Genomic DNA, 57671 nt, shown 5'->3' with positions numbered 1-57671 from the left:
AAACCAGTACGGCGCGACGGTTTTTAGCGTAAGCCGCTTCGTCGTGACCCAGTACTGCAGGTTTTTCTTTACCGTAAGAAACGATGGAGATCTGGTCAGCAGAAACGCCTTTACCTTGCAGGTACATTTTAACGGCGTTAGCACGACGTTCGCCCAGGGAGATGTTGTACTCCGGGGTACCGCGTTCGTCAGCATGACCTTCTACGGTTACTTTGTAGGACGGGTTGCTACGCAGGAAGTTAGCGTGAGCATCCAGCATCGCTGCAAAGTCAGAACGGATGTCGTACTTGTCCAGATCGAAGTAAACGATGTTGTTCTGCTGCAGCTGCTGCATCTGCAGACGCGCTTGCTCTTCAGAGGACATGTTACCGCTACCGTTCATGCCAGTGCCGGCACCCATCATGCCTTCGCCGCTCTGGTCGCTGGTGTTGTTCTTGTGAGAAGAACATGCAGCGATTGCCATAACAGGCAGAGCCAGCATCAGGCCTTTCAGCACTTTGTTCAGTTGCATTTCTTTGATTCCTTTAATATTTATTTATTATCACAGATACGGAGACCAGGCAGGGAATTTAACCTGTCCATCAGTCGCCGGAATACGCGCTTTGAAACGCCCATCTGTAGAAACCAGGTTCAGCACGGAGCCCATCCCCTGAGAAGAGCTGTAGATGACCATAGTGCCGTTAGGTGCCAGACTTGGCGTTTCATCCAGGAACGTTGACGACAAAACTTGCACGCCACCCGCTTCCAGATCTTGTTTAGCAATGTGCTGCTGACCACCGTCAGAGCTAACCATCACCATAAACTTACCGTCGCTGCTGACATCCGCATCCTGGTTCTGGGAACCCTGCCAGGAGATACGCTGCGCTGCGCCGCCGTTGATATTGATTTTGTAAACCTGCGGACGACCGGCCTGGTCAGAGGTAAAGGCCAGGTTCTGGCTGTCCGGGAACCAGGTTGGTTCGGTGTTGTTGCTGCGACCGTCGGTAACCTGACGAATCTGGCCGGAACCGATGTCCATCACGTAGATGTTCAGGCTGCCAGTTTTTGACAGGGCAAACGCCAGCTTGGTGCCATCCGGCGAGAAGGCCGGTGCGCCGTTGTGGCGCGGGAACGACGCTACCTGACGAATGCTGGCGTTAGCCAGAGTCTGAATAACCAGCGCGGAACGACCGCTCTCAAACGTCACATACGCGACTTTTGAACCGTCCGGGGACCAGGCCGGGGACATCAGCGGCTGCGGCGATTTGTGGACGAGGAACTGGTTATAGCCATCGTAATCAGAGACGCGCAGTTCATACGGGAACTGAGTGTTCGCAGTCTGCACGACATAGGCGATACGGGTACGGAACGCGCCTTTAATACCGGTCAGCTTTTCGAATACTTCGTCGCTGGCGGCATGGGCAGCATAACGCAGCCACTGCTTGTTCACTTTAAAGGAGTTTTGCGCCAGCACGGTACCCGGCGCGCCGCCGGTGTCGACCAGCTGGTAAGCGACGTTGTAGCTGCCATCAGGATTCGGTGTCACCTGACCTACGATGACCGCATCAATACCGAGCGCGGACCATGCAGCGGGCTGCACTTCCTGCGCGGTACCCGGCTGCTGCGGTAAACGGGAGCGATCCAGCGGGTTGAATTTACCGCTGTTGCGCAGATCCGCCGCAACGATACCGCCAGCGTCCTCAGGCGCAGCGCCCGGGCCTGCCCACTGGAACGGCACAACGCCAATCGGGCGTGCCGAGTCTACCCCCTGGGTGATCTCGATACGTACTTCTGCATGCAGCACCGCTGCCCACAGCATCAAAAAACCAAATGCAACACGTAATGCCTGCTTCATCATATCTCCCTTATCCGGGCAAAAAACCCGCGATAATTTAGCAGAATTTTAACAAACCAATAAGACAAAACTACCCGCGTTGGAACCGCCTTCGCATACTTTCCTCACGGGATCGCGAGGAAAGTGTACCTCAAGGTTTGAAGTCCAGCGGCGCATTTTTGAACACTTCATACACAGCCTGACTTGGTGGCTTCGGCATTTTCGCCTGTCGTGCCGCGGCCAGCGCGGCCTGACAGAGCGCCGGATCGCCCCCTTCAGACTGAATATCTAACAGCGTTCCATCAGGAGCCAGTTTGATACGTAACGTACAGGTCTTCCCGGTGTAGGAGGACGCATCATAGAAGCGGCTCTCAATTGCCGTTTTAATCTGCCCTGCGTAGTTACTGATATCGGCTCCGGATGCACCGTTGTTCTTAGTGTTACCCGAACCCGCCGGCGCTGCATTGTTGCCTTTCGCTCCGCCGCCCGTTTTCGGTGCATTCTTACCGGAGCTGAGATCGCCAAACAGATCGTCAACGCCTTCCGCGGCGGCGGCTTTCTCTGCTGCGGCTTTTTTGGCAGCCGCTTTCTTATCGGCGGCGGCCTTCTCGGCAGCAGCTTTCTTCTCAGCGGCGGCTTTTTCCGCAGCCGCTTTCTTCTCGGCTGCCGCTTTTTCCGCTGCAGCGGCTTTCTTCTCCGCTGCTGCTTTCTCTGCGGCAGCGGCCTTCTCAGCGGCAGCTTTTTCAGCTGCGGCGGCCTTCTCGGCTGCGGCTTTTTCAGCAGCAGCCTGTTTAGCCGCTTCCGCCTGCGCTTTCTTCTTCGCATCGGCTGCCGCTTTCGCAGCTTCTGCTTCCGCTTTCTTCTGTGCGTCGGCGGCGGCTTTCGCGGCCTCCGCTTCGGCTTTCTTCTGTGCATCGGCGGCGGCTTTGGCTGCATCCGCCTGCGCTTTTTTCTGCGCGTCTGCTGCGGCTTTCTTCGCCGCCTCTTCCGCCGCTTTCGCCTGCGCATCCGCTTTGGCTTTCGCATCAGCGGCGGCTTTCGCTGCCGCTTCTTCAGCCTGTTTCTGCTGCTGTTGCGCCTGCTTTGCTGCCTCTTCTGCCTGCTTCTGCTGTTCGGCCTGCTCGCGCGCGGCTTCCTGCGCCTGCAGACGCTCTTTCTCTACCTGCTTCAGACGCTCCTGCTCGGCGGCCTGCTTTTCACGCATCTCCTCCGCCTGCTGCTGCGCCTGTTTTTCACGCTGCTCTTCCGCGCGTTTAGCGCTCGATTGCTGGTGCTGTTGGCGGTTGTAGTTCTCCACTACCGCGCCGGGATCGACCATTACGGCGTCGATCGACGAGCCGCCACCGCCGCCCGCTGACGCTTCAATATGCTCATCGAACGAACTCCAGATCAGCAGCGCCACCAGAATTACGTGCAGCACGGCTGAAATGAGTATCGCTCGCTTAAGCTTGTCGTTTTGTACGGTTGCCTTTGACACTCTCGGTTCCCAAAAACTGTCCGCCTGTTAAGCCGGTGATCAGATAGGCTGCGTCATCAAGCCAACCGATTTCACACCCGCGCTATGTAACAGGTTCAGCGCTTTAATGATTTCGTCGTACGGCACGTCCTTCGCCCCGCCGATTAAGAACACGGTTTTCGGATTGGATTGCAGGCGACGTTGCGCCTCCGCAATAACCTGCTCCGGCGGTAGCTGATCCATACGATCTTTCTCTACCACCACGCTGTATTGCCCGACACCGGAAACTTCAATAATCACCGGAGGATCGTCATTGGTGCTGACGGTCTGAGAATCCGTCGCATCCGGCAGATCGACCTCGACGCTCTGGGTGATGATGGGCGCCGTTGCCATAAAGATCAGCAGCAGCACCAGCAGCACGTCGAGCAGCGGCACAATATTGATTTCGGACTTCAGGGCACGCTTGCTCCGCCCACGGGATCTGGCCATGGCTTACTCCTTATTGCTGTCGCTGCTGGCAAACGCCTGGCGATGCAGAATAGCCGTGAACTCTTCCATAAAGTTGTCGTAATTCTGTTCCAGTTTATTGACGCGCTGGTTCAGACGGTTGTAGGCCATCACCGCCGGAATTGCCGCGAACAGGCCGATAGCGGTGGCGATCAGCGCTTCAGCGATACCCGGTGCAACCATTTGCAGCGTCGCCTGTTTCACCGCGCCCAGCGCGATAAAGGCGTGCATGATCCCCCAGACGGTACCAAACAGACCAATATAGGGGCTGATGGAGCCAACGGTACCGAGGAAAGGAATGTGGTTTTCGAGGCTTTCCAGTTCGCGATTCATCGAGATACGCATCGCCCTGGAGGCACCTTCAACAATCGCTTCCGGCGCGTGGCTGTTGGCGCGATGCAGACGGGCAAACTCTTTAAAACCGCTATAGAAAATCTGTTCAGAGCCGCTCAGATTATCGCGACGGCCCTGGCTTTCCTGATAGAGACGAGAGAGTTCAATGCCGGACCAGAACTTATCTTCGAACGCTTCCGCTTCACGCCCTGCGGCGTTGAGGATGCGGGTTCTCTGGATAATGATTGCCCAGGATGCGATTGAAAAACCAATCAAAATCAACATGATAAGTTTGACCAGAAGGCTCGCCTTCAGGAACAAATCAAGGATGTTCATGTCAGTCACTGCTTAAACTCCGCGACAATAGACTTGGGAAGCGCACGAGGCTTCATTAAGAGTGGATCAACACAGACAACCAGCACTTCAGCTTCGTTCAGCACTTTGTTCTCTGCGTTGACGATCCGCTGCGAGAACACCATAGACGTTCCACGCATTGATGTTATTTCCGTTTGGACGTCGAGCATGTCGTCGAGTCGGGCGGGTGCAAAATACTCCAGCGTAATTTTGCGCACCACGAACGCGACCTGCTCTGCCAGCAGAGCCTGTTGGCTAAAGTGATGGTGGCGCAGCATCTCGGTGCGGGCTCTTTCATAAAAAGCAACGTAGCTGGCGTGGTAAACCACACCACCGGCATCAGTATCTTCGTAATAGACACGAACCGGCCATCGAAACAGCGTTGTATTCACTTTACATCCCGGTAATGCAAAAAAGGTTAGAGCTTTTAAACTTCGCTACTATACGCGCGGGCAAGGTGCTTTGGAATGGGTTGTGGTAAACGGAGAGTAAAAATTTATGGGCTTTTGCAAGCCCATCGGGATAGCGGATATTTCTTATTCAAAAGAAGAAGAAAAGCAGACCTGCAAGCAGCACAACATCAGCAATCAGCGGGCAAAACAGCCCCTGCCAGTGCAGCGCGCGAGGACGAAAACCGACGCCGTGGATCACACCGGCGCAAACGGCCCACATCAACAGCAGACCATGCCAGATCTCAAGCTCACTGGTTTTCGCCGCAAAGCGCGACGGGTCCCAAAAAATGCACCCTGCCAGCAGCAGCGCCATTATTAAGGAAAGGGCCCGTAACGGGCCCTTGTCCATTACCGCATAGAGCTTTGCGATAATCTTATCCATCAATGTTCTTCTTGACCGGCTTTGGTTGCTTCAACATGTTCCAGCGCCAGCGCGGTGATCACACCAAAAGCACAGGCAAGAAGCGTTCCTAAAATCCAGGCGAAATACCACATATTCAGCTCCTTACTTAGTACATAGAGTGGGTGTTGCTTTCGATCTGCTCTTTGGTAATACGACCGAACATTTTCCAGTAACACCAGGTGGTGTAGAGCAGAATGATCGGTACGAATACCGCAGCAACCCAGGTCATCAGGTTCAGCGTGCGCTGCGTCGAGGTCGCATCCCACATTGTCAGGCTGGCGTTCAGCATGGTGCTGGACGGCATGACGAACGGGAACATCGCGATACCTGCGGTCAGAATGATGCACGCCAGCGTCAGGGACGAGAAGACAAAGGCGAAGGCTGATTTATCCAGACGCGCAGTCAGGATAGTCAACAGCGGCAGCGCCACGCCCAGCGCCGGGATCGCCCACAATACCGGAGTATTGTTGAAGTTAGTCAGCCAGGCACCCGCCTGTACCGCAACTTCTTTGGTCAGCGGGTTCGAGGCAGCATGGTGATTCATCGCAGAGGTGATCACATACCCATCAATACCGTACACCACCCAAACACCGGCCAGCGCGAAGCAGACCAGGGTAACCAGGGCTGCAATCTGTACCGTGGCGCGTGCGCGCAGGTGCAGTTCGCCGACGGTACGCATTTGCAGGTAGGTCGCGCCCTGGGTCAGGATCATCGCCACACTCACTACACCGGCCAGCAGACCAAACGGGTTCAGCAGCTGGAAGAAGTTACCGGTATAGAAGAGGCGCATGTCGCCATCCAGGTGGAACGGTACGCCCTGCAACAGGTTACCGAACGCCACGCCAATCACCAGCGGCGGCACGAAGCTACCGATGAAGATGCCCCAGTCCCACATGCCGCGCCAGCGCACATCTTCAATCTTCGAGCGGTAATCAAAGCCAACCGGACGGAAGAAGAGTGAGGCCAGCACGAGGATCATCGCCACATAGAAGCCGGAGAAGGCTGCCGCGTAGACCATCGGCCAGGCGGCGAACAGCGCGCCACCGGCAGTGATAAGCCAGACCTGGTTGCCGTCCCAGTGCGGCGCGATGGAGTTAATCATCACGCGGCGCTCGGTGTCGCTACGCCCCAACACGCGGGTCAGCATGCCAACGCCCATGTCGAAACCATCGGTGACGGCAAAACCGATCAGCAGAATGCCCACCAGCAGCCACCAGATAAAACGTAATACTTCATAATCGATCATTTCACGACTCCTGTCTTAGCGTGCCGGCTGAGTAGTCACAGTGGACTGCTCGTAGTGATAGCGACCTGTTTTCAGGCTGCTCGGCCCAAGGCGAGCAAATTTGAACATCAGGAACACTTCGGCCACCATAAACAGCGTATAAAGGCCGCAAATCAGAATCATTGAGAACAGCAGATCGCCGACGGTCAATGAGGAGTTGGCAACGGCAGTCGGCAGCACTTCACCAATCGCCCACGGTTGACGACCGTACTCAGCCACAAACCAGCCTGATTCGATCGCAATCCACGGCAGCGGAATGCCATACAGCGCGGCGCGCAGCAGCCATTTCTTCTCGCCGATGCGGTTACGGATCACCGTCCAGAAGGAGATGCCGATAATCAGCAGCATCAGCACGCCACTGGCCACCATCAGACGGAAGGCGAAGTAGAGCGGCGCAACGCGTGGAATAGAGTCCTGGGTCGCTTTCTGGATCTGCGCTTCCGTCGCGTCGGTGACGTTCGGGGTATAGCGTTTCAGCAGCAGGCCGTAACCGAGATCTTTCTTCACGTTATTGAACTGCTCACGTACTGCCGGATCCGCGGAGCCGGAGCGCAGCTGTTCAAGCAGTTGGTAAGCTTTCATACCGTTACGGATACGCTCTTCGTGCTGCGCCATCAGGTCTTTCAGGCCGATAACCGGCGTGTCGACCGAGCGGGTAGCGATAATGCCGAGCGCAAACGGGATCTGGATAGCGAATTTGTTCTCTTGTTTATCCTGATCCGGAATACCAAACAGGGTAAACGCTGCCGGAGCCGGTTGGGTTTCCCACTCCGCTTCAATGGCGGCCAGTTTGGTTTTCTGCACGTCACCCATTTCGTAACCGGACTCATCACCCAGCACGATAACGGAGAGGATTGCCGCCATACCGAAGCTGGCTGCGATAGCAAAGGAGCGTTTCGCAAACGCAACGTCACGACCGCGCAGCAGGTAGTAGGAGCTGATACCAAGAATGAAGATAGCGCCGCAGGTGTAGCCGGAAGCCACGGTGTGCACAAATTTGACCTGCGCAACCGGGTTAAGCACCAGTTCAGAGAAGCTCACCATCTCCATACGCATGGTTTCGAAGTTGAAATCAGAGGCGATGGGGTTCTGCATCCAGCCGTTGGCGACGAGGATCCAGAGTGCGGACAAGTTGGAGCCCAGAGCAACGAGCCAGGTTACCGCCATGTGCTGAACTTTGCCCAGACGATCCCAACCGAAGAAGAACAGACCCACGAATGTGGATTCGAGGAAGAAGGCCATCAGACCTTCAATGGCCAGCGGCGCACCGAAAATATCCCCAACGTAGTGAGAATAGTAAGACCAGTTAGTCCCGAACTGGAACTCCATGGTCAGACCGGTCGCCACGCCCAGCGCGAAGTTGATCCCAAACAACTTGCCCCAGAACTTGGTCATATCTTTGTAGATCTGTTTGCCGGAGAGGACGTAGACCGTTTCCATAATTGCCAGCAGGAACGCCATACCAAGCGTCAGCGGCACAAACAGAAAGTGGTACATCGCGGTCAAGGCAAACTGTAAGCGTGACAGTTCGACTATATCTAACATCATGACTCCTTGCTCATCGCATGAAGACTCCGAGAGTAAACCCCCGTTAGCGAAGGTTCACACGCATGCCCCAATACAAATTTGCTGCACTGTTTTATTCACTCTCCCAATGTCGGGACAATGAATAAAAAAAGTTACAACCAGGTTAATAAAAAATTCGAATTGATCTCGCGAATATATTACTCCGCAAAACCGTAACAATAAAAAGCATTTATTGATTATGTTTTACGTTTTACGACGGCGATCAATTAATCCCCAACTTTGCACTTCGCGGTCAATTTGATCCGCGACAATTTAGCGAGTTTTGACTGCTTTTCCAAGCTTTTAAATATTGATTTAAATCATTTACCATTGACGGTGTTAATTTTGTATTTAAGGTGTCCGCCGGGTAAAAGCAGTGTTAATAATATGTTTACTGTAACGCAATTTATGGTTATCAATTGCCGAATAAAGCGAAGAAAGGTAAGTTACTTTACCCGGTAAGTTAAAAAGGGGAAAAATGAGTAAGTCTTAAGTGAAATGGCTCAACTATTTCCAGATTGATTTTACAAATATTTCACTTATCCAATTAATATAATTAACACCGCTTCGTTATTATAAAAATAAGCATCTTTAAAAGGCGATACTTAGCGCTATTATTCATAACTTTTATGACCTGCTGTCAGGTCGCAGGATAATGCTGCAAGCGCCCTCCCCTGCCTGCCTCCCTTTTTTTACCACGCATAGATTCGGGCAATAAAAAAGGCCGCTCCAGGAGCGGCCAACCATGTCGAATTGCGCTGCTCCCCTGCGTGGGGGAGCGATGGTTTTTTATTTAATTACTGTTTTCAGAGCGTCGCCGATATCGGCCAGGCTGCGCACGGTTTTCACGCCAGCTGCTTCCAGCGCCGCGAACTTCTCGTCCGCCGTACCTTTACCGCCTGCGATGATGGCGCCTGCGTGGCCCATACGCTTGCCTTTCGGCGCGGTAACACCGGCGATGTAGCCAACAACCGGTTTGGTGACGTGCTCTTTGATATAGGCTGCGGCTTCTTCTTCCGCGCTACCACCGATCTCACCGATCATGACGATCGCTTCGGTCTGCGGATCTTCCTGGAACAGTTTCAGGATATCGATAAAGTTAGAGCCCGGGATCGGGTCGCCGCCGATGCCTACACAGGTGGACTGACCGAAACCGTAATCCGTGGTCTGTTTAACCGCTTCATAGGTCAGGGTGCCGGAGCGCGAAACGATGCCGACTTTACCCGGCTGATGGATGTGGCCCGGCATAATGCCGATTTTGCACTCGCCTGGGGTAATCACGCCCGGGCAGTTTGGCCCGATCATGCGCACGCCGGCTTCATCCAGCTTCACTTTCACCGTCAGCATATCCAGCGTCGGGATACCTTCAGTGATGGTGATAATCAGTTTGATACCTGCGTCGATCGCTTCCAGGATGGAGTCTTTGCAGAACGGAGCCGGAACGTAGATAACCGTTGCGGTCGCGCCGGTCGCATCTACCGCTTCACGCACGGTGTTGAACACCGGCAGGCCGAGGTGTGTGGTGCCGCCTTTGCCTGGCGTTACGCCGCCAACCATCTGCGTACCGTAGGCAATCGCCTGTTCGGAGTGGAATGTACCCTGGCTTCCGGTGAAGCCCTGGCAGATAACTTTGGTGTTCTTATCGATCAAAACAGACATTATTTCCCCTCCACTGCGGCAACAACCTGCTGTGCTGCATCCGTCAGACTTTTCGCTGCGATAATATTCAGGCCGCTGTCAGCCAGGCGCTTGGCACCCAGTTCAGCGTTGTTACCTTCCAGGCGTACGACTACCGGCACGTTCACGCCAACTTCTTCTACTGCACCGATGATGCCGTCTGCGATCAGGTCGCAGCGCACGATGCCGCCGAAGATGTTAACCAGAACGGCTTTCACGTTCTCATCGGAGAGAATGATTTTGAAAGCTTCGGTTACGCGCTCTTTGGTCGCGCCGCCGCCAACGTCGAGGAAGTTAGCCGGTTCGCCGCCGTGCAGTTTAACGATGTCCATGGTGCCCATCGCCAGGCCTGCGCCGTTAACCATGCAGCCGATGTTGCCGTCGAGGGCAACGTAGTTCAGCTCCCACTGTGCAGCCTGCGCTTCGCGCGGGTCTTCCTGAGACTGGTCGCGCATTTCGCGCAGATCCGGCTGGCGGAAGAGTGCGTTGCCGTCCGCGCCCAGTTTGCCGTCGAGGCAGATCAGGTCGCCCTGCTTGGTGATCACCAGCGGGTTGATTTCGATCAGCGCCAGGTCGCGCTCAAGGAAGATGGTCGCCAGACCCATAAAGATTTTAGTGAACTGCTGAACCTGCTTACCTTCCAGACCCAGTTTGAACGCCAGGTCACGACCCTGATACGGCATCGGGCCGGTCAGCGGATCGATAGTGGTTTTGTGGATCAGGTGCGGGGTCTCTTCCGCCACTTTCTCAATCTCAACACCGCCTTCGGTGGAGGCCATGAACACCACGCGACGTGAGCTACGGTCAACCACCGCGCCCAGGTAAAGCTCTTTGTCGATATCGGTCGCCGCTTCAACCAGAATCTGGTTAACCGGCTGGCCGTTAGCGTCTGTTTGGTAGGTTACCAGGCGTTTACCCAGCCAGTGCTCCGCGAATGCGCGGATCTCTTCTTTGCTGTTCACCACTTTTACGCCGCCCGCTTTACCGCGGCCGCCTGCGTGAACCTGGCATTTTACAACCCACGGGCCTGCGCCAATTTTTGATGCCGCTTCTTCGGCTTCACGCGGGGTAGTACAGGCGTATCCAACCGGAGTCGGCAGACCTGACCGGGCAAAAAGCTGTTTCGCCTGATACTCATGTAAGTTCATCTGTTCTATCCATCCTTCAGGTAATCATTATCAGGGTGTCTGCGGGTCGGGGTGCCCTGTTTGCCGGATCCGCCCACAGTCAGGTGATGACTTCAGGCCCGGCATCCGCCGGGCCCTGGCCGACTACACGTCCAGCAGCAGACGGGTCGGATCTTCCAGCAGCTCTTTGATGGCGACCAGATAGCCCACAGACTCACGGCCGTCGATCAGACGGTGATCGTAAGAGAGCGCCAGGTACATCATCGGCAGGATCTCAACCTTGCCATTAACCGCCATCGGGCGATCTTTAATGGCATGCATGCCGAGGATCGCGCTCTGCGGCGGGTTGATGATCGGGGTGGACATCAGCGAACCAAAGACACCGCCGTTGGTAATGGTGAAGTTACCGCCGGTCAGATCTTCCACGGTCAGCTTGCCGTCGCGCCCTTTCAGCGCCAGCTCTTTAATTTTCTTCTCGATATCTGCCATGCCGAGGGTGTCGACATCGCGCAGCACCGGGGTCACCAGGCCACGCGGCGTGGAAACAGCCATACTGACATCAAAATAGTTGTGGTAAACCACATCATCGCCATCGATAGAAGCGTTCACTTCCGGGTAGCGTTTCAGCGCTTCAACCACCGCTTTCACGTAGAAGGACATAAAGCCCAGACGGATGCCGTGACGCTTCTCGAACGCGTCGCCGTACTGCTTACGCAGATCCATAATCGGCTTCATGTTGACTTCGTTGAAGGTCGTCAGCATGGCGGTGGAGTTTTTCGCTTCCAGCAGACGCTCGGCTACGCGTTTGCGCAGGCGGGTCATCGGTACGCGTTTTTCCGTGCGGCCAGCCGGGGCCGGAGCCGGGGTGCTGGCAGCAGCCGGAGCTGCCGCTGGTGCAGCGCTCTGCGCCGGGCCTTTCGCCAGATGCTTCTCAACATCTTCACGGGTCAGACGACCACCAACACCGGTACCTTTGATGTCGCTGGCTTCCAGGTTGTGCTCGGCCAGCAGGCGACGGATCGCCGGGCTCAGGGCATCATTGTTCTGCTCTTCCAGCGAGGCCTGCTGGCGCTGCGCCGGTGTAGACTCTTTCTCTTCAGATTTAGCACTGCTCTCTTTGCCTGCGCTGTTGCCCTCTTTCAGACGGCCCAGAATCTGGCGGGAGGTAACGGTTGTGCCTTCCTCTTCCAGCACGGCATCAAGGATGCCGTCCGCTGACGCCGGCACTTCCAGTACCACTTTGTCAGTTTCGATTTCTACCAGCACTTCATCACGTTTAACGCTATCGCCTGGTTTTTTGTGCCAGGTTGCAACGGTCGCGTCAGCAACGGACTCAGGCAGATCGGGAACAAGAATATCTACGCTACTCATTATTTATCCTTTAATTAATTGACGTTCAGCGCGTCATTTACCAGATCTTGTTGCTGTTTCTGGTGAACGGAGAGGTATCCCACCGCCGGAGAGGCGGAGGCCGGGCGACCTGCGTAACGCAGACCTGCCCCAAACGGAATCACATCACGGAAGTGATGCTGGCTGCAGTACCATGCGCCCTGGTTCAGCGGCTCTTCCTGGCACCAGACAAAATCATGCACATGCGCGTACGGCTTCAGCGCTTCCTGCACCGCCTGGTGCGGGAACGGATAGAGCTGCTCAATGCGGACAATCGCGACATCTTTCTGATCGTTCTTACGACGCTGTTCCAGCAAATCGTAATAAACCTTACCGGAACAGAGGATAACGCGTTTCACGCCCTGCGGATCGAGATCGTCCACTTCGCCAATCGCCGGCATAAAGGTGCCGTTCGCCAGCTCATCAAGCGTTGAGACCGCCTGCGGATGACGCAGCAGGGATTTCGGTGACATCACAATCAGCGGACGGCGCATACCGCGCAGCGCCTGACGACGCAGCATGTGGTAAACCTGCGCCGGGGTCGACGGCACGCAAACCTGCATATTCTGCTCGGCGCAGAGTTGCAGATAGCGCTCCAGACGCGCGGAGGAGTGCTCCGGGCCCTGCCCTTCATAGCCGTGCGGCAGCAGCATTACCAGGCCACACATACGGCCCCACTTCTGCTCGCCGGAGCTGATGAACTGGTCGATAACCACCTGCGCACCGTTGGCGAAGTCGCCGAACTGCGCTTCCCAGATGGTGAGCGTGCGCGGCTCAGCGGTGGCGTAACCATACTCAAACGCCAGCACCGCTTCTTCCGACAGCACGGAGTCCCAGACGCGGAACGCGCCTTGGCTGTTATGCACGTGTGCCAGCGGGGTGTAAGTCGAACCGTTAGTCTGGTTATGAACCACAGCATGACGGTGGAAGAAGGTGCCGCGACCGGAGTCTTCACCGGAGAGACGCACCGGAATGCCCTCATCCACCAGCGTAGCGTAAGCCAGGGTTTCCGCGCCGCCCCAGTCAAACAGCTTGTCGCCGTTCGCCATCAGCTGACGGTCAGCGTAGATTTTCGCTACGCGGGACTGCATCTCAATCGCGTCCGGTACGGTGCTGATGCGCTTCGCCAGCTCTTGCAGGCGCTTCATCTCCACCTTGTTCGGGTAGCTCTCATCCCACTCGTGGTTGAGGTACGGCGACCAGGTGAAGGAGTGCATATTCATCGGACGCCATTCAGCGACCACGCACTCACCGGCGTCGAGCGCATCGCGGTAGACGTTAGCCATTTCGGTGGCGTCTTCCGCGGCGATGGTGGTTTCCTGCTCCAGACGGCTGGCGTAAATCTGACGCGGCGTCGGGTGCTTTTTGATTTTCTGGTACATCAGCGGCTGGGTTGCACTCGGCTCATCGGCTTCGTTATGGCCGTGACGGCGATAGCACACCAGGTCGATAAAGACATCGCGTTTGAAGGTATTACGGAAATCGAGCGCCAGGCGGGTGACAAAAGCCACGGCTTCCGGATCGTCCGCGTTAACGTGGAAAATCGGCGCCTGCACCATTTTACCGATATCGGTACAGTACGGCGTTGAGCGCGCATCCAGCGGGTTCGACGTGGTGAAGCCCACCTGGTTGTTGATAACGATACGCACGGTGCCGCCCACTTCATAGCCGCGGGCTTTGGACATGTTGAGGGTTTCCTGCACCACGCCCTGGCCTGCGACCGCCGCGTCACCGTGAATAGTGATCGGCAACACTTTGTTGCTGCTCGGTTCATCAAGGCGATCGAGACGCGCGCGCACGGAACCGATAACCACCGGGCTTACGATCTCGAGGTGCGACGGGTTAAACGCCAGCGCCAGGTGAACCAGGCCGCCTTCGGTTTCAACGTCGGACGAGAAGCCCATGTGATATTTCACGTCGCCGGTGCCGAGATGCTCTTTATGCTTGCCGGCAAACTCGTCGAACAGGTCCTGCGGCTTTTTGCCCAGCACGTTAACCAGCACGTTCAGACGACCGCGGTGCGCCATGCCCAGCACCACTTCGCGGGTGCCGCTTTTACCGGCGTGGCGGATCATCTCTTTCAGCATCGGCACCAGCGCGTCGCCACCCTCAAGGGAGAAGCGTTTCGCGCCAGGGAATTTCGCGCCCAGATAGCGCTCCAGCCCTTCGGCGGCGGTCAGTTCGCTTAAGAAGCGCTTTTTCTCTTCTGCCGAGAAGCTGGATTTGCCGGTGGCCGACTCGATGCGCTGCTGGATCCAGCGTTTCTCTTCGGTGCTGGTGATGTGCATGTACTCGGCGCCGATGGAGCCACAATAGGTCTCTTTCAGCGCATGGAGCAGCTCGCCCAGCGGCATAGTGTCTTTGCCGATAGCAAATGACCCGACATTGAAGCTGTTCTGGAAATCGGCTTCGGTCAGGTCATGGAATGCGGGATCGAGATCGGCGACCCTCTCCTGCTGCCATAATCCCAGCGGATCGAGATTCGCATGCTGGTGACCACGGAAGCGGTAGGCGTTAATGAGCTGCAGGACTTTGACCTGCTTAACGTTGGTATCGGGGTCGGAAATCGAGGAGGAGTAACGTGAAGCGTCCTTCGCCAGCTGGCGGAAGTAATCACGCGTTTTGGAGTGGAACTGATCCGGTTTGACTCCGGTACCTGGTAACTGCTGGAACATAGATCGCCAGTTCGCATCTACCGAGTCAGGATCGGTTAAGAAGTCTTCATAGAGCTGTTCTATCCAGCTCTGGTTAGACCCAGAGAGGTAAGAAGAGTCCAGCCAGGCTTTCATTGCGCCGTTCTGCATCGTGATCCCTTAAGCATTGTTATGCTTACTTCGCCGTGGATAACTTCGACGTACACGTACGCGCACGTCCCAGGGTTCACCTGCGGGTTCTTTGACCCGCGAAGGAACCTTTAAAAACAGCCTAATCGTCGTTGTTCGGGCTGCGACGGCGTTGGCGGCCTTCACTCACCTCGGTCACATAGTTCACTATGCTCCCCGGGATGCGCTCAATTGCCGCCTTGTCTCGCGCCAAACATCTCAATTATGTTTCAGTGGCGGTTTTTAGAGGTTTCTGCTGCTTTTACTCGCCCGGCGCGCTTGCGCTTACCGGGCTTATCAATACTGTAGGCCGGATAAGCGCAAGTGCCATCCGGCTTTACCTTTTTATGCACTGCGTTGCAGCAACATTGACTTAATGTGGCCAATGGCGCGCGTTGGGTTAAGCCCTTTCGGACATACACTGACGCAGTTCATGATGCTGTGGCAGCGGAATACACTGAAAGCATCGCTCAGGCCATCAAGGCGCTCATCCGTTTCCGTATCGCGGCTGTCGATCAGGAAGCGGTATGCCGCCAGCAGGCCTGCCGGGCCGATGAATTTCTCCGGGTTCCACCAGAACGACGGGCAAGAGGTCGAGCAGCAGGCACAGAGAATACACTCATACAGACCGTCGAGTTTCTCACGCTGTTCAGGCCCTTGCAGGTGCTCACGCGCCGGCGGATTTTGCCCATTATTCAACAGGTAAGGCTTAATTTTTTCATATTGGGCATAGAACTGCCCCATGTCCACCACCAAATCGCGGATCACCGGCAGGCCCGGCAGCGGGCGGATCACAATCTTCTTCTTGCCGTTGCCAAGCGCGGAAATCGGAGTGATACAGGCCAGCCCGTTTTTGCCGTTCATGTTCAGGCCATCGGAACCGCATACCCCTTCACGGCAGGAGCGGCGGAACGACAGCGTGGAGTCGGTCTCTTTCAGCTGCATTAAGGCATCAAGCAGCATCATGTCGCGACCCTCTTCCGATTCGAGGGTGTAATCCTGCATACGCGGCGCGTCGTCGACGTCCGGGTTATAGCGATAAATCGAGAATTCGAGTTTCATCAATCCTGTCTCCGCATTAATAAGTACGAATCTTCGGCGGGAACGCCGGACGCAGTTTCGGTTCCATATTGACGCTGCGACGCGTCATAGATTCCGTCTCTGGCAGGTACAGGGAGTGACACAACCAGTTCTCATCGTCACGATCCGGATAGTCGAAGCGGCTATGCGCGCCACGGCTTTCGGTACGGAAGTTGGCAGAAACCGCCGTTGCATAGGCCGTTTCCATCAGGTTATCCAGTTCCAGACACTCAACGCGCTGGGTGTTGAACTCGCTGGAGGTGTCGTCCAGACGGGCGTTTTTCAGGCGCTCGCGGATCACTTTCAACTGCTCAAGGCCCTTCGCCATCGCATCGCCTTCACGGAAGACCGAGAAGTTGTGCTGCATACACTCTTGCAGCGCTTTACGAATGGTGACCGGATCTTCGCCATCGCGGTTGTTGTTCCAGCGGTTAAGGCGCTCAAGGGAAGCGTCGATATCAGAGTCGCTGGCATCACGCAGCGCGCCCTGCTCGGCGATAGACTCCTGCAGATGCAGACCCGCCGCGCGGCCAAATACCACCAGGTCGAGCAGCGAGTTGCCGCCCAGACGGTTGGCGCCGTGTACCGATACGCAGGCGATTTCGCCTACCGCAAACAGACCCGGAATAACAACGTCTTCGCCCTGGGCGTTAACGGTCAGTGCCTGGCCGGTCACTTTGGTCGGAATACCGCCCATCATGTAGTGGCAGGTCGGAATAACCGGGATCGGCTCTTTGACCGGATCGACGTGGGCAAAGGTGCGCGACAGCTCAAGGATCCCCGGCAGGCGCGATTCCAGCACCTCTTTACCGAGGTGATCGAGTTTCAGCTTGGCGTGCGGGCCCCACGGGCCATCGCAACCGCGGCCTTCGCGAATTTCGATCATGATCGAGCGCGCAACCACGTCGCGGCCCGCCAGATCTTTCGCGTTCGGCGCATAACGCTCCATAAAGCGCTCGCCATGTTTGTTCAGCAGGTAACCGCCTTCACCACGGCACCCTTCGGTGACCAGTACACCTGCGCCGGCGATGCCGGTCGGGTGGAACTGCCACATTTCCATATCCTGCACCGGTACACCGGCACGCAGCGCCATCCCAACACCGTCGCCGGTGTTAATGTGTGCGTTGGTCGTGGACTGGTAAATACGCCCCGCCCCGCCGGTTGCCAGCACGGTTGCACGCGCTTTAAAGTAGACCACTTCACCGGTTTCGATACAGAGCGCCGTACAGCCGACCACCGCGCCATCCTGGTTTTTCACCAGATCGAGCGCATACCATTCGGAAAAGATGGTGGTGTGGTTTTTCAGGTTCTGCTGATAAAGGGTGTGCAACAGCGCGTGACCGGTACGGTCCGCTGCGGCCGCCGTGCGTGCCGCCTGCTCGCCGCCGAAATCTTTCGACTGGCCGCCAAACGGACGCTGATAGATGCGGCCATCTTCCAGACGGGAAAATGGCAGACCCATATGTTCCAGCTCAAGAATCGCTTCCGGGCCGGTTTTACACATATATTCAATGGCGTCCTGGTCACCGATATAGTCGGAGCCTTTTACCGTGTCATACATGTGCCATTCCCAGTTATCTTCATGGGTATTGCCCAGCGCAACGGTGATACCGCCCTGCGCAGAGACAGTGTGGGAACGGGTTGGAAAGACTTTAGAGAGCAGCGCACAGGTTTGCCCGCTCTGGGAAATTTGCAGCGCCGCGCGCATACCTGCGCCACCTGCGCCAATTACAACAGCATCAAATTCTCTGACTGGCAGTTTCATTACACACCCCACACCACAACGAATCCATAAATGACGTACGCGAGCAGCGCAACAACAATCACCAGCTGCAGCAGCAGGCGCGTTGCAACGTGTTTAACGTAGTCGGTCAATACCTGCCACATGCCGATCCACGCGTGGATCAGGATGGAAAAGAGCGCCAGCAGGGTAAAGACTTTCGTGAAGGCGGAGGAGAAGAAGCCCGTCCAGACACCCCAGGTCACTTCGCTGTGCAGCGCGAAAAAGCCGACCATGTAGATGATGTATAACGTCAGGACAATAGCGGTAGCACGGACGAGAATAAAATCATGTACGCCGTTGCGTCCTAATGCGGAGGCGTTGCTTACCATACGAGGACTCCTGCGAGAATTGAAAGCACGACAGTGATCACAAAAGAAATATTAGCGGAACGTTTTCCTGCGGCGAAGTTCTCTTCCAGCCAGCCAAAATCCATAAACATGTGGCGAATGCCGCCGACAGCGTGATACGCCAGCGCGGTAAGGATGCCCCAGAAGATGAATTTGACGAAGAAACTGCTCATGATGGCAGAAGCGGCCTGGAAGCCCTCTTCAGATGACAGCGACAAGCCCAGTAACCACAACAGAATGCCGAGCGCCACAAACGTGATGACACCGGAAACGCGGTGGAGAATGGAAGCTATAGCCGTAACAGGAAACTGGATCGTTGTTAAATCCAGATTGACAGGTCTTTGTTTTTTCACATTTTTTATCATGAATAACGCCCACATGCTATTCTTATAGTTTCCTTCCTCCGGTCTGCGTGCGGGTCAGACAGCGTCCTTTCTATAACTGCTCGTCATGCAAAAAATGTGCTTCCATATGCTAAACGACAGGTTACAACGCTGGGTGGCTCGGGATGGCAGGGTATTCCGGAGACCTGGCGGCAGTATAGGTCGTTCACAAAATCATTACAATTAACCTACATATAGTTTGTCGGGTTTTATGCAGAACAGTGACCAAGGTCACGATAACAACATTATTTTAAAATTTAATCATCTGATTTGACAAAAGTTAAACATTCTTGTTACAAACTACGCCAGAAAGAACTTATAATGCTTAAAAGTTATGGGGTCTTGCTTTCACCTGAGAATAAGTTATGTAACAGTGTGATGGTATTGACCGATTTAATCAGGACAGTTATTAGTGATATACAGGTTTGATAAATTCGGACTGCTAAGACGCTGATTTGCTGTTTTTTCACTGTATTTTCAATGTGTATCTGCACGCGCCTATCGCTCTGTACCCTGGTATCTCCTCTTCGCAGAGCAGCGAGCTATATAACAATTCGTTAACATTGACGGTCAAGTGAAGGCAAACCCGGTGGCTGGCGGTCTTAAGCAATAAGGCGCTAAGGAGACCGTAAATGGCTGATAAGAAAGCAACCATCACCTACAATGGTGACGATGCTATTGAACTGGATGTGCTACAAGGCACGCTCGGTCAGGATGTTATTGATATCCGTAGTCTCGGTTCAAAAGGGGTTTTCACTTTTGACCCAGGTTTTACCTCAACCGCATCATGCGAATCGAAAATCACCTTTATCGACGGCGATGAAGGGATTCTGCTGCACCGTGGCTTCCCCATCGATCAACTGGCGACTGAGTCCAACTATCTGGAAGTGTGCTACATCCTGCTGTACGGCGAAAAGCCGACCCAGGCCCAGTTTGAAGAGTTCACACTGACAGTGACCCGCCACACGATGATCCATGAGCAGATCACCCGTCTGTTCCACGGTTTCCGTCGCGACTCGCACCCGATGGCGGTGCTGTGCGGCGTGACCGGCGCGCTGGCGGCGTTCTACCACGACTCGCTGGATGTGAACAACCCGCGCCACCGTGAAATCGCCGCATTCCGTCTGCTTTCCAAAATGCCGACCGTGGCCGCGATGTGCTACAAGTACTCCATCGGTCAGCCGTTTGTTTACCCGCGCAACGACCTCTCCTATGCGGGCAACTTCCTGCACATGATGTTCTCCACGCCGTGCGAACCGTATGAAGTGAACCCGGTTCTGGAACGCGCCATGGATCGTATTCTGATCCTGCACGCTGACCATGAGCAGAATGCGTCCACCTCTACCGTGCGTACCGCAGGCTCATCGGGCGCGAACCCGTTTGCCTGTATTGCGGCTGGTATCGCCTCCCTGTGGGGACCGGCGCACGGCGGCGCGAACGAAGCGGCACTGAAGATGCTGGAAGAGATCAGCACCGTTAAACACATTCCGGAATTCCTGCGTCGCGCCAAAGATAAGAACGATTCGTTCCGTCTGATGGGCTTCGGTCACCGTGTCTATAAGAACTATGACCCGCGCGCTACCGTAATGCGTGAAACCTGCCATGAAGTGCTGCGTGAACTGGGCACCAAAGACGATCTGCTGGAAGTGGCGATGGAGCTGGAGCACATTGCGCTCAACGACCCGTACTTCATCGAACGCAAACTCTACCCGAACGTCGATTTCTACTCAGGCATTATTCTGAAAGCGATGGGGATCCCGTCCTCCATGTTTACGGTGATCTTCGCGATGGCGCGTACCGTGGGCTGGATTGCGCACTGGAACGAGATGCACGATGACGGCATTAAGATTGCCCGTCCACGTCAGCTCTATACCGGTTACGAAAAACGCGAGTTTTCGTCAGATCTGAAAAAAGATTAATCCCCGCTAATGCCCGGTGGCGCTGCGCTTACCGGGCCTGCAACTGCACTACCCCGTAATATTGCCCGATGGCGCTACGCTTATCGGGCCTACGATTGCCCTTCCCCGCTCAATGACACAATGACGCTGCGCTTATCGGGCCTGCGATGGTTGCGGTGGCACGATCCGTAGGCCGGATAAGGCGTAGCCGCCATCCGGCACGTTCTCGTTTACCACTGACTTGTTTACCGCTGACACCCCGGGCACCAATAAAAGGGTCGTGAAGAGAGCGTCGTCTTCTCAATCATCCCGCCACAACGCTCGCACTTCTTCCCGGCCCGGTGAAACACCTTAAAGCGAAACAGCGCCCCGTGATGCTTCTTCTCATCAACACGTCCCCGGGTCTGATATGAGAAACGCGGGATCGCTAACAACGCTTCTGCCAGCAGATCCAGCTCGCTCTCGCTAAGCTGCTCCGCTTTGCGCTGCCCGGTCAGCCCGCTGTGCCAGAGAATTTCGACGCGCAAATAGTTACCTAATCCTGCGAGAAACGCCTGATCGAGCAGCAGCCCGGCAAACTGCCGACGCCGAAAGCGCGGCGAGAGCAAACGCGCTTTCACCTCCTCCACCGTCAGGCGCATATCCAGCACATCCGGCCCTACGCGCAGCAAAAAGGGGTGCTGCGCCAGTTGCTCCGGCGTCAGCAATGCAATCTCCGAGGCGCTGTAGAGCAAAATCGCTTTATCTGCCGCCTGCAAACGCACGCGCAGCACGCGGTTGGTTTCTGGTATCTCCCCCGCCTTCACCACGCGCCAGACGCCGTAAAGCTGATTGTGGCTATAAAGCGTTAACCCGCCGGAAAAGTGCGTTAACAGCGCTTTGCCGCGTGTCTCGATGGCATCGATCTGCTGCCCCACCAGCCCGGCGGCATAATCAGTAAGATGCGGCTGGGCAAACCAGACCTCGGTCAGCGGTTTGCCCTTAATCGCGGCTTCCAGCGTATCCGCCGCACGGCGGATCTCCGGTCCTTCCGGCATGAAAACTCCTTATCAGCGTGATGAAACGGTAATGCCTTCGGCAATAAACGCGGCGCGTAAATGGCGGGCAAAGGCGAGCGCATGCGCGCCGTCACCATGCAGGCAGACCGTCTGCGCGTTAACGGGCGCATAGTCCCCCTCAACGCTTTTGACGCGCCTGCGCTGCACCATCTCCAGCGTCTGTGTCAGCGCCAGCTGCTCATCCTCAATCAGTGCGCCCGGCTCACCACGCGGCACAAGCTGCCCACTGGCCTGATAACCACGATCGGCAAACACCTCTTCACGTGTGGCTAACCCCAGCCGCTCGCCTGCGCGGATCAGCTCGCTGCCCGCCAGCCCGACCAGTTTTAGAGCGGGATTGAGATCCCGCACCGCGCGGGCGATGGCATCGGCAAGCGCCGCGTCCTGCGCTGCCTGGTTGTAGAGCATGCCGTGGGGTTTCACATGCGAAAGGCTCGCGCCGCGGGATTTCGCCAGCGCCGCCAGCGCGCCGCACTGGTAGAGCACTTCGCTATAGACCACTTCCGGCGCGGTGGACATTCTCTTGCGGCCAAAATTTTCGCGATCGAGAAACGACGGGTGCGCGCCGATAGCGACATTGTTCGCCAATGCCTGCTCAATACAGGTGAGCATGGTGGCGGCATCACCGGCGTGAAAGCCGCAGGCGATATTCACCGAACTCACCACCTGCATCAGCGCGCGGTCGTTGTCGGCAAAGCCTTCGCCGATATCGGCGTTTAAATCAATCCGCATCGCGCAGCCGCCATGCCAGTTGATCGAGGAACAGCCGCTGTTCGCGCCGCGCCTGCAGCGCTTCGTCGAGCGAGCACTGCACAAAGTGCACGGGCTGACCGAGGCGAATTTGCGCCAGACGGTAGAGATCGGCTTCGATAATGCAGGCAATACGCGGATAACCGCCGGTGGTCTGGCAATCATTCATCAACACAATCGGCTGACCATTTGAAGGCACCTGGATAACACCAGGCAGCAGCCCGTGGGAGAGCAGATCCCGCTCGATTGTGCGCACCAGCGGCTGACCCTGCAGGCGGTAGCCCATGCGGTTGCTCTGCGGGTTGATATGCCATGCAGACGCCAGAATGCCTCCTGGGAGGCGGCATCAAATTCGTGATATTCGGGCCCCGGCAGTGCGCGGATACGGTTCGTCCACAATAGCTGTTTCACGCCCTGTTGCGCGCTAAACGACCGCGAAGGTGTGCCAAGCGGCAGCGTGTCGCCATCGCGCAGCAAGCGCCCCTCCAGTCCGCCAATAGCGGTTTTCAGATCGGTACTGCCCGATCCCATCACCTCCGGCAGATCGAAACCGCCTGCGACTGCGAGATAGCTGCGCACGCCAAAGCGCGGGCGATTCAGCACCAGCCGCTGCCCGGCCTTCGCCGCAAAGCGCCAGCCGGTCCAGACGTCAGTGCCATCAAGTGTCGCATCACAGCCCGCGCCGGTGAGAGCAAACCAGCAATCGCGGGCGAACTCCACTTCACACTGGCCGAGGGTGATCTCAAGTGCGGCAGCATCCGGCGCGTTGCCGACCAGCGCATTGGCAATCTCCAGCGCCGGGCCATCGAGCGCGCCGCTGTAGCTGACGCCAGACTGACGCAGGCCGATGCGCTTACCACCCTGCAACGAGGTGTACATCCCCGCGCGATGAATTGTTAACATACGCCCTCCTTGCTCGGGATAAAGCGCAGCGTATCGCCAGGCCGCAGCAGCGACGGCTCCGCCAGGCGCGGGTTAAATAGCGTCAGATCGGTACGCCCAATCAGGTTCCAGCCGCCGGGGCTGGCTAGCGGGTAAATCCCAGTTTGCGCACCGCCAATGCCGACCGACCCGGCAGGCACGCTAATGCGCGGCTCCGCCCGGCGTGGTGTGGTGAGCGCCTCCGGCATGCCGCCGAGATAGGGGAAACCGGGCTGAAAACCGATAAACCACACCCGGTATTCGATAGAGGCGTGCAGCTCCACGACCTGCTTTTCGCTCATGCCGCAGTGGTCGGCGACATGCGCCAGATCCGGCCCGGCCTCGCCGCCGTAAACCACCGGGATCTCAATGGCCCGTGACTCCGGCTCCAGCGCCTCGCTCTCTTCCCACCAGCGCTGCAGATGCTCAATCGCATCGAGCGCCAGCGTGGTGGGATCGCGCAGCACAACGGTAACGTTATTCATCCCCGGGATCGCTTCCACCACCTGCGGAAATGTCGCCAGCCGCTGCGTCAGCCGCCAGATACGCTTTTGCGTCGCCAACTGCACCGGTGGCTCCAGCTCCAGCACGACGGCGGTTTCGCCTAACAGATAACAACGCGCTCGCTGCACTTGCCTGCTCCTTACGCCGGGTTAGGGATATCGATAAAGGTCACATCCAGATCGGTATTGGCGGTCAGCCACTCGCCGAGGGCGCGAATGCCGCCGCGCTCGGTGGCGTGGTGCCCCGCGGCGAAGAAGTGCAGCCCCTGCTCGCGCGCGGAGTGAATAGTCTGCTCAGATACTTCGCCGGTGATAAAGGCATCGACGCCGAAGGCCGCGGCTTTATCAATAAAGCCCTGACCGCCGCCGGTGCACCACGCCACGCGCTTGATGGTGGCAGGCCCGGTATCGCCGCACCACAGCGGTTTACGCCCGAGACGCGCTTCAATCCACGATGCCAGTACGAGACCGGGAACCGGCATCGACAGCTCGCCCCACGGCACCAGCGATTCAATCTCCCCTTGCACCGTGATGCCGAGCAGTGCGGCAAGCTGCACGTTATTCCCCAGCTCCGGATGGGCATCGAGGGGAAGATGCCAGCCGTAGAGGTTGATATCGTTCGCCAGCAGGGTTTTCAGGCGGTTGCGCTTCATGCCGCGAATAATCGGCGCTTCGTTTTTCCAGAAGTAACCGTGATGCACGATCACCGCATCAGCTTCAAGGCGCACGGCTTCATCCAGCAGCGCCTGGCTTGCGGTGACGCCGGTAACGATTTTGCGGACCTCGTCTCGCCCCTCAACCTGCAGGCCATTCGGGCCATAATCGCTGAACGCCGCACTGTTGAGTTTTTCGTTAATCAATTTTTCCAGTTCGGTATTTTTCATGCTCACTCTCTACCCTTTTCGCGCGGCTTCATAGGCCGCCAGCGTGGCGCTTCGCGCCTGTTTATGATCGACAATCGGGCGCGGATAATCGAGCTTAACGCCCTGCTTATCTGCCCAGACCCAGGGTTGATGGATAGCCTTCGGTGGCACGGTTTTCAGCTCCGGAAGCCAGCGGCGAATAAACTCGCCGTCCGCATCGAAGCGCTCCCCCTGGGTGGTCGGGTTGAAGATACGGAAGTAGGGCGCGGCATCGGTGCCGGTCGAGGCCGCCCACTGCCAGCCGCCGTTATTCGCCGCATAATCGCCATCCACCAGTTGAGCCATAAAATAGCGCTCTCCCACCCGCCAGTCGATAAGCAGGTCTTTGATCAGGAAGCTGGCGGTAATCATACGCAGACGGTTGTGCATCCAGCCGGTCTCATTCATCTGACGCATCGCTGCATCAACAATCGGATAGCCGGTCATCCCCTTTTTCCACGCTTCCAGATGCTGCGGGTTATCCTGCCACTGCACCTTTTCCGTCCACGGAATAAACGGGCGGTGCTTACACAGCGCCGGATAGTAGGTGATGAGATGGCGATAAAATTCGCGCCAGATAAGCTCACTCAGCCACACCGCACCCGGCCCGCCCTCCAGCACACCCGGCTGCTCAGCGAGCAAGCGATGCAGACACTGGCGCGGCGAGAGTGCGCCGATGGCGAGGCTGGCGGAGAGACGACTGGTGCCCTCAATAACCGGGAAATCGCGCTGCTGCTCATACTCTGCCACCTGGTGCTGGCAGAAGTGGCGCAAGCGGGCGATGGCCTGCTTCTCATCCGGCGGGAAAAGCTTTTCGTCAAAGGGCTGTTGCGGGTAGTTGAGCGACAGCGGCTCAACCTTGAGTGCTCCGCCTTCGCGCGGCTGCGGCGCAGCGACGCACTCCGGCAGATCCTCTTTTAAACGGCGCAAAAAGGCGTTTTTAAAGGGGGTGAAGACCTTAAACATCTCGCGATTGCCGGTCATCACGCTGCCGGGTGCCAGCATCACGCTGTCATCAAACCCCTGGCAGGCGACGTTAGGCAGCGCTTTCTCCACCGCCGCATCGCGCTGGCGCTCGTTAAGCTCGTATTGATAGTTATAAAAAAGGTGGCTGACCTGCTCCTGTTCGCAGACCTCAGCGACTGCCTGCACGCTGGCGGCAAAGTCATCCACTTCGCGGTAGATAAGCTCAATGCCGCGCTCGGCGAGCGCCTGTTGCAGCGCATTAAGATGGGACTCAATCAGTGCAGCCTGTCGCGGTGCCATCAGGTGCTGCTGCCACTGCTTCGGCGCAGCGATAAAGAGGGCTTTTACTGTTGCGTTCGCGCTGCGGCAGGCCGCCGCCAGCGCGAAGTTATCGTGCACGCGCAAATCCGTGCGAAACCAGACCAGATGGGTGGTCATAATGCTCCTAATGTCCGTAACGTAAGCGCAGCGCTTCCGGCCAGGGGTCAAAATAGCGCTGTCCGGAGAGATAAGCGTCCGGGAACTCAGCCATATAGTGTTTCAGTAAGGTGACGGGTGCCAGCAGCGGCTGAATGCCCTGGCGGTAGCTGTCGATCAGCTTCGACAGCTCTTCACGCTGGCGGGCATTGAGCTGCTTGCGGAAGTAGCCCTGCACATGCATCAGCACATTGGTGTGGTTACGGCGGGTTGCCTGGTGTGAGAGCAGATCCATCAGGCGCTGGCGATACTCTACAAACCACTCGTCGAGAGAGGCCCACTCATGGATGGCGGCGACAAAACGCCCCAGTTCGCGGTATTTCGGCTGAGAGTGCGCCAGCAGCAGCAGCTTATAGCGGCTGTGGTAGGCGATCAGCTCCCCACGCGTCAGGCCGCGCTCGCGCACGCTGTTAAGTTCATGCAGGGCGTAAATACGCTCAACAAAGTTCTCGCGGATATGGGGATCGTGCAGGCGACCATCCTCCTCCACCGGCAGCCACGGATGGGTCTCCATCAGAATGTCGGTAAAGATGCCGCGCCCGGCTTTGCGGTTGTTTTTGCCATCCGCGTCGTATACGCGCACCCGCTCCATGCCGCAGGAGGGGGATTTGGCGCAGACGATGTAGCCGCACAAATGGTCGAGACGGCTGACGCGCTCGCGGGAGAAGTGTGCCATCTGCTCGGTTAAATCTCCTTCCCGCTTGTCGCTAAAGCGCAGCGAAACTCCGCTCTCCTCTTTGACCAACCGCAGCGCCGGACGTGGCACCGGCAGGCCAATGGCCATCTCCGGGCAGACTGGCTCAAAACGCATCCACGGTGATAGCTCTTCAACTGCGAAGGCAAGCCGCTTATGGCCGCCGTCAAAACGGACTTGTTCCCCTAATAAACAGGCACTGATGCCGACAGGGATTTTCTCACTCATAGCGACTCCTTGATTAGACATAATCATTGTAGTCAAAGGCCGCAGGTAAAAAAAAGCCACCGCAAGTGCGGTGGCGCGATCGGGTTGCTGTGTGTAGCCCGATTAATAAAAGTCGCAGGTTGCTTTTTCTGCTTGATCCATCCATACCGGTTTCTCGCTGGTCTTAGCCCAGACGCGGTGCAGATAGCTGTAGAACCGTGCGCGATCCTTCCAGAACAACATCACCGGCAGTGCCAGCAGGCCCGCCGCAACGGCGAAAGCACGACGCATCAGCACAATGTGCGCTGGAAACATTTTGTATGTGTTCATAAATCTCTCCCCTTTGTCAGGCCGGTATCGGGCACCGGAAAAAAGTTACCGCAGCGGTAAGTGAGTAACGAAAAAACGCTGCGAGACTGAAATCTGCTCAAAATAATACCGGTTTGTTTGTAATTTTACTACTCATCCGACCACTATTTTTAGCTGATGCGCATTTATTTACACGCAATTCGTAAATAAGTTACAAAACGGTTAAATTAATAATAACCATCGGTTAAATAATGGTTTTGAATGTTGCATTTGCGAAGCGTAGCCGCTGGAGCAATCGGTGCGGCACGTTGCCTCGGTGGAGGGGGTTCTGTAGGCCGGATAAGCGGTACGCGCCATCCGGCATTATCTCCGCGGCACAATTGCCGGATGGCGGCTGCGCCTTATCCGGCCTACAAAACCGCAGTTCCAGCGATACCGGTTTTGCTTTTATCTGCGGTCTCGCAGCGATGGGGTTGTGTCCCCGCTGAAATCGGCGAACCGAAGCGTGAATGACAAGGTCTGGACGCCATGGATGGCGGACAGAGGCGAACCGAGACAGGATGTCGAGTCGAGCCGGCCGTAGTCAGGCACGCGGGAGGTGAGCGCAGTGCGCAGCACCGATTTCCTCGCGGGGCCGCGGGGATTGACAAGGGGGGAGCGGTCCCCCCCTTGTCCCGTTCACCGCATAAGAGGTTAATGAAACTCCCCAACGCCTGGTGAACGGAACCTTTCCACCCGTGCCATATGCCAAGCTCATTGCCTGATGGCGCTGCGCTTATCAGGCCTACAACTTATCCGGCCTACAAGACGTTCATTTCCCATCCATTTTTATACTTTTTTTACACCTCGCCCGGGGATTTTTGCGAAATCTTTGCGCCTGAAAAATTAGCCTCTCTGCACATCCTTAAATCACCCCGGAGGTGAACTGTGAGTGCAGGCGTGCTAATCGGCATCGTGCTGGTTTTCCTGTTATTGGGCTACCTGATTTACGCCCTGATAAACGCGGAGGCATTTTAATGGCCGCTCAAGCGTTTCTTCTGGTTGCCGGCTTTTTGCTGGTGCTGTTCCTGCTGGCGCGCCCGCTTGGATCGCTGCTGGCGAAGCTGATTGCCGGTCAGCCTTTGCCGGGCGTTGGCATGGTGGAAAACCTGCTCTGGCGCGGGTTGGGTATCGACACCCGTGAAATGAGCTGGCGGCACTACCTGCTGGCGATCCTGTGGCTCAATCTGCTTGGCCTCGCCCTGCTGTTTGCCCTGCTGATGCTGCAAGGCATCCTGCCGCTGAACCCGCAGAACCTGCCTGGCCTCTCCTGGCACCTGGCACTCAACACTGCGGTCAGCTTTGTCAGCAATACCAACTGGCAATCCTACGCCGGTGAAAGCACGCTGAGTTACTTTAGCCAGATGGTCGGCCTGACGGTGCAGAACTTCCTCTCTGCCGCCACCGGCATCGCGGTAGTGTTTGCGCTGATCCGCGCCTTCGCCCGCCGCAGCATGGAGACGCTGGGCAACGCGTGGGTCGATCTGACGCGCATTACGCTCTGGGTATTGCTGCCGCTGGCGCTGCTGATCGCCCTCTTTTTCATCCAGCAAGGCACGCTGCAAAACCTGCTCCCCTACCAGCCCTATACCTCTCTCGAAGGGGTTCAGCACCTGATGCCAATGGGCCCGGTCGCCTCGCAGGAAGCGATTAAAATGCTTGGCACCAACGGCGGCGGTTTCTTTAACGCCAACTCCTCCCATCCGTTCGAAAACCCGACGGCGCTGACCAACTTTGTGCAGATGCTGGCGATCTTCCTGATCCCTGCCGCGCTCTGTTTCGCCTTTGGTGAAGCGGTGAGCGACCGCCGCCAGGGGCAGATGCTGCTGTGGGCAATGTCGATAATCTTTGTCGTCTGCGTGGCAATTGTGATGCGGGCCGAGTGGCTAGGTAACCCGCACTTCCTGACGCTCGGCGGCGACAGCACCATCAACATGGAAGGTAAAGAGAGCCGCTTCGGTATCCTCGCCAGTAGCCTTTATGCCGTGGTGACCACCGCCGCGTCCTGCGGTGCAGTCAACGCCATGCATGACTCCTTTACCGCACTCGGCGGCATGATCCCGATGTGGTTAATGCAGATTGGCGAAGTGGTGTTTGGCGGCGTCGGCTCAGGTCTCTACGGCATGCTGCTGTTTGTCCTGCTGGCGGTGTTTATCGCCGGGCTGATGATTGGCCGCACGCCGGAGTTCCTCGGTAAAAAAATTGATGTCCGCGAAATGAAGATGACCGCGCTGGCGATCCTCGTCACTCCGGCGCTGGTGTTGATTGGCACGGCGCTGGCGATGATGACCGACGCCGGACGCAGCGGCATGTTCAACCCCGGCATTCATGGCTTTAGTGAAGTGCTGTATGCCGTCTCCTCCGCCGCCAACAACAACGGCAGCGCCTTTGGTGGCCTGAGCGCCAACACGCCTTTCTGGAACTGTCTGCTCGCCTTCTGCATGTTTGTCGGCCGCTTCGGCGTGATTGTGCCGGTGCTGGCGATTGCTGGCTCGCTGGTGAGTAAAAAGATCCAGCCCACCAGTTCCGGCACCCTGCCGACCCACGGCCCGCTCTTTATTGGCCTGCTGATCGGCACCGTGCTGCTGGTTGGCGCATTGACCTTTATTCCTGCCCTGGCCCTTGGTCCGGTGGCGGAATACCTTCAGTTTTGAGTCTGGCGGAGACCACTATTATGAGTCGCAAACAACTGGCCCTGTTTGACGCGAACCTTGTTCGCCAGGCGCTGATGGGTTCCTTAACCAAATTAAGCCCGCAGGTGCAGTGGCGTAACCCGGTGATGTTTATCGTCTGGATCGGCAGCCTGCTCACCACCTTGCTGGCAATCGCTATGGCAACCGGTCACCTGGTCGGTAACGCGTGGTTTACCGGTGCGATCAGCCTCTGGCTGTGGGTGACGGTGCTGTTTGCCAACTTCGCCGAAGCGCTGGCGGAGGGGCGCAGTAAAGCGCAGGCCAACAGCCTGAAAGGGGTGAAAAAGACGGTCTTTGCCCGCAAACTGCGCGCGCCACAGCACGATGCACCGATGGATCATGTTCCGGCAGATGAGTTACGCAAAGGGGATATCGTGCTGGTTGAAGCGGGGGATATTATTCCCTGCGACGGCGAAGTGATCGAAGGCGGCGCGTCGGTGGATGAGAGCGCCATTACCGGTGAATCCGCGCCGGTGATCCGCGAGTCTGGTGGCGACTTTGCCTCTGTGACCGGCGGCACGCGCATTCTTTCTGACTGGCTGGTGATCCAGTGCAGCGTTAACCCAGGCGAAACCTTTCTCGATCGCATGATCGCCATGGTTGAAGGTGCCCAGCGCCGCAAAACGCCTAACGAGATCGCGCTGACCATTCTGCTGGTGGCGCTGACTATTGTCTTTCTGCTGGCGACCGCCACGCTGTGGCCCTTCTCCCTTTACGGCGGCACGGCAGTCAGCGTCACGGTGCTGGTTGCGCTGCTGGTCTGCCTGATCCCGACCACCATCGGCGGCCTGCTCTCGGCGATTGGCGTGGCGGGGATGAGCCGCATGCTGGGTGCGAATGTGATCGCCACCAGCGGTCGCGCCGTCGAGGCAGCGGGCGATGTCGATGTGCTGCTGCTGGATAAAACCGGCACCATCACCCTTGGCAACCGCCAGGCGTCGGACTTTCTGCCTGCGCGCGGCGTCGATGAGAAGACGCTGGCCGATGCGGCCCAGCTCTCTTCCTTAGCCGATGAAACCCCGGAAGGGCGCAGCATTGTGATCCTCGCCAAGCAGCGCTTTAACCTGCGCGAGCGGGATATGCAGAGCCTGCAAGCAACCTTCGTCCCCTTTACCGCGCAAACGCGCATGAGCGGAATTAACGTGCAGGATCGCATGATCCGCAAAGGCTCAGTGGATGCCATTCGTCGCCATATCGAGGCTAATGGTGGCACCTTCCCGGCAGATGTTGAGACGGTGGTGGAAAATGTGGCCCGCCAGGGCGCGACGCCGCTGGTGGTAGCGGAAGGGGCTAACGTACTGGGCGTTATCGCGCTGAAAGATATCGTCAAAGGCGGCATTAAAGAGCGCTTCGCCCAGTTGCGTAAGATGGGCATCAAAACGGTGATGATCACCGGCGATAACCGCTTAACCGCCGCGGCGATTGCCGCCGAAGCGGGCGTGGATGACTTCCTCGCCGAAGCGACGCCGGAAGCGAAGCTGGCGCTGATTCGTCAATACCAGGCCGAAGGTCGGCTGGTGGCGATGACCGGCGATGGCACTAACGATGCCCCGGCGCTGGCGCAGGCGGATGTCGCGGTGGCGATGAACTCCGGTACCCAGGCGGCGAAAGAGGCGGGGAACATGGTCGATCTCGACTCGAACCCGACCAAACTGATTGAAGTGGTGCATATCGGCAAACAGATGCTGATGACGCGCGGATCGCTCACCACCTTCAGTATTGCCAATGATGTGGCGAAGTATTTTGCCATCATCCCTGCGGCGTTTGCGGCCACCTATCCGCAGCTCAACGCGCTGAATGTGATGCATCTGCACTCCCCCTCTTCGGCGATTTTAAGTGCGGTGATCTTTAACGCGCTGGTGATTGTGTTCCTCATCCCGCTGGCGCTGAAAGGCGTGAGCTACAAGCCGCTGACCGCCTCGGCAATGCTGCGCCGCAACTTGTGGATTTACGGGCTGGGCGGTCTGCTGGTGCCGTTTATCGGTATCAAAGCAATCGATCTGCTGCTCACGCTGTTTGGCCTGGTTTAAGGAGTGAAAAAGATGGCTTTATTACGTCCCGCCTTTCTGCTTTTAATACTGCTGACGTTTATTACCGGCGGGCTTTACCCGCTGCTGACCACCGCCCTTGGGCAGTGGTGGTTTCACGACCAGGCGAACGGCTCGCTGATCGAGCAAGGCGACACGGTGCGCGGCTCCCGTCTGCTGGGCCAGGATTTCACCGCACCGGGCTATTTTCACGGTCGCCCTTCCGCGACCGCCGATGCGCCCTATAATCCGATGGCTTCGGGCGGCAGTAATCTGGCGGGCAGCAACCCGGAGCTGGATAAGCAGGTGGCCGAACGCGTGGCGCAGCTGCGCGCGGCAAACCCGCACTCACCAAAAGCGATTCCGGTGGAGCTGTTAACCACTTCCGCCAGCGGGCTGGATGGTCAACTCTCGCCGCAGGCGGCCAGCTGGCAGATCCCGCGCGTGGCGCAAGCGCGCGGCTTGTCGGTGCAGACGGTCAATGATTTGGTTAATAAATACACCGAAACACCGCTGGTTAATTTCCTCGGTCAGCCGGTGGTGAATGTGGTTGAACTTAATCTGGCGCTGGATGCGCTGAAGGACAAATAACGCATGAGTGATGAGCCGTTGCGCCCCGATCCCGACCGCCTGCTGGAGCATGCCGCTACGGCACACCGGGGCAAGCTGAAGATCTTTTTCGGAGCCTGCGCCGGGGTGGGTAAAACCTTTGCCATGTTGCAGGAAGCGCAGCGGCTGCGGGCGCAGGGGCTGGACGTGCTGCCGGGCGTGGTAGAGACGCACGGGCGCAAAGAGACCGCCGCGCTGATGGCGGGCCTGCCCCTGCAACCCGTGCGGCGCATTGCCCATCGCGGGCGCGTGGTGCATGAGTTTGATCTGGACGCCGCCCTTGCGCGGCGTCCAGCACTGATTTTGATGGATGAGCTGGCGCACAGTAACGCCCCCGGCTCGCGCCATCCGAAACGCTGGCAGGATGTGGAGGAGCTGCTGGAAGCAGGCATCGACGTTTTTACCACCGTCAACGTTCAGCATCTGGAGAGCCTGAATGATGTGGTCAGCGGCGTCACCGGCATTCAGGTGCGCGAAACGGTGCCCGATCCCTTTTTTGATAGTGCTGATGAGATTGTGCTGGTCGACCTGCCGCCGGATGATCTGCGCCAGCGGCTGCATGAAGGCAAAGTCTATATTGGCGGCCAGGCGGAGCGCGCCATTGAGCACTTCTTTCGCAAAGGCAACCTGATTGCACTGCGCGAGCTGGCGCTACGGCGCACCGCCGACCGGGTAGATGACCAGATGCGCGCCTGGCGCGATCGCCTCGGTGAAGAGAAGGTGTGGCATACGCGCGACGCCATTCTGCTCTGCGTCGGTCACGGCGCGGGTAACGAGAAATTGATCCGCACCGCAGCGAGGCTGGCAGCCAAACTCGGTAGCGCCTGGCATGCGGTCTATGTTGAAACCCCTACCCTGCACAAATTACCGGAGTCACAGCGGCGGGCGATCTTAAGCGCCCTGCGGCTGGCCCAGGAGCTGGGCGCAGAGACCGCGACCCTCGCCGACCCGGCGGAAGATCGCGCGATACTGCGCTACGCACGCGAACATAACCTCGGCAAGATCCTCATTGGCCGCCGCGATAACCGCCGCTGGTGGCACCGCGAATCCTTTGCCGACCGCCTGGCGCGCCGTGCGCCGGATCTCGATCTGGTGATTATCGCCCTGCAGGAGAGCACCCAACCGCTGCCGGTGCGCAGCGGCGACTCCCGCCCCTTTTTCGACCGCTGGCGTGTGCAGCTTACCGGCTGCGCGGTCGCGCTGGCGCTTTGCGCGGCAATCACTTTTATCGCCTTGCAGTGGCTGACGGCCTTTGAAGCCACCAACCTGGTGATGATCTACTTGCTGGGCGTGGTGCTGGTGGCGCTGTTCTATGGCCGCTGGCCATCGGCTTTCGCCACGGTGATTAACGTCATCAGCTTCGATCTCTTTTTTATCTCGCCGCGCGGCACGCTGGCGGTGTCGGATGTGCAGTATCTGCTCACTTTCGGCGTGATGCTGACCGTCGGGTTGGTGATTGGCAATCTCACCGCCGGGGTGCGTTACCAGGCGAGAGTGGCGCGTTACCGTGAGCGGCGCACGCGTCATCTCTATGAGATGTCGAAAGCGCTGGCGGCGGGACGCAATAATCAGGATATCGCCGCCACCAGCGAAACGTTTATTCACTCCACCTTTGAGGCGCGCAGCAAACTGCTGCTGCCGAACAGCGAAGGTAAACTGGCGGCGGTAACGGAAAACCAGGGCATGACGCCGTGGGATGATGCCATCGCCCGCTGGAGTTTTGATAAGGGACAGCCTGCGGGCGCGGGTACCGATACGCTGCCCGGCGTGCCGTATCAAATTTTGCCGCTGAAAAATGACGATACGGTGTATGGCTTGCTGATTGTCGAGCCAGCGAATCTGCGCCAGCTGATGATCCCCGAGCAGCAGCGTCTGCTGGAGACCTTCACCCTGCTGGTGGCGAATGCGCTTGAGCGCCAGGCGCTGGCGACGCGCGAAGAGCAGGCGCGGCTTGCAAGCGAGCGCGAGAGCCTGCGCAACTCGCTGCTGGCTGCCCTCTCCCACGATCTGCGCACCCCGCTGACGGTGCTGTTTGGTCAGGCTGAGATCCTGACGCTCGATCTCGCCAGCGAAGGGTCGAAACATGCCCCGCAGGCCAACGAGATCCGCCAGCATGTGCTCAACACCACCCGGCTGGTCAATAATCTGCTGGATATGGCGCGCATCCAGTCTGGCGGCTTTAATTTAAAACGCGAGTGGCTGACGCTGGAAGAGGTGGTCGGCAGTGCGCTGCGTACCCTTGAGCCAGTAATGGGCGGGCGGCAGATTGCGCTGTCGCTACCCGACCCGCTGATGCTGGTACATGTTGATGGCCCGCTGTTTGAGCGGGTGTTGATCAACCTGCTGGAAAACGCGGTGAAATATGCCGGATCCGGCGCGCAGATTGGTATTGAATCGCACAGCACACCGAGCGAGTGGACGCTGGAGGTGTGGGATAACGGGCCGGGGATCCCGCCAGGCCAGGAGCACGCCATTTTTGAAAAATTTGCGCGTGGCACCAAAGAATCGGCCATCCCCGGCGTTGGCCTGGGGCTGGCGATTTGCCAGGCAATTGTCGAGGTACATGGCGGCACCATCGACGCGCAAAACCGTCCGCAGGGAGGCGCGCGCTTTTATGTTACACTCGCGCGGGAAACGCCCCCGCAACTGGATGAATTACCCGAGGATCTGTGATTAACGTTCTGATTGTCGAAGATGAACAGGCCATCCGCCGCTTTCTGCGCACCGCGCTGGAAGCTGAGGGGCTGCGCGTGCACGAAGCGGAGACGCTGCAGCGCGGGTTAATTGAAGCGGCAACGCGCAAGCCGGATCTGGTGATCCTCGACCTTGGTTTGCCGGACGGTGACGGTCTCGATTTTATTCGCGATGTGCGCCAGTGGAGCCAGATGCCGATTATTGTCCTGTCAGCACGCATCGAAGAGAGCGACAAGATCGCCGCGCTGGATGCCGGCGCGGATGATTACCTCAGTAAACCCTTCGGCATTGGCGAATTACAGGCGCGACTGCGGGTTGCGCTGCGCCGCCATGCCGCCAGCACGCCGGGCGAACCGGTGATCACCTTTGGCGATATTCGCGTTGATCTCGCCAGCCGCCGCATCCAGCGTGGCGACGAGGAGATCCACCTGACGCCGATTGAGTTTCGCCTGCTGGCAGTGCTGCTCAACAACCACGGCAAGGTGCTGACTCAGCGGCAATTGTTAAGCCAGGTGTGGGGGCCAAATGCCGTTGAGCATAGCCACTATCTGCGAATTTATATGGGGCATTTGCGCCAGAAGCTGGAGAGCGATCCGGCGCGCCCGCGTCATCTGTTGACCGAGACCGGGATCGGGTATCGCTTTATGTTGTGAGGCGTGATTTGCACGGCTGATTGCCGGATGGCGCTACGCTTATCCGGCCTACGGGTTACCTGTTCCGCGCTGTTTGATTGCCGGATGGCGCTGTGCTTATCCGGCCTACGGGTTACCTGTTCCGCACCGTTTGATTGCCGGATGGCGCTGCGCTTATCCGGGTAATGTGTTTGATGCAGTTGTAGGTCGGATAAGGCGTCAGCCGCCATCCGACACAAAAAAGGCTCCCGAGGGAGCCTTTTTGCTGTGCCGCGATTTACGCGTTTTTCAGCACTTCGCTGACAATTTCCACCGCTTCTTTCTCAATCAGCTTACGGTGTTCGTCGCCGAGGAAGCTTTCACAGTAGATTTTGTAGGCGTCTTCGGTGCCGGACGGACGCGCGGCAAACCAGCCGTTGTCGGTCATCACTTTCAGGCCGCCAATCGAGGCGCCGTTGCCCGGTGCTGCGGTCAGGCGAGCGGTGATCGCATCGCCCGCCAGCGTGCTGGCACTCACCATTTCAGGCGAGAGCTTGGACAGTGCCGCTTTCTGTGCGGAAGAGGCCGCAGCCTGCAGACGGTTGTAGCTTGGCGCGCCAAAGCGGGCAGCCAGTTCGTCATAGTGCTGCTGCGGGTTTTTGCCGGTCACCGCAGTGATCTCCGCTGCCAGCAGGCACATGATGATGCCGTCTTTGTCCGTGGACCACGGCGTACCGTCGAAGCGCAGGAACGAGGCACCGGCGCTCTCTTCGCCGCCGAAGCCGAAGCTGCCGTCGTGCAGACCATCCACAAACCACTTAAAGCCTACCGGCACTTCCACCAGCTTACGGCCAAGGTCGTTAACCACATGGTCGATCATTGCAGAGGAGACCAGCGTCTTACCGACTGCAACATCTTTGCCCCACTGCGGGCGGTGCTGGAACAGGTAGTTGATCGCTACCGCCAGGTAGTGGTTCGGGTTCATCAGGCCAGCCGGGGTGACGATGCCGTGGCGGTCGTAATCCGGGTCGTTGGCGAAGGCCAGGTCAAACTTATCGCGCAGCGCCAGCAGACCGGCCATTGCACACTCGGAGGAGCAGTCCATACGGATCGCGCCATCTTTGTCGAGATGCATAAAGCGGAAAGTCTGATCGACTTCATCATTCACGATGGTGAGGTCGAGCTTGTAGTGCTCGGCGATACGTTTCCAGTACTCAATACCGGAGCCGCCCAGCGGATCGACGCCCAGTTTCAGGCCCGCTTTCTGGATCGCCGCTATATCGACGATCTCCGCCAGCCCTTCAATAAACGGCTGCACCAGATCTTTTTCAGTGACGTGACCGGAGGCCATCGCAGCATCCAGCGAAATACGTTTCACGCCTTTCAGACCGTCGGCCAGCAGCGCGTTAGCGCGATCTTCCACCACTTTGGTGACGTTGGTGTCGGCCGGGCCGCCGTTTGGCGGGTTGTATTTGATGCCGCCATCTTCCGGCGGGTTATGGGACGGCGTGATCACGATACCATCCGCCTGCGCACCACCGTTTTTGTTGTGCACAAGAATGGCGTTAGAAATGGCAGGCGTCGGCGTAAAGCCGTTATTTTCCTGCACGATGATATCAACGCCGTTGGCAGCCAACACTTCCAGCACGGAGATAAACGCCGGCTCAGAGAGGGCGTGGGTGTCTTTACCAACATAGCACGGCCCGGTGATGCCGTTTTTTGCACGCTCTTCGGCAATCGCCTGCGCAATGGCAAGGATGTGCGGCTCGTTAAAGCTGTGACGCCATGCGCTACCACGGTGACCTGAGGTACCAAATTTCACCGCATGGTCAGCATTGCCAACTTCCGGTTTCAACACATAGTACTGCGCAGTCAGCTGCGCGACGTTAATCAAATCGCCCTGTTGCGCAGGTTGCCCCGCGCGCGGATGGTTTGCCATTGCTTCGTCCTTTTAATGCAAGGATTAAATTGTGCCGCAAACTTTCTCAATCAGCTCCGCCGGGAACTGCATTGACTGCATGATGTGTTCAATCATGCTGCATTTACGGCCCGTATTCGTATTAGTGATGACCCAATAAGGGGTGTTCGGCACTTGTTTCGGCTTGGTCTGGTTGCCGTTCTGCAGCAGGGTGCGCTCATCAGCGGCAAAGTATACGCGCGTGCGACCGTGCAGAGATTCAGTGGATTCCGTAAACCCTTTGTCATCGAGTGAATAGAGTGTAGACAGGATTAGCAGAAAGCGATTAACCGCTTTTTTCTGCTCGGCGTATTCGTCGGAGAGCAGAAGCTCGCGAACCGCGCGGACTTTATCCCGGGTCGTGTTGGCCGGTTTCACCTCTTCGACAACGCTGGCAGCGCGTGTCTCTTTCACCGGCGCGGCGGGCGCTGCAGAGGGAGACGATGATGCGGCGGAGAACTTGAGCATACGCCGTAAAATCTCGGATGCGCTCTCGCCAATGTGCTTAGTATGGCTGGCAATGTAACTGTAGAGCTCATCATCAACTTCAATCGTTTTCATCTTAATCCAGTGCTATATAAAATCTGAATACAAGTATTGGGATTATAAAGTGAAATCCCAACAGCGGATAGGTACACCCCAGGATGGCGGCAAAACTCAGAGTAATGCTTAGCCTTGCAGCCGGGCGGCAGAATGTTCACCATAATAACCTAACCCGTTGGAGTGAAAAAAAGAACTTTGCCATGAAATTGAACACGCGCGCGCAAACTGCACAACATCCGCACAACAATTCCCCGATTGTGCTGGTTCACGGCCTTTTCGGCAGCCTCGATAACCTCGGCGTGCTCGCCCGTGACCTGGTACAGGATCACGATGTACTGCAAGTGGATATGCGTAACCACGGCGTGTCGCCCCGCTCACCGGAGATGAACTACCCAGCGATGGCGCAGGATCTGCTTGATACGCTGGATGCTCATCAGATTGAAAAAGCGACCTTTATCGGCCACTCAATGGGCGGCAAAGCGGTGATGGCGCTAACTTCACTGGCACCGGAACGCATCGACCATCTGGTGGCGATTGATATGGCGCCCGTGGATTATAAGGTGCGCCGTCACGATGAGATCTTTGCCGCCATCAACGCCGTTAGCGAGGCAAATGTTTCGTCGCGCCAGCAGGCGGCGGCGCTGATGCGCGAGCAGCTTGATGAAGAGGGCGTGGTTCAGTTTTTACTGAAATCCTTCGTCGACGGTGAGTGGCGTTTTAACGTGCCGGTGCTGTGGGATCAATATGCCAATATAGTGGGCTGGGAGAAAATCCCGGCGTGGGATAAGCCTGCCCTCTTCGTCTGCGGTGGCAACTCCTCTTATGTCACCGATGCCTACCGCGATGCGCTGCTGGCGCAATTTCCCCAGGCGCGGGCGTATGTCATTGCCGGTGCCGGGCACTGGGTGCATGCAGAAAAACCTGACGCGGTGCTGCGTGCCATTCGCCGTTACCTGGCAGAGTAAGGCCAACTGATTAAAAAGGCGGCGACCGGTCGTTTCAACGCGCCCGGTCGTTGGCGTGCCGATGTTGGTGATGTATGATGGCGCGCTATTCAGCCCGGGCAGCGGCCCGATTGCGTGTTTTCCCGTAGTATTCATATCATGGCTAAAGAACAAACGGACCGTACGACACTAGATCTCTTCGCGAATGAGCGTCGCCCGGGACGGCCGAAGACCAACCCGCTCTCGCGCGATGAACAGTTGCGCATTAATAAACGCAACCAGCTCAAACGCGATAAAGTTCGCGGGCTTAAGCGCGTCGAACTGAAACTGAATGCGGAAGCGGTGGAAGCCTTAAATGAGCTGGCCGAGGCGCGCGAGATAAGCCGCAGCGAACTTATCGAAGAGATGCTGCTGGCGCAGCTTAAAGCCCTGCGCGGATAGCGATTCTTCTGAATCATCGTCAAATTCCCCTTTTCATGTGGCATACAGTGCAGTCCGCGGCAATAGCTGTTTCCGCGTTCTTCTCTGTTCTGCTATGATTGCCCTTATCTGTGGGCTTAGCGCTCCCCCTATACTCATTAAGATTCAAGAGGTTATTTTACTCATGGCAATTACAGGCATTTTCTTCGGCAGCGACACCGGCAACACCGAAAACATCGCCAAAATGATCCAGAGCCAGCTTGGTAAAGACGTCGCCGATGTTCATGACATTGCCAAGAGCAGTAAGGAAGATATCGAAGGATATGACATCCTGTTGCTCGGCATTCCGACTTGGTATTACGGTGAAGCGCAGTGCGACTGGGATGACTTCTTCCCGACGCTGGAAGAGATTGATTTTAATGGTAAATTAGTAGCACTTTTCGGCTGCGGCGACCAGGAAGATTATGCTGAGTACTTCTGTGATGCGCTGGGCACTATTCGCGATATTATCGAACCGCGCGGCGCGACCATTGTGGGTCACTGGCCGACTGCCGGTTACCATTTCGAAGCTTCAAAAGGCCTGGCGGATGACGACCACTTTGTTGGTCTGGCGATTGACGAAGACCGCCAGCCAGAACTGACTGCCGAGCGCGTACAGAAGTGGGTGAAGCAGGTTTCTGAAGAGCTGCATCTGGATGAAATCCTGAACGCCTGATTTTTATGGCGCAATCTGCTGGTTGCGCCGTATCAATAGGTAAAAGCAATCGAAATAATTGCTACATTTTTTTAACTTTCCTATTCATCCCTGTACAATAAGCCCTGCTTAACGCGTTACGCTCGACCGGGAGTTGTCGGCGATACCACGTTTTAAAAGCTTACTTTACTTGAGGGCTTGCAGTTTTCATTTATACATGGCAGTTCTATAATGATACGCATTCGCCCGGGTGCATTCCTTATAACTTCCGAGAAGGAAGTGAATCGTATAGCAACAGGACAGATTCCGCATGACTGACAACAATACCGCATTAAAGAAGGCCGGCCTGAAAGTCACGCTTCCACGTTTAAAAATTCTGGAAGTGCTTCAGGAGCCGGATAACCATCATGTCAGTGCGGAAGATCTTTATAAGCGTCTGATCGACATGGGTGAAGAGATTGGTCTGGCAACGGTGTACCGCGTGCTGAACCAGTTTGATGACGCCGGGATTGTCACCCGTCACAACTTCGAAGGCGGCAAGTCCGTTTTTGAACTGACGCAGCAGCATCACCACGATCACCTTATCTGCCTCGACTGCGGTAAAGTCATCGAATTCAGTGATGATTCCATCGAATTGCGCCAGCGCGAAATCGCCGCTAAACACGGTATCCGCCTGACGAACCACAGTCTCTACCTTTACGGCCACTGCGCCGAAGGCGACTGCCGCGAAGATGAACACGCGCACGACGCAAAATAAGTTCTTCTGAATGTTAAAAGCCAACCGTCAGGTTGGCTTTTTTTATGCCTGTCGGCTGAGCGGCGCGTTAGAAGGTTACGCCGCTCAGGGTGGAAAGCGATCAAGCTTTCAGCGTGTCAACACGGCTGACGCGCCTGCCGTCCGGGCTTACGGTGCGCACCTGAATTTCTCCTTTAATCTGTGGACGGGATTCCGCTTCGTAGCGTTGCCACGTTTTGCCGCGATCGAGGGAGTACTCCACCACCAGCCCCGGGAAGCGGATGTTGACCTCCAGCACACCGTCAACAATTCGCGCCCCTGGCACCGGCAGACGATAATGGATGCCGGCTTTATCCAGCTTCGCCAGCTCGCGATGCCCTAACAGATTGGCAAAACGCTGCCAGTCAGCCGTAAGCGCTTTCTGATCGACCCACTGCGTCTCGCCGCCTTTGTATTCGCGGCCTGCCTGATAATCCAGCTCCCAGCTTGCGCGATGCCATGCCCGCTCAGCGACGGCGACCAGACGCGGATAGATCATATACTCCATCTGCTCATCCGTGCGCACCACTTCGCTCCACAACTCGGCGGAAAGCCCGTAGGCGCCTGGCCACGGCTTGTCTGATTTAGCGCTGAACGCGTTGCCATCACGGTCAACCGAGGTTTCCGCATTTTGCGGCATGTTGTCCGGCGCGAAGCTGAAGATTTTGCGCTCATCGCTGAAACGCGTCCCCCAGTAGTAACCGCTCTCATCAGGGTGAACTTCACTCGGGAAGTCGAGATAGACGTAGTCCGGGTTGGAGACCACCACGCGGAAGCCCTTATTCGCCCAATCGTTGACGGAATCGAAACCACCCCAGTAGAGCGCATCCCAGAAGTTGACATTCACATGTTGGGTGGCAAACACAGAAGCGTCTTTGGCATCTTTCAGCCCATCCTGCCACGCCTGCATCACATCGATGCCGTGCGCCTTAACCAGCTTGCTTACCTCTGCGCCAAAGTAGCTGGAGAGGTGTTCAACATCGCTCACTTTCCCGGCTTTGATCATCGCCTGGCAGGCCTCGGATTTCGCCCAAGGCTTATCTTGCTTGCTCTGATCGATGATGCCTTTACCCGGCTGCGGATTGTTCACATCCGTATAACCAGCGCCCAGGTAGATATTTTTTGCTTCATCGCCGCCAAAGTGCCAGGTGCGCAGCGGCAGACCCGCTTCTCTGTGCATCTGCAGGATTTCGCCCATCACCTTATCGACAAAGTTGCGCGAGGAGTCCAGGCACGGATTGAGGTAGCCGGTGCGATCGTAGAATTGTACGCCAGCGGTAACAGAGGTATCGGTCGGATCGAGCAGCCGATAGCGGCTCGCCTCGCTCTCATCCTTACCCTCTTTTATCAGGCGTTCGTAACGTGCTTCCATTGAGATCACCGCCGCGCGCGCATGGGCAGGCATGTCGATCTCCGGGATCACCTCAATGTGTCGCGCTTTGGCGTATTTGAGGATCTCGATGTAGTCGGCGCGGGTAAAGTACCCGCTGCCGTTGTTATCACGATCCGGACCCGAGCCCAGCTGCGGCAGCAGGCACTGCTTCTCGCTCAGATCGTGGCAGCGCTGGCTGCCAATCTCAGTCAGCTCCGGCAGCCCCGGAATTTCAATGCGCCACCCTTCATCGTCCGTCAGATGGAAGTGGAATTTATTCAGCTTGTAAGCCGCCATCTGATCCAGCAGGCGCAACACCGCCGCTTTGCTGTGGAAATTACGCCCGACATCCAGATGAATACCGCGATAGTCGAAGCGCGGCGCATCTTTCGCCGTCAGAGCGGGGAGCGTCATCGGCCCCTGCGCGGGGAGAAGCGAAAGCAGAGATTGCAGGCCATAGAACACGCCGCTCTGATCAAAACCGGTCACCACCGCCTCTTTATCATTGATACGCAGCTGATAGGCACCGTTGATCGCCTCGTCCCCCCTGAACGCTTTACGGGCAATCTCGGTACGTAGCGGATAACTCCCCTCTTCCACGCCGAGCATGGCGAAGCGCCCTTTGATGGCGTTTTGCGCATCAGGCATCAGCGCTGAGAGGTCAAACTTCACTCCCTGGCTGAGATCGATATCCCGACCGTAGATTTTACCCTCGCGCGGCGTTGGCACAATCTGCCCGCGCAGCGAGGCGAGGTTAATTGTTTTGATATCGCTGTTTTGCGCAAAGCGCGCTTCAGCGGTCATCAGGATATTTTATCCTCCGGCATCCGCTTCCAGTGCTCGCCAAGCGGCGTGACGAACTGGGCAAGATCTTCCGTATTGGTATTGGCGATGGTTTTTGGCGTTGCCTCCTCTCCTGTGACATACCAGCGCGGCAGCACGTCGGTAATAAAGAGTTGCCAGTACTCATTAATAATCGGGATCTCAACGGAGTGCTTCGCCGGAAAACCACTAAATTGCTCCGTAGGCTCAAGCTTATGCAGGTCGCCCATAATATGGGTCACTTTGAACTGCGGGTTCGCGACTTGCAGGATGGGACGAATGCTGTGGAAGTAGATCGCCCATGCGTTATCGGTCACCGCCTCGCCTTTGTTGGTCAGCGTGATCACCGCTTTGTTGCAGGAGGCCCAGTCAGCGCCGAGCTTCGCACAATCAACGCCATGCTGGGCGGCAAAGTTATCTTTTATGGCGTAGTTCAGATTGAACTGGCTGATGGCGTCAACCGTGCTCTGGCTTGCCAGTGCCGCGCCGCTGCTGAGCAGCGCTGTGATGGCGCCCGCCAGCAGGCTTAAACGTGCTGTATGCATGCTCTGTTCCTTAAGGTTGCCAATGTCCGGCAACAAATGACTTAGAAAAGGGTAAACGGTGCGATGACCATCAATTTCACGTCTCGCTCATCCTGGAAAATGTTGCCGTAACCACCGGCATAGCTCGGGATAGCAGAGTGGTTGTCATACTGGGTAAAGTGCAGCTTAAACATCGTCCCTTTGGCGCGCCCCTCTTGCAAGGTATAGATGGCATCCAGGCTGTAAGCGGACTCTTTCAGACGATAATCGGCGTAGTACCACGCATCCGGCACGGTCATTTCGGCAGGTTTCGCGCCCCACGCGTAGGCGTAAGAGGCGCCGATTTGCCAGCCGGGCAAGTTGCAGCTCGCCAGATCGTACATCGCCCCCAGGAAGAGCGCTTTTTCGCCGTTGGCATTGAAGTCGGAGCGGTTATCCCACCAGATATCGAGACGGCCATTGGAAGAGGCGTAGGTTGGCGTCATGCGTTGCAAAAAGTAGCCCTGCTGGCCTTCTGCTTTTACCCATGTTCCTTCGAGGCGCAGCGCGAGTGGCCCGACCGTGTAACCGAAGGTTAGTGCCTGTAGCCAGGCGGTGCCGTCGTAAAGATCGTTAATGCCGCGATCGCGGACTTTGTCGCGGGCACCATAAAACTGATAACTGGTGCTGAGCGGTTGGTTCGCCACATCAAGCTGGTAGCTGGCTTTTGCAAAATACTGATCGACATAGCCCTGCGCCTGGCCAAATGCAGCTTCCAGCACCAGATTGTTTTTGAAGTCATATTTTGCACCGAGCGAATGGAGATAATCGACCCGGCGCTGTCTGTCGTTTTGCCAGAACTTATCCATTTCGATATGCCACGGCGCTTTATATCCATTGGCCCACATATAGGAGACGCTCAGCGCGCCGGCATCGCCATAATCGTTATTAATGCCCGCTTCCGCACCCTGATAAGTGCCCGGCATAAAATTCCAGTGCGGCGCTAATAGCGTCTGCCCGGTGGGCTGAATATAACCTGCTCGCGCCCAGAGAGCGCCATATTTGAATTTTGCTGCGGCTTTATAGAGGCTGACTCCGCTCTTGTCGCCGGACCAGCGCTCTTTATAGGCTTTATTACTGGCGGAGAAAGCAATTTCATTTGGGTGAGCGCTATCGCCATTTTCCGCCATTTCGATTGCCGTGAAAGCAGCGATATCCAGGCCAAAAATATCTGCTGCAAAGCCTGACTGGAAATCCAGATTCGCATTCCACGTGGCGTGAGAGAGGTTCGTTTTATATTTATTATCGAGAATATCCTTACGGTCGCGCTCACGCTGCCAGTAATAGACCCCACCGGCCAGCGTGGAGTCATCAATAAAACCGCCTGCCTGCGCCTGCGCGGGAAGCGCCAGGCCTGACATGGCGGTTACTGCGGCAATAGCCAGCGAAAGCGTACTCCGTTTATCTGCAAACGCACGCATACATTGATTCCTTTTAAATGTAAAAATCCCCGCCGCGGCGGCGATAAAAATTAACAACAGGAAGCCGTTATGGATATTCCCTAAATAAACAACTGCACAAAGCCTATTTTTCGCCTTGCGAATTATCAATGTGTTTTTAAGCGAAAATAACGGAGTATGACGAAGTGCACAGAATTAAATGAGGATTAAAGCTCGTTTCATAAATCACGCAAATAATTAACTAAACCGTATTCACTCGATATTTAATTCTTTCTCAGAAAGCGAGTTTTTCCACTATTCTGATTACTGCACCTGCAAGATTTCAGAAATAGAAAAGCAGAACACCAACACGGGGCGGTATTAATTTTCAGCAAGAATATGTATTAATTGTAATTCGGTGGTTAATAAATAAAAAACGCCGCGGGAAGCGGCGTTTTTAAATAGCGATCTCTGATTAAGGCAATCAGTCGCCGATTTTTGCCCAGGTATCACGCAGGCCTACCGTGCGGTTAAACACGAGTTTGTCCGCGGTTGCATAGCGGCTGTCGAGGCAGAAGTAGCCTTCGCGCTCGAACTGATACGCTTTGCCCGCCTGCGCCTCTTTCAGCGATGGCTCTGCAAAACCCTGCTTAATGACCAGCGATTCCGGGTTGATAGTGGCGAGGAAATCCTCGGCGGCGCCCGGGTTTGGCACGCTGAACAGACGATCGTAGAGACGAATTTCAACCGGCTGCGCATGCTGCGCACTAACCCAGTGGATCACGCCTTTAACCTTGCGGCCATCGGCAGGATCTTTACTCAGCGTCTCGGCGTCGTAAGAGCAGAAAATGGTAGTGATGTTGCCTTCGGCATCTTTCTCAACGCGTTCCGCTTTGATCACATACGCGTTGCGCAGACGCACCTCTTTGCCCAGCACCAGACGTTTGTACTGCTTGTTGGCTTCTTCGCGGAAATCAGCGCGATCGATCCAGATCTCACCGCTAAACGGCACTTCACGGGTGCCCATTTCCGGCTTGTTCGGATGGTTCGGCATGGTGACGATTTCGCTGCTGCCCTGCGGGTAGTTTTCGATAACCAGTTTCACCGGGTCGATAACCGCCATCGCGCGCGGCGCGTTTTCGTTGAGATCTTCACGGATGCAGGATTCCAGCGACGCCATTTCAATGGTGTTGTCCTGCTTAGTCACGCCAATGCGCTTGCAGAACTCACGGATAGAAGCAGCGGTGTAGCCACGACGGCGCAGGCCAGAGATGGTCGGCATACGCGGATCGTCCCAGCCCTCGACATGCTTGTCAGTCACCAGCAGGTTGAGCTTACGCTTGGACATCACGGTGTATTCGAGATTCAGGCGCGAGAATTCGTACTGGCGCGGATGAACCGGGATGGTGATGTTATCCAGCACCCAGTCATACAGGCGGCGGTTATCCTGGAACTCCAGCGTGCAGAGCGAGTGGGTGATCCCTTCCAGCGCATCGCTGATACAGTGGGTAAAGTCGTACATCGGGTAGATGCACCACTTGTTGCCGGTCTGATGGTGTTCAGCAAATTTAATACGGTAGATAACCGGGTCGCGCATCACGATAAATGGCGAAGCCATATCGATTTTCGCACGCAGGCAGGCTTTACCCTCTTCAAAACCACCCGCACGCATCTTTTCAAACAGCGCCAGGTTCTCTTCTACGCTGCGATCGCGATATGGGCTGTTTTTACCCGGCTGCGTCAGCGTACCGCGGTATTCGCGAATTTCGTCGCCGGTCAGCTCGTCAACATAGGCCAGGCCTTTATTGATCAGCTCAACTGCGTAGCTATACAGCTTATCGAAGTAGTCTGAGGAGTAGCAGATGTCGCCAGACCAGTGAAAGCCCAACCACTGCACGTCATTTTTAATTGACTCAACGTACTCGATATCTTCTTTTGCCGGGTTGGTATCGTCGAAACGCAGGTTGCACTGGCCGTTATAGTCCTGTGCGATACCGAAGTTCAGGCAGATGGATTTCGCGTGGCCGATGTGCAGGTAGCCATTCGGCTCCGGCGGAAAACGGGTATGGACGGTGGTGTGTTTACCACTGGCCAGATCTTCATCAATGATCTGGCGGATAAAGTTAGTCGGGCGGGCTTCAGCCTCACTCATCACAGGTTCCTCAAGGCGTAAACAACGTATAACGGCATATGATCTAATAAGAGGACGCAGGAAACAACCTTTACTTATACAAATCACTGATGCTCAGGAGAAAGGTATTCGTCCGCATAGTGTGCCTGCCGACAGCGGAGATCCTGCGTGGTCGGCGTGAGGATCACAGGGCTGACGATCTCATCACCTCTTCCACTGCGAGGGAGATAACCGGGCGCTTCAATACACCAGCCCCAGGAGTAAAAATTGGTGCCGTGAAGAAAGAAGATCATATTTTCCCACTGGGATTTTTTCTCGACATCAATATGGCCCTGCCTGTCGGCGCGGAACTCCTCCGGTGCGGGATAGTATCCCGGTGGGGAACGCCCGGTGCTGACCCACATCATCGCTGTTGGCAGCGGCTCTCCGGCCGGATTGCGCACATCCACTTCATAATGCGGGCGAATAGTTGCGTAACGCGGGATACAGCCGCTAAGCGCCGTCGTCATCACCAGCGCGTATAAAATCCTTTTCATTATTCACCTCTGTAAAATAGCGGCCATCAGTATGGCATTCATTAAACGGCGGGTAAAAAAAAGCGGCGGAGGAGATCCCCCGCCGCTTAAGGCTAATGTGCCGACTCAGGAGCAATCAGCCTTTAATTTCGTATAACGGCGTCTGACCCGCAACGACATGGCCTTGCGCCTTAATGACAAGACCACTGAAATCATCAATATTGCTGACGACAACCGGGCTAATCATTGAGCGGGCATTGGCATTGAGGTACGCCAGATCCATTTCGAGGATCGGTTGACCGGCAACCACTTCTGCGCCCTCTTCCACCAGACGGGTAAAGCCCTGGCCGCCCAGCGCAACCGTATCAATGCCCATATGGACAACAATCTCGGCGCCTTTTTCGGTCTCCAGGCAGAACGCATGGTTGGTATTGAAGATTTTTACAATCGTGCCAGCTGCCGGGGAAACCACGGTTTTATCCGTCGGTTTTACCGCCACGCCATCGCCTACCGCTTTGCTGGCAAAGGCTTCGTCCGGCACCTGCTCCAGCGCTACCACTTCACCAGTGACCGGCGACAGGAGCTCGGCAATTACCACCGCGTTTGGCACCGCCTGTGGTTTTGCGGCGGCTACTGGCGCGGCCTGGGCCGGCGCTGCGCTGCTGCTTGCCGCTGCCGGGACATCCCCTGCCGTTTTCATCGCGTTGGCAATTTTCTCTGCCACAAAGCCGACGATAATCTGCACGCTGGTTTTATTAAGACGAATCACGCCAGTTGCGCCCAGGCGTTTCGCCATCGTTTCATTGACCAGGGAAGAGTCATTCACGTTAAGGCGCAGACGGGTAATACAGGCATCAATACCGGTCAAGTTCGCCGAGCCACCGACGGCAGCAATATACTGACGCGCCAGGCCGCTGACATCCTGCTCGCTATTAGCGCTGATATTGACATCCTGACCATCGGTTTCATCCCCGGCGACAGCCAGTTCACGACCCGGGGTCAGCATGTTGAATCGCTTAATGGTGAAGCGGAATACCACGTAGTAGATAACAAAGAACACCAGACCCTGCGGGATCAGCATCCACCACTGGGTCGCCAGTGGGTTACGCGAGGAGAGCACCATATCCACCAGCCCGGCGCTGAAGCCGAAACCGGCAATCCAGTGCATGCTGGCTGCGATATAGACGGAGATACCGGTCAGAATGGCGTGAATGACATACAGCACCGGTGCCACGAACATAAAGGAGAATTCCAGCGGCTCGGTGATGCCGGTAAAGAAGGCGGCGAAGGCACCGGCCATCATAATCCCCAGCACTTTGGCTTTGTTCTCAGGACGCGCGCACTGATAGATCGCCAGCGCCGCACCCGGCAAGCCGAACATCATGATCGGGAAGAAGCCCGCCTGATAACGCCCGGTGATCCCCACTGTCGCTTTACCGGCTTCGATAGACTGCGCGCCGCCAAGGAAGTTAGGGATATCATTGATGCCCGCCACGTCGAACCAGAAGACCGAGTTCAGGGCGTGATGCAGACCTACCGGGATCAGCAGACGGTTGAAGAAGGCGTAAACACCCGCACCGACAGAGCCGAGTTTCTGAATATGTTCACCAAAGCTAACCAGGCCACTAAAGACCACCGGCCAGATAAACATCATGATAAAGGCCACAGCGATCATCACAAAAGAGGTGATGATCGGCACCAGACGGCGGCCGCTAAAGAAGGAGAGCGCTTTCGGCAGTTCGACGGTGCTGAAGCGGTTGTAAAGCTCAGCGGCGATGATCCCGACCAGAATACCAACAAACTGGTTTTCAATTTTGCCGAAGGCCGCGGGAACCTGATCCAGCGGAATTTTTTGAATCATCGACACCGCGGCAGGCGAGCAGAGGGTCGTTAACACCAGGAAGCCGACGAAACCGGCCAGCGCCGCAGCGCCATCTTTATCTTTGGACATCCCATAAGCGACGCCGACCGCGAACAACACGCCCATATGGTCGATGATCGCCGAACCGGATTTGATAAACAGCGCGGCCAGGGCGTTTTGGCTTCCCCAACCAACAGGGTCGATCCAGTAGCCGACCCCCATCAAAATTGCTGCCGCAGGCAGCGTGGCGACCGGCACCATCAGCGCGCGGCCAACCTTCTGTAAATAGCCTAAAATACTCACTTTATTCCCCCTATGAGCTCAACGTAAGCTCACTGAAACAGTTGTTTTTTATTGTGCAACGAACCCTGAACTGATGCCTGTTTTTCCACTACCTGACGAAGTGTCTGCAAAATTAATTCGCCTCGCAAATTAAACGCGCATTTTCTGTGATTAAAATCACTAACTATCGTTATCATCACTCCTCAATACTGGCAAACAACAAAAACTTATTTTAAGATCAAAAATATCAAAGCGGATCGCTCCCTTCTTATGACGAAACCAGGTTACGCTTAACGCTGAGCCAGAAGGCGCACCGCCAATGCTTTTCATTAAACTTTGAGGTGAACAATGAGACTGATTCCCCTGGCGACAGCTGAACAGGTCGGTAAATGGGCCGCCCGCCATATCGTCAACCGCATTAACGCATTCAACCCCACCGCCGATCGTCCTTTTGTACTTGGCCTGCCAACGGGCGGAACGCCGCTTACGGCCTACAAAGCATTAGTTGAAATGCACAAAGCGGGCCAGGTCAGCTTTAAGCATGTCGTCACCTTTAACATGGACGAATATGTAGGCCTGCCGAAGGATCACCCGGAGAGTTACCACAGCTTTATGCACCGTAATTTCTTCGATCACGTTGATATTCCTGCTGAAAACATTAACCTGCTCGATGGAAACGCGCCCGATATTGACGCAGAATGCCGTCGTTACGAAGAAAAAATTCGCGCTTACGGCAAAATTCATCTGTTTATGGGCGGTGTAGGCAACGATGGTCATATCGCTTTTAACGAACCGGCATCGTCGCTGGCATCGCGTACCCGTATTAAAACGTTGACCCATGATACCCGCATAGCGAACTCGCGCTTCTTCGACGGCGATGTTAATCAGGTGCCAAAATATGCCCTGACCGTAGGCGTCGGCACGCTGCTCGATGCCGAAGAGGTGATGATTCTGGTGCTGGGCAACGTTAAGGCGCAGGCACTGCAGGCGGCCGTTGAGGGTAACGTCAACCATATGTGGACCATCAGCTGCCTGCAGCTGCATCCGAAAGCGGTCATCGTCTGCGACGAGCCGTCCACGATGGAGCTGAAAGTCAAAACACTGAAATACTTCAACGAGTTAGAAGCAGAAAATATTAAAGGTCTGTAAGTCTGTATCCGCTTCGCAGGCTACTGCGGAGCGGCACTCATCGTTAACCGGGGGTTGTTATGTATGCTTTAACCCATTGCCGAATCTTTACCGGCCATGAAATTTTGGATGACCATGCGCTCGTTGTAGCAGATGGCCTGATTGAACGCCTTTGCCCACAGCCTGAGCTACCAGCGGATATTGAACAACGCTCGCTGAATGGTGCCCTCCTCGCCCCTGGTTTTATTGATGTGCAGCTCAACGGCTGCGGCGGCGTGCAGTTTAACGATACCGCCGAAGCTGTCAGCGTTGAGACGCTGGAGATCATGCAGCGCGCTAACGAGAAGTCCGGCTGCACCAGCTACCTGCCGACGCTGATTACCACCAGTGATGACCTGATGAAGCAGGGCGTGCAGGTGATGCGCGACTACCTCGCAAAATACCCGAACCAGGCGCTGGGCCTGCATCTGGAAGGGCCGTGGCTCAATATCATCAAGAAAGGCACCCACAATCCGGACTTCGTGCGTAAACCGGATGCGGCGCTGGTCGATTTCTTATGTCAAAACGCGGATGTGATCACAAAAATCACCTTAGCGCCGGAAGTGGCGGGATGCGACGTGATCCGCAAGCTTGCCGACGCGGGGATTGTCGTTTCCGCCGGTCACTCCAACGCCACGCTGAACGAGGCGAAAGCCGGTTTCCGCGCCGGTATCACCTTCGCCACCCATCTTTATAATGCTATGCCGTACATCACCGGGCGCGAGCCGGGGCTGGCGGGCGCCGTGCTTGATGACACAGATGTTTACTGTGGCGTGATTGCCGATGGGTTGCATGTCGACTACGTTAATATTCGCAATGCGAAGCGGCTGAAGGGGGACAAGCTCTGTCTGGTTACCGATGCAACCGCGCCCGCAGGTGCACATATTGATCAGTTCATTTTTGCTGGCAAAACAATATACTACCGGAATGGATTGTGCGTAGATGAAAACGGAACGCTGAGCGGCTCGGCCCTGACGATGATCGAAGGGGTGCGTAACCTGGTCGAGCATGTCGGTATTGCGCTCGATGAAGCGCTGCGTATGGCCACGCTCTACCCGGCTCGCGCCATTGGCGTTGACAAAAAGCTGGGCACTCTCGCCGCAGGCAAGGTGGCGAACCTGACCGCATTTACGCGTGATTATGAAATTATCAAGACCATCGTTAATGGTAACGAGGTCGCCACTGCATAAAGAGACGGTATGACATCAGGCGGACAAGCTCAAATTGGTAACGTTGACCTCGTAAAACAGCTTAACAGTGCGGCGGTTTACCGCCTGATTGACCAACACGGCCCCATCTCACGCATACAGATTGCCGAACAGAGCCAGCTTGCTCCCGCCAGCGTGACAAAAATCACGCGTCAGCTGATTGAACGCGGGCTGATCAAAGAAGTCGATCAGCAGGCCTCCACCGGGGGCCGCCGCGCCATCTCAATCATTACCGAAACCCGCAATTTCCAGGCCATCGGCGTGCGCCTCGGGCGCAACGACACCACCCTTACGCTCTACGATCTGAGCAGCAAGGTGCTGGCCGAAGAGCACTACCCTCTGCCGGAGCGCACCCAGGAGACGCTGGAGCACGCGCTGCTCAACACCATCAGCCAGTTTATCGACGCCAGCCAGCGTAAAATCCGCGAGCTGATCGCCATTTCGGTGATCCTGCCGGGGCTGGTCGATCCGGAAAGCGGCGTAATCCGCTATATGCCGCATATTCAGGTGGAGAACTGGGCGCTGGTTGAGGCGCTGGAAAAACGCTTCAAATTGACCTGTTTCGTTGGGCACGATATCCGCAGCCTGGCGCTGGCCGAGCACTATTTTGGCGCAAGCCAGGATTGCGAAGACTCCATTCTGGTGCGCGTGCATCGCGGCACCGGTGCCGGGATCATCTCCAGCGGCCGCATCTTTATCGGTCGCAACGGTAACGTCGGCGAAATTGGTCACGTGCAGGTAGAACCCCTCGGCGAGCGCTGCCACTGCGGTAACTTCGGTTGCCTGGAGACGATTGCCGCTAATGCCGCCATTGAGCAGCGGGTCCGCCATCTGTTACAGCAGGGTTATCAGAGCCGCCTGAAAGAGGAGGATTGCTCAATCAAGGCTATCTGCAAAGCCGCCAACAAAGGCGATGCGCTGGCCTGCGAAGTGATTGAGTACGTCGGGCGTCATCTCGGTAAAACTATCGCTATCGCCATTAACCTCTTCAACCCGCAAAAAGTGGTGATTGCCGGCGAGATTGTTGAAGCGGAAAAAATCCTGCTGCCCGCCATTGAAGCCTGTATCAATACGCAGTCACTGAAGGCGTTTCGCAAAAATCTGCCGGTTGTGCCCTCCACCCTCGATCATCGCTCTGCGATTGGCGCCTTCGCGCTGGTGAAACGGGCGATGCTGAACGGTCTGCTGCTACAGCGGTTGCTGGAAAACTGACAGGGTTTATAGTTAACACTTATTTTTTTATCCGGACACTCCATGACCATTCAGAATGTAATCTGCGATATTGATGGCGTGCTGATGCACGATAACGTTGCCGTTCCCGGCGCTGCCGAGTTTGTTACCCGCATCCTTGAGAAAGAGATGCCGCTGGTATTGCTGACTAACTACCCTTCTCAGACCGGTCAGGATCTGGCTAACCGCTTTGCCTCCGCGGGGATTGATGTGCCCGCCAGCGTCTTTTACACCTCGGCGATGGCAACGGCAGACTTCCTCAAGCGCCAGGAAGGGAAAAAAGCGTATGTGGTCGGCGAAGGTGCACTGATTCATGAGCTGTATAAAGCTGGCTTCACCATTACCGACATCAACCCGGATTTTGTCATCGTCGGCGAAACCCGCTCCTATAACTGGGAGATGATGCACCGCGCGGCCTTCTTCGTCGCCAACGGCGCACGCTTTATCGCGACCAACCCGGACACGCACGGCCGCGGCTTCTACCCCGCCTGCGGCGCGCTCTGTGCCGGTATTGAGAAGATCTCTGGCCGTAAGCCTTTCTACGTTGGCAAACCGAGCCCGTGGATCATTCGCGCCGCGCTGAACACCATGCAGGCGCACTCGGAGCAGACGGTGATTGTTGGCGATAACCTGCGCACCGACATCCTGGCTGGCTTCCAGGCCGGTCTGGAGACCATCCTGGTGCTCTCCGGCGTCTCGCGGCTCGACGATATCGACAGCATGCCGTTCAGGCCATCGTGGATTTACCCCTCGGTCGCCGAAATTGATGTTATCTGAACGTAACCACGCCTTTGGGCGTGGTTTTTTATTTTTGCCGCCACAAAAAAACGCTTCGTTTAATAAACACCGCTTAATTTTGAAGAATCATCAATAAACCAGCGCAATACATACGCAATTTTCAGCATTCATTAATCACCGTTGCACTTTTTCATTTCCTGCCGCTAAAAGGCTTGCGCCCTGCCCATCTTTTGCGGCATTTTGGCTACAAGCACACAACATTACAGCAATGCCCTCAAGGTTAACGGAGAAGTCTATGTGTTCAATTTTTGGCGTACTGGATATCAAAACCGACGCAGGCGAATTACGTAAAAAAGCGCTCGAATTATCCCGTCTAATGCGCCACCGCGGTCCGGACTGGTCCGGCGTTTATGCCAGTGACAAAGCGATTCTCTCCCATGAACGTCTGTCGATTGTCGACGTCAACGCCGGTGCGCAGCCGCTCTATAACCGACAAAAAACCCATGCGCTGGCCGTTAACGGTGAAATTTATAACCACCAGGCGCTGCGCGCAGAGTACGGCGACCGCTACGCCTTCCAGACTGGCTCCGACTGCGAAGTGATCCTCGCGCTCTATCAGGAAAAAGGGCCAGCATTCCTCGACGAATTGCAGGGTATGTTTGCCTTCGTGCTTTACGACAGTGAACAGGATGCTTACCTGATTGGCCGCGACCATATCGGCATCATCCCGCTCTATATGGGTCATGACGAACACGGCAACCTCTATGTTGCTTCTGAAATGAAGGCGCTGGTGCCGGTTTGCCGCACCATTAAAGAGTTCCCGGCGGGTAGCTATCTGTGGAGCAAAGAGGGTGAAATCCGCTCCTACTATCAGCGCGACTGGTTCTCTTATGACGCCGTAAAAGATAACGTTACCGATAAAGAGGCGCTGCGCCAGGCGCTGGAAGATGCGGTGAAGAGCCACCTGATGTCCGACGTGCCGTACGGCGTGCTGCTCTCCGGCGGCCTGGACTCCTCGGTTATCTCTGCGATCACCAAAAAATTCGCCGCCCGCCGCGTAGAAGATCAGGAGAAATCAGAAGCCTGGTGGCCGCAGCTGCACTCTTTCGCCGTTGGCCTGAAGGGCGCGCCGGATCTGAAAGCGGCGCAGGAAGTGGCGAACCATCTCGGCACCGTACACCATGAAATTCACTTCACCGTGCAGGAAGGTCTGGATGCGATCCGCGATGTGATCTATCACATTGAAACCTATGACGTAACCACCATTCGCGCTTCGACGCCGATGTATCTGATGTCGCGCAAAATCAAAGCGATGGGCATCAAAATGGTGCTCTCCGGCGAGGGTTCTGACGAAGTGTTTGGCGGCTACCTCTATTTCCATAAAGCGCCGGATGCCAAAGAGCTGCACGAAGAGACGGTGCGTAAACTGCAGGCGCTGCATATGTTTGACTGCGCCCGCGCCAACAAAGCGATGTCTGCCTGGGGCGTGGAAGCGCGCGTGCCGTTCCTCGATAAAAACTTCCTCGACGTGGCGATGCGTATTAACCCGCAGGATAAGATGTGCGGCAGCAACGGTAAGATGGAAAAACATATCCTGCGCGAATGTTTTGAATCCTACCTGCCGGCGAGCGTGGCGTGGCGTCAGAAAGAGCAGTTCTCCGACGGCGTAGGTTATAGCTGGATCGACACCCTGAAAGAGGTGGCGGCGCAGCAGGTGACGGATCAGCAACTGGCGACTGCCAGCTACCGCTTCCCGTACAACACCCCTTCGTCGAAAGAGGCTTATCTCTACCGTGAAATCTTCGAAGAGCTGTTCCCGGTCGCCAGCGCCGCCGAGTGTGTTCCGGGCGGTCCGTCCGTGGCCTGTTCATCGGCTAAAGCATTCGAATGGGACGAAGCGTTCAAAACCATGAACGATCCATCGGGCCGCGCTATTGGTGTTCACCAGTCAGCCTACTGATGAGCGATGGTTATGCATACAGGCCCTGCGGGGCCTGTTGTTTTTGTGTCGCTGATTTCACGCAGAAAATCGTTTTTTGCTGAATAAAGCGACATGCTGTTCGCAACCTAACCAAACAGTCACATTCCGGCAATTTTCGATGAAAAAGGTGTTGACGCTCTCAGGCTCAATACGCATAATGCGCCCCGCAACGCCGATAAGGTAACGCGAAAAAAAGATGGCTACGTAGCTCAGCTGGTTAGAGCACAGCACTCATAATGCTGGGGTCACAGGTTCGATTCCCGTCGTAGCCACCATCTTTTTTTGCGGGAGTGGCGAAATTGGTAGACGCACCAGATTTAGGTTCTGGCGCCGCAAGGTGTGCGAGTTCAAGTCTCGCCTCCCGCACCATTCCCAAAGAAGCGTTGCACGGATGGGGTATCGCCAAGCGGTAAGGCACCGGTTTTTGATACCGGCATTCCCTGGTTCGAATCCAGGTACCCCAGCCATCTCTTCTTCGACTCCTGCGTGTTAACGCGTTAGTCGTTGGGGTATCGCCAAGCGGTAAGGCACCGGTTTTTGATACCGGCATTCCCTGGTTCGAATCCAGGTACCCCAGCCAGTCGATGACTGGGTAAGCAGTAAAATTTGGCTACGTAGCTCAGCTGGTTAGAGCACAGCACTCATAATGCTGGGGTCACAGGTTCGATTCCCGTCGTAGCCACCATATTCAAGGCGTAATGCTCAGGCATTAAACCGAAAAAGATTTGTTGGGGTATCGCCAAGCGGTAAGGCAGTGGATTCTGATTCCACCATTCCGAGGTTCGAATCCTCGTACCCCAGCCAACTTCAAAGACGTTTGCTTCGGCAAGCGCACTTTTGGGGTATCGCCAAGCGGTAAGGCAGTGGATTCTGATTCCACCATTCCGAGGTTCGAATCCTCGTACCCCAGCCAATCAAAGCAAAAAAGCTCGCTTCGGCGGGCTTTTTTGTTTT

Annotated in this window: 48 protein-coding genes, 7 tRNA genes and 2 pseudogenes (1 of these 57 only partly in view); 24 read left to right on the top strand and 33 right to left on the bottom strand. The window is 56.3% G+C overall.

Features of this window, described 5'->3' with window-relative positions; genetic code table 11:
• The 18 genes from pal to sdhC all read right to left on the bottom strand — a co-directional run.
• On the bottom strand, window positions 1–511 hold the 5' portion of the coding sequence (gene pal / locus BWI95_RS12465; RefSeq protein ID WP_007373922.1) for a peptidoglycan-associated lipoprotein Pal. It extends 5 nt beyond the left edge of the window; 511 of the gene's 516 nt are visible here — the first part of the coding sequence; the start codon lies at window positions 509–511; its stop codon lies off the left edge, out of view.
• A 30-nt stretch (window positions 512–541) separates the two neighbouring features.
• Window positions 542–1834 (bottom strand): Tol-Pal system beta propeller repeat protein TolB, encoded by a 1293-nt coding sequence (tolB, locus tag BWI95_RS12460; RefSeq protein WP_023478234.1) that lies wholly within the window; start codon window positions 1832–1834, stop codon window positions 542–544.
• Window positions 1835–1964: 130 nt separating this feature from the next.
• Window positions 1965–3290: a cell envelope integrity protein TolA gene (gene tolA / locus BWI95_RS12455; RefSeq protein ID WP_034811770.1), complete on the bottom strand. Its 1326-nt coding sequence runs from the start codon at window positions 3288–3290 to the stop codon at window positions 1965–1967.
• Between the two features lie 39 nt (window positions 3291–3329).
• The gene (gene tolR / locus BWI95_RS12450; RefSeq protein ID WP_023478226.1) at window positions 3330–3758 is read right to left on the bottom strand and encodes a colicin uptake protein TolR; all 429 of its coding nucleotides are present in this window, start codon (window positions 3756–3758) and stop codon (window positions 3330–3332) included.
• Between the two features lie 3 nt (window positions 3759–3761).
• Window positions 3762–4454: a Tol-Pal system protein TolQ gene (tolQ, locus tag BWI95_RS12445; protein WP_023478229.1), complete on the bottom strand. Its 693-nt coding sequence runs from the start codon at window positions 4452–4454 to the stop codon at window positions 3762–3764.
• A complete protein-coding gene (ybgC, locus tag BWI95_RS12440) occupies window positions 4451–4855 on the bottom strand; it encodes a tol-pal system-associated acyl-CoA thioesterase (RefSeq protein WP_034811764.1) in 405 nt (134 codons plus the stop codon). The genes tolQ and ybgC overlap by 4 nt, the downstream gene beginning before the upstream one ends.
• Window positions 4856–5003: 148 nt before the next feature.
• A complete protein-coding gene (ybgE, locus tag BWI95_RS12435) occupies window positions 5004–5297 on the bottom strand; it encodes a cyd operon protein YbgE (protein WP_054803722.1) in 294 nt (97 codons plus the stop codon).
• A complete protein-coding gene (gene cydX, locus BWI95_RS12430) occupies window positions 5297–5410 on the bottom strand; it encodes a cytochrome bd-I oxidase subunit CydX (protein WP_071789428.1) in 114 nt (37 codons plus the stop codon). The genes ybgE and cydX overlap by 1 nt, the downstream gene beginning before the upstream one ends.
• 14 nt (window positions 5411–5424) lie before the next feature.
• Entirely contained in the window at window positions 5425–6564 is a 1140-nt protein-coding gene (cydB, locus tag BWI95_RS12425; RefSeq protein WP_023478221.1) for a cytochrome d ubiquinol oxidase subunit II, read from the bottom strand.
• 15 nt (window positions 6565–6579) lie between these two features.
• Entirely contained in the window at window positions 6580–8148 is a 1569-nt protein-coding gene (gene cydA / locus BWI95_RS12420) for a cytochrome ubiquinol oxidase subunit I (protein WP_042712263.1), read from the bottom strand.
• Window positions 8149–8958: 810 nt separating this feature from the next.
• Complete coding sequence (gene sucD / locus BWI95_RS12415; RefSeq protein ID WP_042712262.1) at window positions 8959–9828, bottom strand: succinate--CoA ligase subunit alpha; 870 nt, start codon at window positions 9826–9828, stop codon at window positions 8959–8961.
• Window positions 9828–10994: an ADP-forming succinate--CoA ligase subunit beta gene (gene sucC / locus BWI95_RS12410; protein WP_034811760.1), complete on the bottom strand. Its 1167-nt coding sequence runs from the start codon at window positions 10992–10994 to the stop codon at window positions 9828–9830. Before sucC ends, sucD begins: the two co-directional genes overlap by 1 nt.
• A gap of 123 nt (window positions 10995–11117) precedes the next feature.
• Window positions 11118–12344 (bottom strand): 2-oxoglutarate dehydrogenase complex dihydrolipoyllysine-residue succinyltransferase, encoded by a 1227-nt coding sequence (gene odhB, locus BWI95_RS12405; protein ID WP_076769564.1) that lies wholly within the window; start codon window positions 12342–12344, stop codon window positions 11118–11120.
• A 14-nt stretch (window positions 12345–12358) separates the two neighbouring features.
• Window positions 12359–15166, bottom strand: a complete 2808-nt coding sequence (gene sucA / locus BWI95_RS12400) for a 2-oxoglutarate dehydrogenase E1 component (RefSeq protein ID WP_042712261.1) — start codon at window positions 15164–15166, stop codon at window positions 12359–12361.
• Window positions 15167–15529: 363 nt separating this feature from the next.
• The gene (locus BWI95_RS12395) at window positions 15530–16246 is read right to left on the bottom strand and encodes a succinate dehydrogenase iron-sulfur subunit (RefSeq protein WP_042712260.1); all 717 of its coding nucleotides are present in this window, start codon (window positions 16244–16246) and stop codon (window positions 15530–15532) included.
• A gap of 16 nt (window positions 16247–16262) precedes the next feature.
• On the bottom strand, window positions 16263–18029 hold the full coding sequence (gene sdhA / locus BWI95_RS12390) for a succinate dehydrogenase flavoprotein subunit (protein WP_034811756.1): 1767 nt from the start codon (window positions 18027–18029) through the stop codon (window positions 16263–16265).
• Window positions 18029–18376, bottom strand: a complete 348-nt coding sequence (gene sdhD, locus BWI95_RS12385; RefSeq protein ID WP_023478217.1) for a succinate dehydrogenase membrane anchor subunit — start codon at window positions 18374–18376, stop codon at window positions 18029–18031. Before sdhD ends, sdhA begins: the two co-directional genes overlap by 1 nt.
• Entirely contained in the window at window positions 18370–18774 is a 405-nt protein-coding gene (sdhC, locus tag BWI95_RS12380; protein WP_034811753.1) for a succinate dehydrogenase cytochrome b556 subunit, read from the bottom strand. The genes sdhD and sdhC overlap by 7 nt, the downstream gene beginning before the upstream one ends.
• 324 nt (window positions 18775–19098) lie before the next feature.
• Here sdhC and BWI95_RS24110 point away from each other — a divergent pair, with 324 nt between their 5' ends.
• Together BWI95_RS24110 and BWI95_RS12370 are read left to right on the top strand one after the other, a co-directional pair.
• A complete protein-coding gene (locus tag BWI95_RS24110; protein ID WP_420028337.1) occupies window positions 19099–19206 on the top strand; it encodes a hypothetical protein in 108 nt (35 codons plus the stop codon).
• Between the two features lie 203 nt (window positions 19207–19409).
• Window positions 19410–20696 (top strand): citrate synthase, encoded by a 1287-nt coding sequence (locus BWI95_RS12370; protein WP_042712794.1) that lies wholly within the window; start codon window positions 19410–19412, stop codon window positions 20694–20696.
• 224 nt (window positions 20697–20920) lie between these two features.
• Here BWI95_RS12370 and nei read toward each other — a convergent pair whose 3' ends face one another.
• From nei to BWI95_RS12330, 8 genes and pseudogenes are all read right to left on the bottom strand, one after another.
• Window positions 20921–21712 (bottom strand): endonuclease VIII, encoded by a 792-nt coding sequence (nei, locus tag BWI95_RS12365; RefSeq protein ID WP_054803724.1) that lies wholly within the window; start codon window positions 21710–21712, stop codon window positions 20921–20923.
• Window positions 21713–21724: 12 nt separating this feature from the next.
• Complete coding sequence (pxpA, locus tag BWI95_RS12360) at window positions 21725–22465, bottom strand: 5-oxoprolinase subunit PxpA (protein WP_054803725.1); 741 nt, start codon at window positions 22463–22465, stop codon at window positions 21725–21727.
• Window positions 22455–23386 (bottom strand): annotated as a pseudogene (gene pxpC / locus BWI95_RS12355) (5-oxoprolinase subunit PxpC). Before pxpC ends, pxpA begins: the two are co-directional and overlap by 11 nt.
• Window positions 23380–24036 (bottom strand): 5-oxoprolinase subunit PxpB, encoded by a 657-nt coding sequence (pxpB, locus tag BWI95_RS12350; RefSeq protein WP_054803726.1) that lies wholly within the window; start codon window positions 24034–24036, stop codon window positions 23380–23382. The pseudogene pxpC and the gene pxpB overlap by 7 nt, the downstream one beginning before the upstream one ends.
• Before the next feature lie 11 nt (window positions 24037–24047).
• Entirely contained in the window at window positions 24048–24791 is a 744-nt protein-coding gene (locus BWI95_RS12345) for a type 2 GTP cyclohydrolase I (protein WP_054803728.1), read from the bottom strand.
• A 9-nt stretch (window positions 24792–24800) separates the two neighbouring features.
• On the bottom strand, window positions 24801–26213 hold the full coding sequence (gene phrB / locus BWI95_RS12340) for a deoxyribodipyrimidine photo-lyase (RefSeq protein ID WP_076769562.1): 1413 nt from the start codon (window positions 26211–26213) through the stop codon (window positions 24801–24803).
• A gap of 7 nt (window positions 26214–26220) precedes the next feature.
• On the bottom strand, window positions 26221–27174 hold the full coding sequence (locus tag BWI95_RS12335; RefSeq protein WP_034811748.1) for a YbgA family protein: 954 nt from the start codon (window positions 27172–27174) through the stop codon (window positions 26221–26223).
• Window positions 27175–27276: 102 nt separating this feature from the next.
• Window positions 27277–27483, bottom strand: coding sequence for a YbfA family protein (locus BWI95_RS12330; RefSeq protein WP_054803727.1), 207 nt, complete (start codon window positions 27481–27483; stop codon window positions 27277–27279).
• Window positions 27484–28389: 906 nt separating this feature from the next.
• Here BWI95_RS12330 and kdpF point away from each other — a divergent pair.
• From kdpF to kdpE, 6 genes are read left to right on the top strand one after another with little or no spacing between them, the layout of a single operon-like run.
• Complete coding sequence (gene kdpF / locus BWI95_RS12325) at window positions 28390–28479, top strand: K(+)-transporting ATPase subunit F (RefSeq protein ID WP_042713160.1); 90 nt, start codon at window positions 28390–28392, stop codon at window positions 28477–28479.
• Complete coding sequence (kdpA, locus tag BWI95_RS12320) at window positions 28479–30155, top strand: potassium-transporting ATPase subunit KdpA (RefSeq protein WP_076769561.1); 1677 nt, start codon at window positions 28479–28481, stop codon at window positions 30153–30155. The genes kdpF and kdpA overlap by 1 nt, the downstream gene beginning before the upstream one ends.
• Window positions 30156–30175: 20 nt before the next feature.
• Entirely contained in the window at window positions 30176–32224 is a 2049-nt protein-coding gene (kdpB, locus tag BWI95_RS12315; RefSeq protein WP_076769560.1) for a potassium-transporting ATPase subunit KdpB, read from the top strand.
• Window positions 32225–32236: 12 nt separating this feature from the next.
• Entirely contained in the window at window positions 32237–32812 is a 576-nt protein-coding gene (gene kdpC, locus BWI95_RS12310; protein WP_054804206.1) for a potassium-transporting ATPase subunit KdpC, read from the top strand.
• 3 nt (window positions 32813–32815) lie between these two features.
• A complete protein-coding gene (gene kdpD / locus BWI95_RS12305; protein WP_076769559.1) occupies window positions 32816–35503 on the top strand; it encodes a two-component system sensor histidine kinase KdpD in 2688 nt (895 codons plus the stop codon).
• Window positions 35500–36177: a two-component system response regulator KdpE gene (gene kdpE, locus BWI95_RS12300; RefSeq protein ID WP_054804207.1), complete on the top strand. Its 678-nt coding sequence runs from the start codon at window positions 35500–35502 to the stop codon at window positions 36175–36177. Before kdpD ends, kdpE begins: the two co-directional genes overlap by 4 nt.
• 256 nt (window positions 36178–36433) lie before the next feature.
• On the opposite strand, the gene pgm is transcribed toward kdpE, so the two are convergent.
• Together pgm and seqA are read right to left on the bottom strand one after the other, a co-directional pair.
• Window positions 36434–38074 (bottom strand): phosphoglucomutase (alpha-D-glucose-1,6-bisphosphate-dependent), encoded by a 1641-nt coding sequence (pgm, locus tag BWI95_RS12295; protein ID WP_054804208.1) that lies wholly within the window; start codon window positions 38072–38074, stop codon window positions 36434–36436.
• Window positions 38075–38098: 24 nt separating this feature from the next.
• The gene (gene seqA / locus BWI95_RS12290) at window positions 38099–38653 is read right to left on the bottom strand and encodes a replication initiation negative regulator SeqA (RefSeq protein WP_076769558.1); all 555 of its coding nucleotides are present in this window, start codon (window positions 38651–38653) and stop codon (window positions 38099–38101) included.
• A gap of 182 nt (window positions 38654–38835) precedes the next feature.
• On the opposite strand from seqA, the gene ybfF reads away from it, so the two are divergent.
• The 4 genes from ybfF to fur all read left to right on the top strand — a co-directional run bounded on the left by ybfF (window position 38836) and on the right by fur (window position 41450).
• On the top strand, window positions 38836–39600 hold the full coding sequence (ybfF, locus tag BWI95_RS12285; RefSeq protein ID WP_076769557.1) for an esterase: 765 nt from the start codon (window positions 38836–38838) through the stop codon (window positions 39598–39600).
• A 138-nt stretch (window positions 39601–39738) separates the two neighbouring features.
• Window positions 39739–40020, top strand: a complete 282-nt coding sequence (gene ybfE, locus BWI95_RS12280) for a LexA regulated protein (RefSeq protein WP_023479957.1) — start codon at window positions 39739–39741, stop codon at window positions 40018–40020.
• 163 nt (window positions 40021–40183) lie between these two features.
• Window positions 40184–40714 (top strand): flavodoxin FldA, encoded by a 531-nt coding sequence (gene fldA / locus BWI95_RS12275; RefSeq protein WP_023480004.1) that lies wholly within the window; start codon window positions 40184–40186, stop codon window positions 40712–40714.
• Window positions 40715–41003: 289 nt separating this feature from the next.
• Window positions 41004–41450, top strand: coding sequence for a ferric iron uptake transcriptional regulator (gene fur, locus BWI95_RS12270; protein WP_023479956.1), 447 nt, complete (start codon window positions 41004–41006; stop codon window positions 41448–41450).
• Between the two features lie 100 nt (window positions 41451–41550).
• On the opposite strand, the pseudogene BWI95_RS12265 reads toward fur, so the two are convergent.
• The 5 genes and pseudogenes from BWI95_RS12265 to nagE all read right to left on the bottom strand — a co-directional run bounded on the left by BWI95_RS12265 (window position 41551) and on the right by nagE (window position 50414).
• A pseudogene (locus BWI95_RS12265) lies at window positions 41551–44207 on the bottom strand (beta-N-acetylhexosaminidase).
• Between the two features lie 41 nt (window positions 44208–44248).
• Window positions 44249–45646 (bottom strand): chitoporin ChiP, encoded by a 1398-nt coding sequence (gene chiP / locus BWI95_RS12260; protein WP_076769556.1) that lies wholly within the window; start codon window positions 45644–45646, stop codon window positions 44249–44251.
• A gap of 442 nt (window positions 45647–46088) precedes the next feature.
• The gene (gene glnS, locus BWI95_RS12255; RefSeq protein ID WP_076769555.1) at window positions 46089–47756 is read right to left on the bottom strand and encodes a glutamine--tRNA ligase; all 1668 of its coding nucleotides are present in this window, start codon (window positions 47754–47756) and stop codon (window positions 46089–46091) included.
• An 83-nt stretch (window positions 47757–47839) separates the two neighbouring features.
• Window positions 47840–48271, bottom strand: coding sequence for a membrane lipoprotein lipid attachment site-containing protein (locus BWI95_RS12250; RefSeq protein ID WP_042712855.1), 432 nt, complete (start codon window positions 48269–48271; stop codon window positions 47840–47842).
• Window positions 48272–48386: 115 nt separating this feature from the next.
• Entirely contained in the window at window positions 48387–50414 is a 2028-nt protein-coding gene (nagE, locus tag BWI95_RS12245) for an N-acetylglucosamine-specific PTS transporter subunit IIBC (RefSeq protein WP_076769554.1), read from the bottom strand.
• 327 nt (window positions 50415–50741) lie between these two features.
• On the opposite strand from nagE, the gene nagB reads away from it, so the two are divergent.
• The 12 genes from nagB (at window position 50742) to BWI95_RS12185 (ending at window position 57630) form a co-directional block, all read left to right on the top strand.
• Entirely contained in the window at window positions 50742–51542 is an 801-nt protein-coding gene (gene nagB / locus BWI95_RS12240) for a glucosamine-6-phosphate deaminase (RefSeq protein WP_042713656.1), read from the top strand.
• A 59-nt stretch (window positions 51543–51601) separates the two neighbouring features.
• Window positions 51602–52750 (top strand): N-acetylglucosamine-6-phosphate deacetylase, encoded by a 1149-nt coding sequence (nagA, locus tag BWI95_RS12235; protein WP_054804209.1) that lies wholly within the window; start codon window positions 51602–51604, stop codon window positions 52748–52750.
• A gap of 9 nt (window positions 52751–52759) precedes the next feature.
• The gene (nagC, locus tag BWI95_RS12230; RefSeq protein WP_042713659.1) at window positions 52760–53980 is read left to right on the top strand and encodes a DNA-binding transcriptional regulator NagC; all 1221 of its coding nucleotides are present in this window, start codon (window positions 52760–52762) and stop codon (window positions 53978–53980) included.
• Between the two features lie 42 nt (window positions 53981–54022).
• Window positions 54023–54775 (top strand): HAD-IIA family hydrolase, encoded by a 753-nt coding sequence (locus BWI95_RS12225; RefSeq protein WP_023479994.1) that lies wholly within the window; start codon window positions 54023–54025, stop codon window positions 54773–54775.
• A 256-nt stretch (window positions 54776–55031) separates the two neighbouring features.
• Window positions 55032–56696, top strand: a complete 1665-nt coding sequence (asnB, locus tag BWI95_RS12220; RefSeq protein WP_076769553.1) for an asparagine synthase B — start codon at window positions 55032–55034, stop codon at window positions 56694–56696.
• A 219-nt stretch (window positions 56697–56915) separates the two neighbouring features.
• Window positions 56916–56992 (top strand) — tRNA-Met (locus tag BWI95_RS12215).
• Between the two features lie 9 nt (window positions 56993–57001).
• Window positions 57002–57086, top strand: a tRNA-Leu gene (locus BWI95_RS12210).
• Window positions 57087–57109: 23 nt separating this feature from the next.
• Window positions 57110–57184: transfer RNA gene (locus BWI95_RS12205), tRNA-Gln, on the top strand.
• Between the two features lie 38 nt (window positions 57185–57222).
• A tRNA-Gln gene (locus BWI95_RS12200) sits at window positions 57223–57297 on the top strand.
• A 28-nt stretch (window positions 57298–57325) separates the two neighbouring features.
• Window positions 57326–57402, top strand: a tRNA-Met gene (locus BWI95_RS12195).
• A 44-nt stretch (window positions 57403–57446) separates the two neighbouring features.
• Window positions 57447–57521: transfer RNA gene (locus tag BWI95_RS12190), tRNA-Gln, on the top strand.
• A gap of 34 nt (window positions 57522–57555) precedes the next feature.
• A tRNA-Gln gene (locus tag BWI95_RS12185) sits at window positions 57556–57630 on the top strand.
• Window positions 57631–57671: the final 41 nt, after the last annotated feature.

Origin of the sequence: Kosakonia cowanii JCM 10956 = DSM 18146 (assembly GCF_001975225.1) — a bacterium.
GTDB lineage: Bacteria > Pseudomonadota > Gammaproteobacteria > Enterobacterales > Enterobacteriaceae > Kosakonia > Kosakonia cowanii.
This window is presented reverse-complemented; position numbering and strand designations above follow the sequence as displayed.

Excerpts from the sequence above, each read along its gene's own strand:
- tolB (WP_023478234.1), bottom strand. The coding sequence starts at position 1,834 with ATGAAGCAGGCATTACGTGTTGCATTTGGTTTTTTGATGCTGTGGGCA.
- tolR (WP_023478226.1), bottom strand. The coding sequence starts at position 3,758 with ATGGCCAGATCCCGTGGGCGGAGCAAGCGTGCCCTGAAGTCCGAAATC.
- ybgE (WP_054803722.1), bottom strand. The coding sequence starts at position 5,297 with ATGGATAAGATTATCGCAAAGCTCTATGCGGTAATGGACAAGGGCCCG.
- cydX (WP_071789428.1), bottom strand. The coding sequence starts at position 5,410 with ATGTGGTATTTCGCCTGGATTTTAGGAACGCTTCTTGCCTGTGCTTTT.
- cydB (WP_023478221.1), bottom strand. The coding sequence starts at position 6,564 with ATGATCGATTATGAAGTATTACGTTTTATCTGGTGGCTGCTGGTGGGC.
- cydA (WP_042712263.1), bottom strand. The coding sequence starts at position 8,148 with ATGTTAGATATAGTCGAACTGTCACGCTTACAGTTTGCCTTGACCGCG.
- sucD (WP_042712262.1), bottom strand. The coding sequence starts at position 9,828 with ATGTCTGTTTTGATCGATAAGAACACCAAAGTTATCTGCCAGGGCTTC.
- sucC (WP_034811760.1), bottom strand. The coding sequence starts at position 10,994 with ATGAACTTACATGAGTATCAGGCGAAACAGCTTTTTGCCCGGTCAGGT.
- odhB (WP_076769564.1), bottom strand. The coding sequence starts at position 12,344 with ATGAGTAGCGTAGATATTCTTGTTCCCGATCTGCCTGAGTCCGTTGCT.
- sucA (WP_042712261.1), bottom strand. The coding sequence starts at position 15,166 with ATGCAGAACGGCGCAATGAAAGCCTGGCTGGACTCTTCTTACCTCTCT.
- BWI95_RS12395 (WP_042712260.1), bottom strand. The coding sequence starts at position 16,246 with ATGAAACTCGAATTCTCGATTTATCGCTATAACCCGGACGTCGACGAC.
- sdhA (WP_034811756.1), bottom strand. The coding sequence starts at position 18,029 with ATGAAACTGCCAGTCAGAGAATTTGATGCTGTTGTAATTGGCGCAGGT.
- sdhD (WP_023478217.1), bottom strand. The coding sequence starts at position 18,376 with ATGGTAAGCAACGCCTCCGCATTAGGACGCAACGGCGTACATGATTTT.
- sdhC (WP_034811753.1), bottom strand. The coding sequence starts at position 18,774 with ATGTGGGCGTTATTCATGATAAAAAATGTGAAAAAACAAAGACCTGTC.
- BWI95_RS24110 (WP_420028337.1), top strand. The coding sequence starts at position 19,099 with ATGCTTAAAAGTTATGGGGTCTTGCTTTCACCTGAGAATAAGTTATGT.
- BWI95_RS12370 (WP_042712794.1), top strand. The coding sequence starts at position 19,410 with ATGGCTGATAAGAAAGCAACCATCACCTACAATGGTGACGATGCTATT.
- nei (WP_054803724.1), bottom strand. The coding sequence starts at position 21,712 with ATGCCGGAAGGACCGGAGATCCGCCGTGCGGCGGATACGCTGGAAGCC.
- pxpA (WP_054803725.1), bottom strand. The coding sequence starts at position 22,465 with ATGCGGATTGATTTAAACGCCGATATCGGCGAAGGCTTTGCCGACAAC.
- BWI95_RS12345 (WP_054803728.1), bottom strand. The coding sequence starts at position 24,791 with ATGAAAAATACCGAACTGGAAAAATTGATTAACGAAAAACTCAACAGT.
- phrB (WP_076769562.1), bottom strand. The coding sequence starts at position 26,213 with ATGACCACCCATCTGGTCTGGTTTCGCACGGATTTGCGCGTGCACGAT.
- BWI95_RS12335 (WP_034811748.1), bottom strand. The coding sequence starts at position 27,174 with ATGAGTGAGAAAATCCCTGTCGGCATCAGTGCCTGTTTATTAGGGGAA.
- BWI95_RS12330 (WP_054803727.1), bottom strand. The coding sequence starts at position 27,483 with ATGAACACATACAAAATGTTTCCAGCGCACATTGTGCTGATGCGTCGT.
- kdpA (WP_076769561.1), top strand. The coding sequence starts at position 28,479 with ATGGCCGCTCAAGCGTTTCTTCTGGTTGCCGGCTTTTTGCTGGTGCTG.
- kdpB (WP_076769560.1), top strand. The coding sequence starts at position 30,176 with ATGAGTCGCAAACAACTGGCCCTGTTTGACGCGAACCTTGTTCGCCAG.
- kdpC (WP_054804206.1), top strand. The coding sequence starts at position 32,237 with ATGGCTTTATTACGTCCCGCCTTTCTGCTTTTAATACTGCTGACGTTT.
- kdpD (WP_076769559.1), top strand. The coding sequence starts at position 32,816 with ATGAGTGATGAGCCGTTGCGCCCCGATCCCGACCGCCTGCTGGAGCAT.
- pgm (WP_054804208.1), bottom strand. The coding sequence starts at position 38,074 with ATGGCAAACCATCCGCGCGCGGGGCAACCTGCGCAACAGGGCGATTTG.
- seqA (WP_076769558.1), bottom strand. The coding sequence starts at position 38,653 with ATGAAAACGATTGAAGTTGATGATGAGCTCTACAGTTACATTGCCAGC.
- ybfF (WP_076769557.1), top strand. The coding sequence starts at position 38,836 with ATGAAATTGAACACGCGCGCGCAAACTGCACAACATCCGCACAACAAT.
- ybfE (WP_023479957.1), top strand. The coding sequence starts at position 39,739 with ATGGCTAAAGAACAAACGGACCGTACGACACTAGATCTCTTCGCGAAT.
- fldA (WP_023480004.1), top strand. The coding sequence starts at position 40,184 with ATGGCAATTACAGGCATTTTCTTCGGCAGCGACACCGGCAACACCGAA.
- fur (WP_023479956.1), top strand. The coding sequence starts at position 41,004 with ATGACTGACAACAATACCGCATTAAAGAAGGCCGGCCTGAAAGTCACG.
- chiP (WP_076769556.1), bottom strand. The coding sequence starts at position 45,646 with ATGCGTGCGTTTGCAGATAAACGGAGTACGCTTTCGCTGGCTATTGCC.
- glnS (WP_076769555.1), bottom strand. The coding sequence starts at position 47,756 with ATGAGTGAGGCTGAAGCCCGCCCGACTAACTTTATCCGCCAGATCATT.
- BWI95_RS12250 (WP_042712855.1), bottom strand. The coding sequence starts at position 48,271 with ATGAAAAGGATTTTATACGCGCTGGTGATGACGACGGCGCTTAGCGGC.
- nagB (WP_042713656.1), top strand. The coding sequence starts at position 50,742 with ATGAGACTGATTCCCCTGGCGACAGCTGAACAGGTCGGTAAATGGGCC.
- nagA (WP_054804209.1), top strand. The coding sequence starts at position 51,602 with ATGTATGCTTTAACCCATTGCCGAATCTTTACCGGCCATGAAATTTTG.
- nagC (WP_042713659.1), top strand. The coding sequence starts at position 52,760 with ATGACATCAGGCGGACAAGCTCAAATTGGTAACGTTGACCTCGTAAAA.
- BWI95_RS12225 (WP_023479994.1), top strand. The coding sequence starts at position 54,023 with ATGACCATTCAGAATGTAATCTGCGATATTGATGGCGTGCTGATGCAC.
- asnB (WP_076769553.1), top strand. The coding sequence starts at position 55,032 with ATGTGTTCAATTTTTGGCGTACTGGATATCAAAACCGACGCAGGCGAA.